At 56.4% G+C, this 43,923-nt stretch carries 38 protein-coding genes; 26 read left to right on the top strand and 12 right to left on the bottom strand.

Going from position 1 to position 43,923, the window contains the following annotated elements; all coding sequences use genetic code 11:
* Positions 1-163 precede the first annotated feature (163 nt).
* Together EPN93_13890 and EPN93_13885 are read left to right on the top strand one after the other, a co-directional pair.
* Complete coding sequence (locus EPN93_13890) at positions 164-1,600, top strand: hypothetical protein (protein ID TAL33467.1); 1,437 nt, start codon at positions 164-166, stop codon at positions 1,598-1,600.
* A gap of 54 nt (positions 1,601-1,654) precedes the next feature.
* Positions 1,655-2,995 carry a hypothetical protein gene (locus tag EPN93_13885; GenBank protein ID TAL33466.1) on the top strand — a complete coding sequence of 447 codons (1,341 nt, stop codon included), beginning with the start codon at positions 1,655-1,657 and terminating at the stop codon, positions 2,993-2,995.
* 35 nt (positions 2,996-3,030) lie between these two features.
* Here EPN93_13885 and EPN93_13880 read toward each other — a convergent pair whose 3' ends face one another.
* Positions 3,031-4,122, bottom strand: a complete 1,092-nt coding sequence (locus EPN93_13880) for a glycosyltransferase (protein TAL33465.1) — start codon at positions 4,120-4,122, stop codon at positions 3,031-3,033.
* 132 nt (positions 4,123-4,254) lie between these two features.
* Here EPN93_13880 and EPN93_13875 point away from each other — a divergent pair, with 132 nt between their 5' ends.
* The 8 genes from EPN93_13875 (at position 4,255) to EPN93_13840 (ending at position 13,591) form a co-directional block, all read left to right on the top strand.
* Positions 4,255-5,952 carry a hypothetical protein gene (locus tag EPN93_13875; protein ID TAL33464.1) on the top strand — a complete coding sequence of 566 codons (1,698 nt, stop codon included), beginning with the start codon at positions 4,255-4,257 and terminating at the stop codon, positions 5,950-5,952.
* Positions 5,953-6,025: 73 nt separating this feature from the next.
* Positions 6,026-7,039, top strand: a complete 1,014-nt coding sequence (locus tag EPN93_13870) for an alpha/beta fold hydrolase (GenBank protein TAL33463.1) — start codon at positions 6,026-6,028, stop codon at positions 7,037-7,039.
* 1 nt (position 7,040) lies between these two features.
* A complete protein-coding gene (locus EPN93_13865; GenBank protein TAL33462.1) occupies positions 7,041-8,750 on the top strand; it encodes a hypothetical protein in 1,710 nt (569 codons plus the stop codon).
* Positions 8,751-8,814: 64 nt separating this feature from the next.
* Positions 8,815-9,735, top strand: coding sequence for a glycosyltransferase family 2 protein (locus EPN93_13860; GenBank protein ID TAL33461.1), 921 nt, complete (start codon positions 8,815-8,817; stop codon positions 9,733-9,735).
* A gap of 86 nt (positions 9,736-9,821) precedes the next feature.
* Entirely contained in the window at positions 9,822-10,691 is an 870-nt protein-coding gene (locus EPN93_13855; GenBank protein TAL33460.1) for a class I SAM-dependent methyltransferase, read from the top strand.
* 203 nt (positions 10,692-10,894) lie between these two features.
* Positions 10,895-11,929: a flippase-like domain-containing protein gene (locus tag EPN93_13850; GenBank protein ID TAL33459.1), complete on the top strand. Its 1,035-nt coding sequence runs from the start codon at positions 10,895-10,897 to the stop codon at positions 11,927-11,929.
* A 113-nt stretch (positions 11,930-12,042) separates the two neighbouring features.
* The gene (locus tag EPN93_13845) at positions 12,043-13,182 is read left to right on the top strand and encodes a pyridoxal phosphate-dependent aminotransferase (GenBank protein TAL33458.1); all 1,140 of its coding nucleotides are present in this window, start codon (positions 12,043-12,045) and stop codon (positions 13,180-13,182) included.
* Between the two features lie 190 nt (positions 13,183-13,372).
* Entirely contained in the window at positions 13,373-13,591 is a 219-nt protein-coding gene (locus EPN93_13840; GenBank protein TAL33457.1) for a DUF2283 domain-containing protein, read from the top strand.
* Here EPN93_13840 and EPN93_13835 read toward each other — a convergent pair.
* Positions 13,588-14,748 (bottom strand): NAD(P)/FAD-dependent oxidoreductase, encoded by a 1,161-nt coding sequence (locus tag EPN93_13835; protein ID TAL33456.1) that lies wholly within the window; start codon positions 14,746-14,748, stop codon positions 13,588-13,590. The two genes, EPN93_13840 and EPN93_13835, sit on opposite strands and share 4 nt — an antisense overlap.
* A gap of 217 nt (positions 14,749-14,965) precedes the next feature.
* On the opposite strand from EPN93_13835, the gene EPN93_13830 reads away from it, so the two are divergent.
* From EPN93_13830 to EPN93_13820, 3 genes are read left to right on the top strand one after another with little or no spacing between them, the layout of a single operon-like run.
* The gene (locus EPN93_13830) at positions 14,966-15,517 is read left to right on the top strand and encodes a periplasmic heavy metal sensor (protein TAL33455.1); all 552 of its coding nucleotides are present in this window, start codon (positions 14,966-14,968) and stop codon (positions 15,515-15,517) included.
* A 40-nt stretch (positions 15,518-15,557) separates the two neighbouring features.
* On the top strand, positions 15,558-16,067 hold the full coding sequence (locus EPN93_13825) for a sigma-70 family RNA polymerase sigma factor (GenBank protein ID TAL33454.1): 510 nt from the start codon (positions 15,558-15,560) through the stop codon (positions 16,065-16,067).
* A gap of 1 nt (position 16,068) precedes the next feature.
* Positions 16,069-16,443: a hypothetical protein gene (locus EPN93_13820; GenBank protein ID TAL33453.1), complete on the top strand. Its 375-nt coding sequence runs from the start codon at positions 16,069-16,071 to the stop codon at positions 16,441-16,443.
* Between the two features lie 80 nt (positions 16,444-16,523).
* On the opposite strand, the gene EPN93_13815 is transcribed toward EPN93_13820, so the two are convergent.
* From EPN93_13815 to EPN93_13795, 5 genes are all read right to left on the bottom strand, one after another.
* Positions 16,524-17,279 carry a hypothetical protein gene (locus tag EPN93_13815; GenBank protein ID TAL33452.1) on the bottom strand — a complete coding sequence of 252 codons (756 nt, stop codon included), beginning with the start codon at positions 17,277-17,279 and terminating at the stop codon, positions 16,524-16,526.
* Between the two features lie 16 nt (positions 17,280-17,295).
* Positions 17,296-17,622: a hypothetical protein gene (locus tag EPN93_13810; GenBank protein TAL33451.1), complete on the bottom strand. Its 327-nt coding sequence runs from the start codon at positions 17,620-17,622 to the stop codon at positions 17,296-17,298.
* A gap of 4 nt (positions 17,623-17,626) precedes the next feature.
* Positions 17,627-18,283 (bottom strand): hypothetical protein, encoded by a 657-nt coding sequence (locus tag EPN93_13805; protein ID TAL33450.1) that lies wholly within the window; start codon positions 18,281-18,283, stop codon positions 17,627-17,629.
* 492 nt (positions 18,284-18,775) lie between these two features.
* Entirely contained in the window at positions 18,776-19,297 is a 522-nt protein-coding gene (locus tag EPN93_13800) for a hypothetical protein (GenBank protein ID TAL33449.1), read from the bottom strand.
* Positions 19,298-19,312: 15 nt separating this feature from the next.
* Positions 19,313-20,680, bottom strand: coding sequence for a hypothetical protein (locus EPN93_13795; protein TAL33448.1), 1,368 nt, complete (start codon positions 20,678-20,680; stop codon positions 19,313-19,315).
* Between the two features lie 293 nt (positions 20,681-20,973).
* Here EPN93_13795 and EPN93_13790 point away from each other — a divergent pair, with 293 nt between their 5' ends.
* The 4 genes from EPN93_13790 to EPN93_13775 all read left to right on the top strand — a co-directional run bounded on the left by EPN93_13790 (position 20,974) and on the right by EPN93_13775 (position 26,510).
* Complete coding sequence (locus tag EPN93_13790; GenBank protein TAL33447.1) at positions 20,974-21,936, top strand: diguanylate cyclase; 963 nt, start codon at positions 20,974-20,976, stop codon at positions 21,934-21,936.
* Positions 21,937-22,093: 157 nt separating this feature from the next.
* Positions 22,094-24,205, top strand: coding sequence for an elongation factor G (gene fusA, locus EPN93_13785; GenBank protein ID TAL33446.1), 2,112 nt, complete (start codon positions 22,094-22,096; stop codon positions 24,203-24,205).
* A gap of 158 nt (positions 24,206-24,363) precedes the next feature.
* Complete coding sequence (locus EPN93_13780; GenBank protein ID TAL33445.1) at positions 24,364-25,644, top strand: hypothetical protein; 1,281 nt, start codon at positions 24,364-24,366, stop codon at positions 25,642-25,644.
* Complete coding sequence (locus tag EPN93_13775) at positions 25,623-26,510, top strand: energy transducer TonB (protein ID TAL33444.1); 888 nt, start codon at positions 25,623-25,625, stop codon at positions 26,508-26,510. Before EPN93_13780 ends, EPN93_13775 begins: the two co-directional genes overlap by 22 nt.
* Positions 26,511-26,517: 7 nt before the next feature.
* Here the strand turns inward: EPN93_13775 and EPN93_13770 are convergent, their stop codons facing one another.
* Positions 26,518-28,839 carry a YihY family inner membrane protein gene (locus EPN93_13770; GenBank protein TAL33443.1) on the bottom strand — a complete coding sequence of 774 codons (2,322 nt, stop codon included), beginning with the start codon at positions 28,837-28,839 and terminating at the stop codon, positions 26,518-26,520.
* Between the two features lie 296 nt (positions 28,840-29,135).
* On the opposite strand from EPN93_13770, the gene EPN93_13765 reads away from it, so the two are divergent.
* The 4 genes from EPN93_13765 (at position 29,136) to pyrE (ending at position 32,226) form a co-directional block, all read left to right on the top strand.
* Entirely contained in the window at positions 29,136-29,654 is a 519-nt protein-coding gene (locus EPN93_13765; protein ID TAL33442.1) for a hypothetical protein, read from the top strand.
* A gap of 121 nt (positions 29,655-29,775) precedes the next feature.
* Positions 29,776-30,045: a 30S ribosomal protein S21 gene (rpsU, locus tag EPN93_13760; protein ID TAL33441.1), complete on the top strand. Its 270-nt coding sequence runs from the start codon at positions 29,776-29,778 to the stop codon at positions 30,043-30,045.
* 131 nt (positions 30,046-30,176) lie between these two features.
* Positions 30,177-31,463, top strand: a complete 1,287-nt coding sequence (locus EPN93_13755; GenBank protein ID TAL33440.1) for a replication-associated recombination protein A — start codon at positions 30,177-30,179, stop codon at positions 31,461-31,463.
* A gap of 202 nt (positions 31,464-31,665) precedes the next feature.
* Positions 31,666-32,226 (top strand): orotate phosphoribosyltransferase, encoded by a 561-nt coding sequence (gene pyrE, locus EPN93_13750; GenBank protein TAL33439.1) that lies wholly within the window; start codon positions 31,666-31,668, stop codon positions 32,224-32,226.
* Positions 32,227-32,321: 95 nt separating this feature from the next.
* Here pyrE and EPN93_13745 read toward each other — a convergent pair whose 3' ends face one another.
* On the bottom strand, positions 32,322-32,849 hold the full coding sequence (locus tag EPN93_13745) for a hypothetical protein (protein ID TAL33438.1): 528 nt from the start codon (positions 32,847-32,849) through the stop codon (positions 32,322-32,324).
* A gap of 164 nt (positions 32,850-33,013) precedes the next feature.
* Complete coding sequence (locus tag EPN93_13740) at positions 33,014-33,751, bottom strand: tetratricopeptide repeat protein (GenBank protein ID TAL33437.1); 738 nt, start codon at positions 33,749-33,751, stop codon at positions 33,014-33,016.
* A gap of 531 nt (positions 33,752-34,282) precedes the next feature.
* Here EPN93_13740 and EPN93_13735 point away from each other — a divergent pair.
* The 3 genes from EPN93_13735 (at position 34,283) to EPN93_13725 (ending at position 38,820) form a co-directional block, all read left to right on the top strand.
* Positions 34,283-35,071 (top strand): hypothetical protein, encoded by a 789-nt coding sequence (locus tag EPN93_13735; protein ID TAL33436.1) that lies wholly within the window; start codon positions 34,283-34,285, stop codon positions 35,069-35,071.
* A gap of 251 nt (positions 35,072-35,322) precedes the next feature.
* On the top strand, positions 35,323-38,073 hold the full coding sequence (locus EPN93_13730) for a hypothetical protein (GenBank protein TAL33435.1): 2,751 nt from the start codon (positions 35,323-35,325) through the stop codon (positions 38,071-38,073).
* 180 nt (positions 38,074-38,253) lie between these two features.
* Positions 38,254-38,820: a hypothetical protein gene (locus tag EPN93_13725; GenBank protein TAL33434.1), complete on the top strand. Its 567-nt coding sequence runs from the start codon at positions 38,254-38,256 to the stop codon at positions 38,818-38,820.
* A gap of 36 nt (positions 38,821-38,856) precedes the next feature.
* Here EPN93_13725 and EPN93_13720 read toward each other — a convergent pair whose 3' ends face one another.
* Positions 38,857-39,621 carry a hypothetical protein gene (locus EPN93_13720; protein ID TAL33433.1) on the bottom strand — a complete coding sequence of 255 codons (765 nt, stop codon included), beginning with the start codon at positions 39,619-39,621 and terminating at the stop codon, positions 38,857-38,859.
* On the bottom strand, positions 39,597-40,382 hold the full coding sequence (locus EPN93_13715; GenBank protein TAL33432.1) for a 1-acyl-sn-glycerol-3-phosphate acyltransferase: 786 nt from the start codon (positions 40,380-40,382) through the stop codon (positions 39,597-39,599). The genes EPN93_13720 and EPN93_13715 overlap by 25 nt, the downstream gene beginning before the upstream one ends.
* 771 nt (positions 40,383-41,153) lie before the next feature.
* Here EPN93_13715 and EPN93_13710 point away from each other — a divergent pair.
* Both EPN93_13710 and uvrA read left to right on the top strand, forming a co-directional pair.
* Positions 41,154-41,546 carry a hypothetical protein gene (locus EPN93_13710; GenBank protein TAL33431.1) on the top strand — a complete coding sequence of 131 codons (393 nt, stop codon included), beginning with the start codon at positions 41,154-41,156 and terminating at the stop codon, positions 41,544-41,546.
* A 2-nt stretch (positions 41,547-41,548) separates the two neighbouring features.
* On the top strand, positions 41,549-43,923 hold a 2,375-nt coding region (uvrA, locus tag EPN93_13705), incomplete at its 3' end, for an excinuclease ABC subunit UvrA (protein TAL33468.1).

Here is a 43,923-nt window from a genome sequence, read left to right as displayed (position 1 = left end):
TTTAAAACCGCAATTCTGTTTCATTTAGGTGGATTAGACCTGTTTCCGGATTCCACACGATAGTCTGAAGCCCCAAAAATTTTAAAAACATTACGCGCAATTAATCGACCCTTCGTTTGTTTAGCAGGAAACAAAAGGAGGGTTTTTTAGTAAAACTAGGCCTATGAAAAAAGGATTCATAAATATATTATATCATACGCGCAACTATTTCGGCGCCGAAGTAGCCACGCGCGCTCTGGCATTCATTTCGATACCTGTGATGACGCGGCTCCTGACGCCAGAGGAATACGGAATCGTCAATGTTTTTAATTCGTACATCAGCATATTCGTCATTATCTTTACTTTTAACACATTCGCTGCAGTCAGCAGATATTACTACGAAAATAGTAATGATTTCACTTCGTTTTTTAGCACCAGCATCATGCTCTCGGCCATAACGATCCTCGTTTCCTCGGCGGCATTTCATCTATTGAATTATTTGATACCGGATTTGCTGAAAATGCCGCCCGAATTGTCCTATTATATCGTTCCATTCGTAATATTCACGGTAGCTACATCCTTCTACGATCAGGTTTACGCGCCGCAAAAACAGAGTAAAAAGATAGCTGCACGTATGACGGTACAAGCATATTCGAGTTTCGCACTCTCGATCGGAATAATACTGTTCCTCGACGAAAAGAAATACCTTGGACAAATATATGCATATCTGATTGTAGGAATTCTATTCCTGTTTTATTACATCTGGCAGCTTAAGCCTTATTTTAACGGGCAATTGAAGTCGGATCATATCCATTATATCGTGAGCAACGCCGTTGTATTGATACCCTATGCGCTCAGCAACCGGATACTGAATTATATCGATAGAATAATGATAAATACCAACCTGGGAGCGAGTGATGCTGGATTGTATAGCTTTGCGTATAATATAGGAATGTTATTAAATGTTTTCTTTATGGCGGTATTTCGTGCTTGGATACCATATTATTTCGAACTTATGGACGGTAAAGATTACAAAAAGCTTTTTGATAATACAAAACGCATATTTAAGCTGATAATAATTGCTGCATTATTCCTGATCTATTTCGGTAAGGAAATAGGGATGTTGCTCGCAAAACAAAACTACTATTCCGGACTTGGCATGATTCCGATCATTGTCGTTGGATATTTGTTCAACTCTCTTTTTTTTATTTACAGCTGGGGATTCGGTTATATCAAAAAGCCGATCTATATATCATTGATAGTGCTGGTCGCCGCCATCCTCAACATCGCTATAAATGCTGTTTTTATCCCGGTATACGGAGCCATCACCGCGGCATATGCTACAGTTGCGGCATATATGGTGATGGCGGTGTCAGCATGGTTTTTCACTCGAAGAATTCCGGATATATATTCACCGCCAGCCGGTTTTTTCCTTAAATGTATGGGGGCCTTGCTCCCATTTATATTACCATTGTATTTCTTAGATAAACTGAGTCTATCGCTATCTATATTGATTAAGTTCGCGCTGTTTACATTTTTCGCTATTATAGTCTTCTGGTCCGACCGTAAAGAAATATTCAAGTTTATTCAGAAGATCGCCGGACTGGTGACGTGGAGATAAATTTTCATGGCATTAATGGACCAAATTCCTTGAGAAATGCTCAGGTATGAATAAATGGAACATACTCGCTTCACCATAGAGATGATACGCGATGAGATGTTGCGTCTCGAGCGTAAACATGGTCTGCTGGATCATGAAATCAATGGGGTTAAAATCTGGCAGGCCCTACGGGTGCCGGTATTCCTTGAGATAGGGATTAAGACAGGATGCTACGAAGTCCCTCATACGATAAAGGATTCGGCGCTGGACAGGATCAAAGCAATCCGCAGCTTCGCACGAAGCATACTGTTCTACAATCCATATTGTGGAAAGGCTAAAATAGAGACGCTGGTGTTCGACCATGGCAGAAAAATTAAAATTGGCAGCGAGTTCGTGGATATTCATACAAAATACTTCGTTGACGATTTACTGAGCCAAGGCGGGGCGTTCGAAGTATACGAACGTCCATATATGAACCGACACTATGCTAAGGACGAAATATACAGAAAACACCTGGATATCATATTGATTATGACGACTCTGTTTGGAATATTCTTCCCAAGCGCAATTACAAAATCAGACCAGAATTTCCTGCTTGGATTACAAAATGAAATAAATTCTACGTTCAAAATACGCATCGATTTCCTGAAACTTTTTAGTAAAGAGATATCGCGGTTTAAAATAAAACATAAACTGCTCCGGGCACTGTTGAGAAAAAAAGGCGCACGTACGGTATACCTTGTGGTAGGTTATGGGGAGGCTCCACTAATAAAGGCCGCACGGGATTTGGGTATAACCTCCGTGGAAATCCAGCATGGGATATTCTCCGAATTCGCGCTCGGCTATCATTTTCCCTCCGTGTCGAAAAATTCGCTGGAATATTTTCCGGACAGGCTTTTAATATGGGATGATTTCTGGAGAGAGATGTGCGACCTGCCGCTGACCGATGATCGAATTATACCGTATGGTTTTCGCCACTTGCAGAAAACGAAAGACGGATTTCGGTATGTCAAAAAGAACGAAAACCAGATCATTGTGGTTTCCCAGGGGATTGCGGGACCGAAGATGTCGGATTTCATCTTGCAAAATGTTCAAGATTTAAAAGATTACACTATAGTCTATAAACTTCATCCGGGTGAATACGATAGATGGCGACAGTATGACAGCTTGGTCAGACTATCTGAGTACGTAAACGTAAAAGTCATCGACAATAACGCACTCCCCCTTTACCAACTCCTCGCGGAATCGCGGTATCTGATCGGATTATCGTCCACGGTTATATTCGAGGCACTGAACTTTGACTGCACCATTTTGTTGATCGATCTGCCGGGAATAGAACATATGAAAAAGTTTATCGAGGTCGGGAAAGCGGTGAAAATCAAGTCAGATAAAAGAATAATCGAGTATTTGAAATAACCTACAGGCACGGAAGAGTCTGTCTGCTCATTGTTTCAAGATATTAATAAATTGATCAATGCGGCGACGTTGCTTTCGATGCTGTGGAGGTCGTATGCGTAAGAAAAGGCCCGATTCGATTTACGGTGGTACATTCTGCTGTCAGTAAGTAATTTTGTAAAATAAGAATAAATCAATTTCATGCTCCCTTCACAATAATACCCCGCCTCGTAATTATTTAACAATTCCCCATAATTCAATTTATATGAAAGCACCGGCAGCCCCGTCGCCGTGGCCTCTAACACAGTCATGGGCCAATCCCCCTCGAAGGACGAGGTGATGCAGAAGACTCTGCTCTTCGCGAGCAGCGTGTAGACATCGTCGTATTTGACGAATTCGAAGAATGTCACGTTTCTGATTCCGCGGGCCCTTTTTCGTACTTCTTCGAAATAAACCTCGTGCCCGGCCACTTTCGAGCAAATCATGCAAAAGCGAAACTTTGGGTTCGCCGCGGCAAGATCAAGGAAGACCTCCGGATTTTTCCATTGTTCACAACGCGCAATCCAGATGCAGTCGTAGTCTTTATTCCGAGACTTCCTGACTTTGCCGATATCCAACCCTTTCTTGAGAATGGCGACGCATGCGGAAGGTTGCTCCTTTTTCACATTATCCCGCTCCAATTCGTTTTGCGCGATAATAAGGTTTGTGAATTTTAATAGCAAAAAGAAGAGAGTACATTTACTGCGGTTTTTTTGGTACCTCCCCTCGCTCTCAACATCGTGCGCCAGCATGAACACGAACTTTATCCCGAACAACCGGCAATATACCGCGAACAGGCACGACTCCAGGGTAAGCCCCCTCTGGATAATCACATCCGGCTTCAGTCTTCTTATCGCCCGGTGATACTTGAGCACCTTCACCGGCATCGAATCGGACTCATTGAAGGTCTTCACGAGTGAAAATTTGTCCGCATCGTCAAAGTCAATGACAGGGTAATTCGGGATCAGCGAGAACGTGGCGATATCCTTATGATTCGCGAGTTCCCGCGCGATCATGAAAAGCTGGACGTTCGCCCCGCCGAATGTCCTTGTGGAGTTCCTGTCGAAAAGCGCCTCGGAATCCTTGGGGAATATGATCGCAATTTTCACTGGTACCCGTCCGTGGTCAAATCAAGATTATTCTTGATTTAGTTTACCCTGGGGGCGAAATTGTCAAACAGAATACTCGTTTCGGACCGTCGTGGTATCGGACGAACACTAATCCCGGTGCGGTGAAAGAATATGCTGGAAGGGCTCGCAGGAAGGTTCAATTTATCGGCTTTGAAAAAACCGATCCTCTACATCCTCGCCCTCGACCTGGCGATCTACCTCGTGGGCGTCACCTGGGGGCTTCCCAACGTCGAGGACTGGCTCACCGATTCACTCGCGCCGTACCACCCGCTTATCGGGCTGTCCAAGGCGTTTTCCTTCGGGTATTTCAACAAGTACCCGGTCGTCCACCAGCTCATCCTCGCGGTGCTGAACCTCCCGGTGGTTATCGGCGCATTCATCGCGCACATCTCGCCGGACGGGTTCCGGCTTTACGAGTTCCTCTCCTACGCGAGGTCCGCGGAGTTCGCGACCTGGCTCATTCTCATAGACAGGCTGGTATCGGTCACCATGGGCCTTCTCACGGTGTACTTCCTTTACCTAGGGGCGCGCGAGCTTTTCAGCGAGCGGGCGGCGCTTATCGGTGCGCTTCTCGCCTCGTTCAATATTTCGCTCAACTATTACGCGCACGTCGCCAAGGTCGAGGTGCCATACGTGTTCTGGGCGGTGGTGTCGCTCTACTTCCTGATACGCATCGTGAAATACGACGGCCTGCGCGATTACGTCTGGTGTGTCGTCGCCGCGAGCCTTTCGCACGGGTCAAAGGACCAGGGGTACGCGATCTTCGTCCTGCCCTTCGTGCTCTTCATGGTGGTTTACCAGGTCGTTGCGAGGTCCGATAAAGCCCTGTCCATCAGGGACGTCCTCCTCCGTAAAAAATTGTGGATCGGCGCGGGGGCGCTCGTGGTGAGCTCGCTCCTGGCGCAGAGCGTCCTCTTCAATCCCGACGGCTTCGTCGCGCGGTTCGAGCACCTCACGAAAGAGGGCGGGGTGCGGAACATCCAGTATTCGTACGCGATCGACGGTATCTACGCCCTGTGGCGCGACTCGATCAAGTTCATGATGCTCGACGCGATGACGGTGCCGCTGTTCGTGCTGTCGGTGGCGGGGATGGGGCTGGTCGCGTATCGGTACAGGAAGGACGGGCGCGAACTGTTTCTCAAGCTGTTCTATCTGTTCCCGGCACTCTCGTACTCGATATTTTTCGTGCAGGTTATACGCCAGAGCTCGGTCCGCTACTCGCTTCCCACCAGCCTGTTTATAACCGTCTTCGCGGGGTTTGCCGCGGATTACCTTCTCGAGAAAACCGCGGGCCTCGGGAAAAAAGCGGTATCGGTCATGCTGGTCCTTGTCGGCGCGTTCGCGCTGTACGAGGGGCTTTCGGTCAACGCCACGATGCTCGGAGACGTGCGCTACGACGCGGAGGCGTGGATGAACACGCACATGACGAAAGGCGCCGTCATCGAGTACTACTCGTATCTCCAGTATCTGCCGCGGTTTCCCGGGGGAAGCCGCTCGTACCGGGTGAAAAATGATGTGGGCGATATCGAGAAGCGCAGGCCCGACTACCTCGTGCTCACTTCCAAATATTACCAGCGCTTCTTGAGAAAGCCCGAGCTGGATACGGGGAGGATGACGACCATCCGCATGGAGCGCGACAGCAAATCGGGCATGCCGGAATTCCTTGACGACCTTTTCGCCGACCGGCTGAACTACCGGTTGGAAAAGCGCTTCGACCTGGACGTGCCCTTTTTCCGCGTCCCCGCGGCCCAGAAGATCTCGCCGGACCATATTCTCGTATACAGGCGCCTGGGGGCGGAAAAGAAGTAAAGCGTGCATTTCCGGCGCTGCCGCCGTATCGGCGGGGCGGGCTATCGTTAAACGTCCAGATGGAGAAAGCTTTATGAAATTGTTAAAATATATCGGAATATTCGCGGCCGTTGTCGTGGGTCTGCTGGCGCTCCTCACAGGCTACGCCGCCGTAAAAAATTCGATTCTTTCCTCGAAGTGGCGCGCGGCGCTCCCCGTCAATGGGAAACTCGTCGACGCGGGGACGACGAAACTCTGCATCATCGAAAAAGGCACCGCGAGCCCGGCGGTGATAATCGAGACCGGCCTGGGATCGACCGCCGCGGAATGGGCGGGGGTGCAGGACGCGCTTTCGAAGCGCGCGCGTGTGATTCTGTACGAACGTGCCGGGTACGGGCACAGCGGCGACGCGCAGGGCGCGCGCGCGCCCGAGGCGATCGTGAATGAGCTGAAGTTCGCGCTCGAAAAGGAGGGGATCACGCCCCCGTACGTGATCGTGGGGCACGATATCGGCGCGCTGTACGCGGAGTATTTCGCGCGCACGGATCCCTTCGCGGTGGTGGGCGTGGTGCTCGTCGATCCGCTCCCCCTGAATTTCGAGCGCTTTAAAAAAGAGCTTGATCCCGGGGTCTACAACAATTTCATCGACAGGACTCCCGGGCTCCAGATGGGACGCGCGTTCGCGGCCATGGGCGCCATGCGCGCGCTCTCGATCGTGCCCTACCGGACGTATCCTTCCGTCATAAAACAGGACCTGGTCGAGGCCTGGTCCCAGTCGCGCTTCTACGAGACGATGGTTTCGGAATACCGCAAGGGCTTCCGGGAGGGGAGCGCGAAGCTGGCCGAGGCGGGCCCCTTTCCCAAAATCCCGCTCGTCGTCATCGAGCACTCGCCCAAACTCTACCACGACGACATGATGTTCTGGGGCGTACCGGTCGACCAGGCGCGCAAGATCGAAACGATCACGCGCGACGCGTACGACCGGTACCTCAAGCTCTCGCCGCGCGCAGAACGGATCGTGTCGGCGAAGAGCATGAAAAACATCCATTTCGACGAGCCCGAACTTCTGGTCAGGATCGTGGACGAGATGGTCCAGCGATTCAGGTAGGATGAACGTGCTGGAATTCGGTTCGCGTGCCTACCGGCTGGTCCTCGCCTGCATCATCCTCGCGGGGACGCTGTACGCCGCGCTCTATTTCAATTATTTCCAGACGCCCTCCGAGGATTATATCGGCAACTTTCGCCCTCGCATCGCCGAGTACATGGCGGGCGACTTTCCCGGGAAGAACTTCAAGATCCTGCCGATCTACCCGCTCCTGGTCGCACTGGGCGCGAAGATCAACCCGCTGCCCGCGCATGACGTCATCTATCTCACGGCGATGATACTGAACCTGTTATTGTACGTTCCCTTCCTGCTGGTCGCGCACGCCGTGTTCAAGAGATTCCTCTCGCCGCGCATGACGCTCGCCGCGCTCGCGTACCTTGTCATGAACGTGTACTCGGTCTTCACGGCGGTGAACGCGGAGCTTGAGATGGCACTCGCGCTCCTCACCGCGGGGACGGTGCTTCTCGCGCTCAGGGGATCGCCGGCATCCTACGCGGGGGCCTTTCTCGCGTCGGCGGTGAAATGGGATTCCGTGTTCGCCATCCCGGCGGCGATGTACCGCGATTTTTTCGAAAACCGGCGCCGGTTACGCGCCATCCTGCTCGGCCTGTGCGCGGTTTCGGGCGTGGCCGCCTGGTTCGCGCTCAGCCTTGTCAACTCCGGGGAATACGGTAATCCGTACGTGAAGGAAATCGCGCAGCGGGGCCCGGCGACCTATCGCTACATCGTCGACTGTTTCCTGATCCTCGCCGGCTTCGTCCCGTGGATGGCGACGGGCGCGTATTTCTCGGGCTCGACCATCGTGAAGGCGGCTTATTACCCTGTCGTCGTCGCGTTCACCCTGTTCACGGTCGTATCGGCGATATGGGGCGTCGCGGTCATCGCGAGGAACCGGCTCAGGGAAAACGCGCCGCTCCTCATCTTCTTCGCCGGCTACCTCGCCATCCACATGATCTACCAGAACACCAAGGAGCGCTATGTCACCCCCATTCTTTGGCTGCTTGTGCTTTTCATGTTTTACGGCATCGAAAACGGGCTTGCACCCTGGATTAAAAGAATGTTCATCAGGCGCGCCACGGCATTCAGGGCCCTCGCAATCGCGGCATGTCTCATAACGGCCCTTGCGATGGGAAGGGGGCTGGTACTTGTCCCGGGGCTGGGCCTCCCGCTCACGGTCGCCGCGTGCTGTTTCGTCGCGCTCTGGGCCGTTATCATCGTTAAATTCGGGGGGTCCGATACGACCCGCGCTCGGGCGTTCCTGTTCTGTACGGCCGCCGCGGCGGCGCTCCTGGCGGTCTCGTTCGGGGTCAACGCCATGGATCATTACGGATGGAAGCGCGTCGAGTTCCGGAAGGCCGCCGAGTGGTTCTCCGCGCACGCGCGCCCCGGCGATCGCATGCTCATCGCCGAAACGGTGGTGTCGCGCTATTACTCCGACATGGACGAATCCCGTTTCCTGGGATCGCTGCGGCTCAGGAGCCTGAAGCTCGACGACCTGGTATCCGAGCTCGCGGAAAAAAAGGTCACGTACGTGTTCGTGGACGATTTTTACGTCCGCAGGCTCCAATACGGGGATAAAAACGCGATTGACAGGAAGGCCCACCTCTTTAAAGAAATACGCGATCGGGGGGAATCGACCGGGCATTTCCGGCAGGTTGAAAAATTCGAGACCAGGGGCGGCATCGTGAGCGGGGTCTACGAATTTATTCCTTGATTTTCAAAATGCGTCCGCGCATAGTCTGTCTATCTGACCTAAACTCCATTCACGGGAACCGATAATGGCAAGAAAAGCACGCACGAAGCTCATAGTAATAGTCCCGGCCTACAACGAGGCCGAACGCATCGAGGCAACCATCAAGGCGCTCAAGACCGTCCGGGCGCCTTTCGCGAAAATGGGCGTCGACCACCTGGTCTACGTGATCGACGACGGCTCTTCCGACGATACGGGCAAGCTCGCACAGGCCGCGGGCGCGGACAAAGTGGTGCGCCACAAGATCAACCGGGGACTGGGGGCGGCGATACGCACCGGTCTCGGAAGCGCGCGCAAGGACGGCGCAGACATCGTCGTCAAGTTCGACGCCGATCTCCAGCACGACCCCAACGACATCTTCCCCATGATACAGCCTATCCAGGACGACGAGGCCGACGTGGTGTACGGCAACCGCTTCGAAAAAATCGCCTACAAGATGCCGTTCGTGCGCCGGATCGGGAACATCATGTTCACCGGGCTCATGCGCTTTCTCACCGGGTGGCCTCTTAAAGACAGCCAGCCGGGCATATTCGCGGTCAACAAGGACTACCTGGAAAACTTTTACCTGCCCGGCAATTACAACTACACGCAGCAGGTGCTCCTGGACGCCTACCACCGTGGATTGCGTTTCGCCCACGTCTCGGTCTCCTTCCAGAGGCGCATTACCGGTAAATCTTTCGTATCGCTCAAGTACCCCTTCAAGGTCTCGCGGCAGATACTCATGGTCCTGGTGTCCGTGGAACCCATGAAGATATTCGGGTCAATAGGACTCCTGTTTTTAGCGCCCGCATTTTTGCTTTTCGCGACTGAACTTGCGCTATATTTCATGGGACTGGACGACAAGCCGGTGGTGCACGTGAACCTGCTGCTGGGCCTCTCGGTATTCGGCCTGCAGACCTTTTTCTTCGGGCTCATCGCCGAGCTCATCGTCAAGACGCGCAAACAGTAAACGGTCATTTCCCCTGCGAAAGGGCCGTCTCGCATTGAATAATAAAGCGCTTCAACGCGCCGGATGCACATATTGGCAGAGGTACTATGCGTGAAAAAATGATCAAATCGTCATTGCTGCTGTCCATGTTCAACCGGTTCGACTTTTTAATCAGGGTGATGTATTCCCGCGTGCCGTTTCTCCGTGACGCTATTCGTGCCATCCTATTCAATAAACTATACGCGCGCAGCGGAAATTACTGCTACGCGATGCACTGCCGCATCGTCGCTGCGCTGAAGCGCGCGCGGATACCAATCAAGAATTCCGTAGTCCTGGAGATCGGTCCGGGCACGTCGCTGATCATGGGCATCGGCTTCCTGCTTAAATCGGCTAGAAAAATCATACTGGTCGACAAGTATCCTCGCTGGGACAGGACCAATATCAGCGAGGATATCGAGTACCTCAAGGAGAAGGTGAAGAAGGACGCGATGCGGTTTTTCGAGTCGGATTTCAGGCCCAGGGCAGACAGGTTTTTTTACGCGCCTAATTCCGTGGAAGACATGAAGGACGTTCCGGACGGCTCGGTCGATATCATAGTGAGCGCAGGCGTGCTCGAGCACGTGACCGACATGGATACCGCCTTCAGGGAGATGAACAGGATTTTAAAACCGCGGGGGGTCATGTATCATTACATTTCCCTGGCCGATCACTATAATTTCGACAAGCCCTTCAAGTTTCTGAAATATTCGGACCGGGTATGGAATACGCTGCTCACGAAGGAGGGATATTCCTTCACGAACAGGCTCAGGTCGGATGATTACATGGATTTTGCGGGCAGGTACGGGTTTAAATTGCTTGATGTCGAAAGGGGGACGGGACTCAATCTGGATTCCTGTAAACTCCACAAGAAGTTCGCGGAAAAAAACCGGGAAGACCTTGAGACGATCAATCTCTACGCCCTGTTCCGCAAAACCTAGGCCGGCCGCGCAGGCCGTCATTATTTCGACGCAGCGCCTTTAAAACGCGTTAAATGCCCGAGTTCAAGGTGAATTACCCGGTAAAGATGGCAATAAATCAATCGCTTGTCTTCTGGAATTTGAAACCTCAATGTAGGGCATTTCATTCGCGCATGGCCATATCGAATATTAAACGACTGCAATTATTCAAATAAAATAACCCCATGAAAGATACTACAACGAACCACGCACCAGAATCCGCGGACGAAATAATCCGCGAAAGGAGGAAGCGGATTCTCAATCCCCGGACCGTAGTGTTTTTCGCACTGTCCGCGGGGCTCGTTTACTTTCTGCTCCGGCGCATCGACCTGGGAGAGACCGCGCGGACCTTCCGCGATGCCGATTACCGGCTCCTTGGCCTTGCCTGCGTTATATACGTGTTTTCGAACCTGTTCAAGTCGATCCGCTTCGCCGTTTTGCTCAAAGATCTCGAGGTTCCGCAATTCAAGCTCTTCGCGATCACGAGCTACCATAATTTCTTCAACCAGATACTCCCCGCGAGGACGGGCGAGCTCACCTTCGTGTACTATTTGAAGAAATTGGCGGGGGCCGATATTTCCCGCGGGCTGCACGCGCTCCTGGTCACCCGCATATTCGATTTTATCATCGTCGCCGCATTCTTCGTATGCTCGATAATCATCCATTACGGAAGGCAGACCTCAGTAGCCCTGCTTGCGGTCGGGATCGGATTTCTCGCGTTATCCATCGTTTCCCTGTTCTACCTCAAATGGATCGTCATACTTTCGCGCTCCGTCTTTGAACGCACGATGGCCGTGCTTCGCCTGCGCGAAAAATCGATCGTGAAAAAGGTTCTGGCGAAGGTGATCGAGGTGGAAGATGAGTTCTCCGGCTTCGACACGAAACGTTTCATCCCGGGACTCGCCTTTACGAGCCTGCTGGTGTGGGGCGCGCTGTATTCAATGTCCTTCGTGACGATCCACGCCTTCGGCGTCGATATTAACTTCATGCAATCGGTTGCGGGCGCGACGGGCGCGGTGCTCACCAACGTGCTCCCCATAAACAGCTTCGGGAGCTTCGGAACGCTCGAGGTGGGCTGGACCGGCGGCTTCATGCTCGTGGGCATGGGCGAACAGGACGCGATCACCACCGGGTTCGGAAACCACATACTCAATTTCGTCGCCGCGGCGGCGATCGCGATTGCAGGCGCAATCGTGCTGAAGGTAAAAAATCGTAAATAAGCTTTAGGGACTCGCGTAACAAGCCATGTTTGCGCGGGCGCATAAATGAAGAGAATGCATGTATTTTCACGGGATAGCACTACACCGGTGTACACCCCTTCAATGGAGGCCTCATGATCTCGAAAAAAGCTCAGGAAGTGACTCCCTTCATCGTCATGGACGTCATGGCGCGGGCGGAGGAGCTTGAGCGCAGGGGGGAGCATGTCATCCATCTCGAGGTGGGCGAGCCCGATTTCGACACGCCCGAGGTGATCCGCGAGGCGGCCATCGAGGCGATCAGGTCGGGCAAGACGCACTATACCCACGCAATGGGGCTCATCGAGCTCCGCGAGGCGATATGCGCGCATTACCACGACGAGTACAATGTTCGCGTGACTCCCGACCAGGTGCTCGTCACCTCCGGGACATCTCCGGCGTTCCTGTTCATGATGCTTTCCATTCTCGAGTCGGGCGACGAGGTGATCACCTCCAACCCGCGCTACGCGTGCTACCCGAACTTCATAAACTCCGTGAACGGGAAGATCGTCGAGGTGCGGACCTATCCCGAGGACGGCTTCCAGTACCGGCCCGACGAGATCCGGAAGGTGCTTTCACCGCGCACCAGGGGCATTATCGTGAACTCGCCCTGCAATCCCACCGGCATCGTGATGACCGATAAAAACCTTGAGGACATCGCGCAGTTTGGCGATCAATATATTATTTCGGACGAGATATATCACGGGCTGGTCTACGAGGGGCGCGCCCGCTCCATCCTCGAATTTACAGATAAGGCCTTCGTGGTGAACGGATTCTCGAAGCTCTTCGCGATGACCGGATGGAGGTTGGGCTACCTGATCTTCCCCCGCGAGTTTTCCACGGCCATGCAGCGCATCCACCAGAACTTCATGATCTCGGCGAACAGCTTCGTGCAGTGGGCGTGCATCGACGCATACCGGCAAGCGGTACCCGAGATCAAATCGATGATCGGCATTTACAACGAGCGGCGGCGCTACATGATCGACCGTCTTCGTGCAATCGGATTCAGGATCCACGTCGAGCCCACGGGCGCGTTTTACGTGTTTGCGGACGGGCGTCACCTGTTCGAAGATTCCTACAAGACCGCCTTCAGCATTGTGGAAAAGGCCAAGGTAGGCGTCACACCGGGCGTCGATTTCGGCTCGGGCGGGGAGGGATTCCTCCGCTTTTCGTACGCGAATTCGGTTGAAAATATCAAGGAAGGACTGGACCGGGTGGAGCGGTACTTTAAGGGCTGAAAATACTTTACGACGTGCTTGATCCGCGTTCATCCGTGCCAATCCGTGGCTCATGCCTATCTTTTTAGCCACGGATTTTCGCGGATAGGCCTTCGAAGTAAGGAGTCCGATATCCCCGCCAATGTTGTCTTTGCAATCGGAAATTGTTATAATACCATCACAACGGCATATCCGCTCAAGAGGGGTCGCGATGAAAGTATTTTATGACAAACAGACCGATTCAGTGTATATACAATTCGATGAGCGGCGACCCGAAGGCGTCGTGGAGGTTAAAGAAGGAGTGAACGTCGATGTACTTCCCGGGGGAAGGATCGGCGGAATAGAAATACTAGGGGCCTCCGGCAAGATGGACATAAGGACCATCCTCACCTATACGATAGACGAAGACGCGCTCGCTTCGATTCGCTAGAACATCTTCCTGAACTCCTCCGCGGGCACCTTCCCCTCGATCACTTTCTGCGCGAGCTTGACGGCCTCGGCGTCCCCCAGGACGATTGCGCCCAGCGGGTTGCTTAAATCGACGCAGAGCTTGCGGTAGATGCCTTCGCCACGGGAAACCAACACGTCGCACGACTGGTTGTTGAAATCGCCAGCCGAGAAGAGGTCGATGCCGGTGATCTTGAGCACGTTCGCCATGACGGCCCCCTCGAAGGCGGTATCGACGCCCGCCATGTTGAGTCCGGCGACGCGTCCCTGCTCACGCGCGACGGGCCATATCCCGTATACCCTGCCGCGATGCTCCACAGGGTCGCCGGCGGCATAGATGTCCGGTATCGAGGTGCGAAGCCGGTCGTCCACGATGATCCCGTTGCCGGTCGCGATCCCGGCCCTCTGCGCGAGCTCGATGTTGCAGCGTATGCCCGCGGAGACGAGCACGAGACCCGCGTGAATCTCGTTCCCGGATTTCAATACCAGTTTCTCGACGCGCCCCTCACCCTGGATAGAGCTCACGTTGTCGCCCAGTACGAAGGAAAGCCCCTTGGATTCGAGCATGCCCCTTAATATGCGTCCCCCCGTTTCGTCGAGCTGGCGGGGAAGCAGCCACTCGAATAACTCTATCACGGTGACGCTCTTACCGAGCCTGCTCAGGCTGTGCGCGGCTTCGAGCCCCAAGAGCCCCCCGCCTATGACCGCGACCCTGTCGACGCCCTTCGCGTATTCCAGGATGCGCTCAGTGTCGCGAATGCCCCGGAGGGAGAACACGCCTTCCAGCGCGGCGCCCGGTATGGGCGGGACGAAGGCGCGCGCGCCCGTCGCGACGAGGAGCCTGTCCCAGGACCGGCGCACACCCCTGTCGTCCAGCACGGCTTTCTCGGCGGGAAGAATATCGGACACCCGCGTCCCGAGCACGATCTCTATCCCGTTTTTTTCGTAGAAGTCGGGTTTGTAGATGTAGAGCTTTTCAGGGGCGATCTCCCCGGCGAGGTATTCGATCACGCGGGGGCGGTAGTAGTACAGGTGCGGCGATTCCGAAACCAGGGTGATGGAGGCCCCGGGGTCGGACTTGCGGATTGCGAGGGCTGCCTCCGTCCCGGCCACGCCGTTTCCGATTATTACATGCTTCATGGGGCCCCTCCAAAGGTAGACGATTCGCCGCCCATGCGGATAACGGTTTCGCTGAATGCGACCGGTTCGCGGACCGCGCCCCGTCGACGGGAACGCTATGGAACGGGCGCGGTTCCATCAATCCATTTTTTATCTGAAACCGGAACAGCAAATTAAAAAGTGAACCAGGGCGGTCGATCCCGGGTCTCATTGTTAATTTAAGAGAGGAGAAGCGCATATGAAATCGCGATTGTTGTATGTAATGACGGTACTCGCGGTGCTCGCGTTCGCCGGCAGCCTTTACGCCGAGCCGGGACAGGGCGGAAGGTTCGGGGGCGGGAAGGGAGACGCGCGTTACTGCGAGGACGGCCGCGGCATGGGTCCGCGCGACGGCATGGGCATGGGGCCGGGAGAAGGCAGGGGTATGGGACCGCGGCATTTCTTCGGGGATCCGGCGTACATTAAAGAACAGCTCGGTCTTTCGGACGACCAGGTTAACAAGATTGACGCCATCAACACGGAGCACAGGAAGCAGATGCTCACTATCCGCGAACAGCTCGAGCCCAGGCGCATAAGGCTGGAAAAGATGCTGCTTGAGGAGAACGTGGATCTCTCGCAGGTACGCGCGGTATTGAAGGAGATCGCCGACCTGCAGGTCGAGCTTCGCCTCCTTCGCATCAAGCACCATATCGCTATCGAAAAGGTGCTCACCGCCGACCAGCGCGCCAAACTTCGCGCGGAGCGTGAAGCGATGAGGATGCATCATCCGCCCGATCGCGATGACAATTGAGCGCTTGACGGGGGGAACGAATCGGTGCACGGTATGACGCATGACTGAAAATGAGTTCGCGCGCATAGTTACGGATACAAAGCGGGTGGTGCTCTCTGCCGTGGAGAGGCACCTCCCGCCGCGTTTCCATCACGCGATCGACGATGTGGTGCAGGAAACCTACCTGCGCGCGTACACGCGGCTCGTGCGCGGCGCGTTCAGGGGCGATGCGCAGATAGGCACATGGCTTTACGAGATCGCGAAGAACGAGTCGCTGCGCATGGGCGGGCGGCTCGCCCGCGAGGAGGAGAAATCGCGCCGTGCGGGGATCGCCCTTGCCGGGCGCGTGACCGAAATGGAGCGCGCCGAGGAGAAAATTGCCCTTGAGGAATTCGCGGCGCAGATACGCGCACTCCCCGAGAAGTACCGAACCGTGATGGAGCTGGCCGCGGCGGGATGCGGGGAGCGAGAAATAAGTGAGAGGCTGGGTATCAGGGCGGGGACGGTGAAGTCGCGCATGTCGCGCGGGAGGGAGCTCCTGGCGCGCATGGGCATGGGGGGAGGTTCGTGAAATGAAAGAGAAAGACAGCGAGGCGCTGTTCGCCCGGGAAATCCGGAAGCGCGGTGAAAGCGAGGCCTGGAGCGCCGATATAGCGCGCGCGGTGCTCGTGCGCAGGAGGAAAAGGTTCGTTATCGAGGGGGCATCGGGCGTAACAGGTCTCGCGGCGGCCGTTCTCGTCGTCGCGCTCGCGGCCGGGTTGTTCGATTCACCGGCGCCGATGCAGAATTCCGTGAGCGGACTTATCGCCGCCCAGGTCGAGGGCACCTATGCGGAGGTTTTTACCAGGGTTCAGGTTGCGGGGAAAAGCGAATCCGCGACCACCGAGGATCTGGGTGGATACGATTCCATGGACGAAATGATCGACGTTACGCTTGCGATGCGGTGAATGGGGGACGTGGCGTCGTCGCGTTGTCGTAGAGACGTCCCGGCGGGACGTCTCTACGACAACGCGACGGTTCCCATGGTCTACAAATCGAATTCCCTCGTGAATGCGCCGCCCACCTTGGGATTCTTCTCGACGCTTCCCACGATGTATTCCGCCGGCGAGTACCCGGCGCAGTTCCCCACCCAGAGTGAGAAGGTGTGCCGGTAGCCCGCGTACTTAAGGCCCGCGTTGTACGCCATGTACTTGAACCCGAAGCCGTACAGGTTCGCGATGAGCTCGCCGCACACGGATATCCTGTCCGTCACGTACGCTTCGAAAAATCCGCCGCACCCCGCCGACTGGTCGTACTGGCTGTCGAAATTATAAAAGTTCGTGTTCCAGGCATACGTGGGGACCACGCCCACGCTCACGCGGTTACTGAAAAGATGCAACTGGATGATTACCTGCGCATAGCCCGAAGGCTGGTCCGCGCTTTGCAGCACGTCCTGCGAATCCTCCTTATAGCCGCCGCCCGCGAGAATCGCCAGCGAGAAGGGCGCGCCCTTGGGCTTCCTGTCGTCAAGGATGTTGATCTTCGTGGTGCCCACGATGTCCATGTTCTTGAACGAGCGCGCGGCATAGACGTCCCACCAGTCGGTGATCCCGTAGCCGAGCGTGATGTTGACGTTGGTGGTGTGCTTGATCGGGTCGAAATAGCGGTGACCCACGTCGAGAAGCAAAATACCCGAGCCCGCCGTCTCGCCCGTAGGCAGGAAGAAGATATTGTTCACGACGCCGCCGGCGAATGCCGGGCCGGCGGGCAGGATGCAGAGCGCTGCAAGGATCAGCTTTTTCATAGTGGGTATACTCTCCTTAGAAATCGCCCCTGCGGTGGCAATTGAAGCATGAAGGCGTCGACCGGAACATGTTCTTCGTCTTGTGTATATGCGGTTCGGAGAGCACGGCCTCGCGCTTGATCTTGTCCTTCATCTTGTCGGGGGACAGGGGTCCGATACTCAAGTCATGGCAGTCACCGCACGCCACCACGGTATTATGCACCCCCTGCAGGCGGTCGCCGTGACAGTGGGCGCATGTCTCTGTAAACGAATCCAGCTTCTGCGCCGATGAACAGGTAAAGAGGACACATGCGAGGGTGCAGGACAGGAGGAGTGCCGGAATCAGGAATGTTCGTTTGTTCATGTTTTTAATCACCACAACCGGCACCTCCTGGAATACCGTGACACCTGTTACAGCTTTTTCCGACGAAGGGGTGGGTCGCGTCTGCCGGATTCGTGGCACCCATCAGGCTCCCCCCATGGCAATAAGCGTCTTGGCAGGTCAGGAGCGAATTGCATACGTCGGCGCCGTGTGGCTTCCCGTCGATTTTCTGGGTGTGTGCGGAGATTATCTCGCAATTCGCGCCATCGGCGGTCGGCATGAAGTGGCAGGAATCGCACGCGGGCGACTTCAGGTAGCCGTTAAGCCCGGCCAGGGTGTTTCCGTGACAGGTGACGGTGTCTCCGCAGGAGGTCACGAAAGAGGCGGCAGTGCAGAGGTCCTTGTAATGCCTTTGGCCAAACGCGCTCTTAGTATGCAGTGCCAGTATCTCCCAGTACGGCCCATGGCACCGGTAGCAGGAGGGCGCGCCCGTGTTCCCGCCTTTGAGGTCGCTCGCGTGGCAATTGGCCTCGGTGCAATATCCGGCGGGGACTATGTTATGAGCCCCGTGACAGGTACCGGCCACGTCCCTCGCATGAATTCCGCTGCAGAGATTGTCCGGAGTGTCCACCGATGCCGGGTTGACACAGGTGAGCAATGCGGCGAGAGAAGCCGTCGCGATCGCGGCCGGGAATGGTTTCATCGCGAGCCTCCTGGGAGAAGGGACGAACGATATTACAGCATTCAGCCGACATAAGGTCAATCGAAAATTAATATCGAACCAGGGCCCGGTTCGTGAAATGGCGCGTGGGGTGCGTATCGTAGGGGCGCGATTAATCGCGCCCCTACGATACGCACCCCACGTTGCACCCCACCAATACCCATGCGAAACCGTACGTCGAATCAGTCCATACGCGAGCAAACACGGGCGTCGATATACGATTGCCCCGTGGGTTCGCACGAATATGAATAATCCGCATTTGGCGGAATCATGCCGCGTCTCAACGTCGCACGCGCCCGGGGAACACGGACATGCACGAACCCGGTGAATCCAGTCCACAAATCCTGTCCGAATGCCCCGAAAATAAAAGCGGCGGCATGTCCCCATGCGGCCGTCGATTGGAATAATGTGGCATATTCTCCCGAAACGAAGGCGCGCAAACGTTTGCGCGCCTTCGTTTCGGGCGGTTCTGGATTACGGAATTTCCACCCGCGCCCCGCCGCTTATGGCGTCGATATTCGTAGCGCTTTCATAATAAAGCTCTGTATCCGGATCACGCTTGGCCGGGTCATCTTCGTCCCAGTGAATTTTCCCTACCCGGAAAAAATAAACTCCGGTATACGTCAATGTGGAAACATTGACAGAATACGTACCGGTCGTTCCAATACCGAGCGCGCCGGGTGTAGCGAAAATCATGCCCGGAATTCCGGGCGATCCCAAATCATATTTCGCGGCGACTGTTGCATACCCCGAATACTCATCATCCGGATCCGTGGTCATGTAAATCTCCCAACCTGCGAAATCGTCACTGGTATCCGATTCATCCCAGGCGATATCCACGAATCCCCCGCTGTAACTCGCCTCTATCGTAAAACTCGACCTGTTCATGATCGCGCCCTCTATGGCGTCGACCACATAGGAGCACCCTGACATCCAGACCGCGAAGCCTGCGATAAGGAGGGGGAGCGTCCTGGTAAAAATCGTTCGTGTTTTCATGTTCATTCCTCCTTATTAAAAGCTCACGTAGAAACTGCCTTCGATCATGAACTTGTCGGCAATTTCAACGAGTTTGCGAAGCTCGGGGGCATAGTTATATGCGCCCTTGATCTCGGCGCCCACGACGGGCGATGAGAAATTCAACGACGCGAATCCGCCCATCAAATCATAGCCGGATCCCCGCTCCCTGTGCACCGGTATGGCGACGTCCCAGAGCGAGCTCACGCCCACTGCCAGGATCAGGTCCCGTCCCTCGCGGTCGGCGCGTTTGCCCAGGAAGTTGTATCCTATGGACGCGTACCATTCGCGCATCAGCGCGAAAGCGACCTCCTCGTTTGTGCGTTTGGAGATAAGCTTCTCCGTAGGCCTCTGCAGCTCGACGTAACCCGATAGGAATATGTGGCCGAACAGGTTCTCGGTCAAGAGGAAGGAGAGCGTATCGAGCGCGGCCTGCTCTTTCAGGCTGTCGTCCATGACCGAGCTCTTGCCGGCTGCGCTTTTCACCCATACCGCGTCAAAGGGCTCGTCGTTGTAGAGATTGAGCCGCTTGAAGGTGACGGTGAACACGGGTACGTAAGGCGATATTTTAACGAAGGAGCCCACAAGAGAATTCACCTTCACGCCCACGGCGATCGCTTCAAGCTTGTCCTTCGTCGTGGTCGCGTTCAGGTTGAGGAACGAGAGCAGATTGGATGCCACGAAATAGCGGAGAGAATGGTCCGTTGAGTTCGTGTAGTCCATGGTGCCGTCGTCGTTTGGCTCTATCTGGTTATTGATGATGACCCCGGCATGAATGAAGAAATAGGGCCGATACAGGAGCGACGCGGCGAAGATATCGTCGAAGAACTGCGCATACTTGTAATCGGTTACCGACTCGTTCCCCGCGGCTCCGCGGTCGATCTCGGCCTTGCGCGTGAGGCCGTAGTGGAAGCCCGTCATGGTGAGCCCCACGATGAGGTTATTGGGTTTCCAGAGGCCCATCGGCCCCGAGCCCTTTTCCTCGTCCTCTTTCTCCTTTTTTGCCTTTCCCGAGAGGCGCTCGCTCATGTCCTTGCCCTCGTAACCGCCCAGGATGGGGTAGTTGAGGGTCAGGCTTCCGTAGGCGCGCACCAGGGTCATGGGGACGGTTTCCTTTGCGCCCGAGCCCGCGTTCACGGTGTTGATCTTGAAATCGTTCACCCAGTTGAGCTTGCCGTACCAGTCGAAGTAGAGCTCCTTCTCCTGGATTTTGTCCCACCGTTCAAAGAACAGGTCCTGCACCGTCTCGCTGCGGGCCACCGCGTTATGCAGCGTGGAGGCCTCGTAGGCGACGGGGAACGCCGGCACCGGGGCGAGCAGGAGCGCAATGCCCGCCAGGGCGGTGAAAAGCACAAATCGTTTCATGCAAATCCCCCTTAGAGAGTGACGTTAGTTATTGATCGATATTGCCGCTGATAGTTCCGCGCGGACCGGACAGGCGCGCGGCGAGACTGAATCCAAAGTGATAGTATAAATCATACCAGGAAAACGGCGAAAGTCAATAAAAATCGAGGTTCGTCCGGAAGGGTAGAGACGCGATTAATCGCGTCTCTACCCTTCCGGACGGCAAAATTTTTATCGGAGTCCGATAAAATATATTTGATTTCGATGCCTTTCCGTGTTCCGATACGACACCAATCCAGCGGACAGGTGGCGCCATGAAGGTACTCATCGTCGAGGAAGACCAGTTTCTGCAGAACGCGCTCAGGAAGCTCTTCACCAAGCAGGGCTTCGAGGTTCTGATACGCGCGCAGGGGGACGATGCCCTGCGCACCATCGCCGAAGAAAGGATACGCATCGTGGTGACCGACTGGGTGCTCCCCGGGCCGGGAATGGACGGACTCGCCCTGTGCCGGCGCGTGCGGAAGCTCAGGCTGCCGCGCTACGTCTACATGATCGTCATCACCTCGAAGACGCGCAAGAAGGACATCGTCGAGGCGTTGGACGCCGGCGCCGACGACTACATCACGAAGCCGTTCGAGGAAGAAGAGCTCGCAGCCCGCGTGCGCGCGGGAATCCGCATTATCGAGCTCGAGAACAAGCTCATCAACAACCAGAAAAAGCTCATGAAGCTCGCGAAGGAGGATCCGCTCACCAGGATACTGAATCGCCGCGCCCTCTTCGACGAGATCCTCCGCGAGATAAGCCGCTCCTCGCGCGAGAATTCGCCCTTCGCGACCGTCCTCGTGGACGCCGACGACTTCAAGGCCATCAACGAAGCCCACGGCCAGCTCGCCGGCGACCTGGCGCTGGTCGAGTTCGCGAAGCGCATCAAGGACAGCTGCCGCGAATACGACCTGATCGGCCGCTACGGGGGCGAGGAATTCCTCATATTCCTTCCTAAAACGGACCGGGAGGGCTCGCGTGTCGTCGCCGAGCGCATTCGCGAGGCGATCAATGCGGAAAAGATGATATTCGGCGACGCGTCCATCAGTCTCACCGCGAGCGTGGGGTTGTGTCCCTACTCGTTCTCGGGCGAGGGCCGCGGAAAGATCGCGAACGAGCAGCTCATGGATGAGCTCATCAAGAAGACCGACTACGCGCTTTACCTCGCGAAACAGCAGGGCAAAAACCGCGTTATCATGTTCGAGCCCCGGATGGAGCGCGAGCTGGATCGCTAAAAAAACCAGCCGGACGGCCGATTTATACGCCGCGCCCCGCAAAAATTCTTTACAAAAAACAAACCCCGATTATGGTGATATGGAATTTCGCCTCCGCCGGATGCGTGTTCGCGTCCGCGGACCGTACTAATATGGATTGCAACCGGAGGTCTGGAGAATGCTCAAAGAGTATAAAACGAAGGACATACGCAATGTGGCCATAATCGGCCACGGCAGTACCGGCAAATCGACGCTCTTCGACGCGATGCTGCTTATTGGCGGAAAAATCGACAAGATTGGAAGCCCCAAGGACGGAACGCTCACCTCCGACTACGACGACGAGGAAAAAAACAGGCAGATGTCCATCCGCAGCGCCCTGGGATTCGTCGAGATGGACGACGTGAAGATCAATATCATTGACACACCCGGCATGTCCGATTTCATAGGCGAGGCGCGGGCCGCCCTCCAGGCCGCCGAGGCCGCGATCCTGGTGGTGGATGCGGTGGACGGCGTGCAAATCGAAACCGAAAAGGTATGGCGGTACCTGAACGAAATGAAGATTCCGCGCATTATCTTCATCAACCGCATGGACAAGGAGCGCGCGAGCTTCGAGAAGGTGATCGGGAACCTGAGCACCGACCTCAACGCAAAGGTCGCCCCCCTGTGCCTTCCCATCGGGGAGGCCGAAAACCTCAAGGGCATAATCGACCTCATCGCCATGAAGGCGATGATACCAAAACCGGACGGCAAAACGATCGCCGTCACCGACATCCCCGCCGAATTCAAGGAAAATGCCGAACTGCAGCAGACCGTGCTTGTCGAACAGGCCGCGGAGGGCGAGGACGCCCTCATCGAGAAATTCCTCGATGGTCAGACCCTTACGGTCGACGAGATTCGCCGCGGGCTCAAGACCATGCTCAGCGAGGCGAAGCTCCATCCCGTGATCTGCGGCTCTCCCCAGAAGCTCGTGGGCATCAAGAACCTGCTTAATGTGATCAGGGATTTCGTTCCCGCCCCGAAGGAAGGCACCGAGTTCAAAGGCCACGCCATGGGCGACGTGAAAACGGCGAAATCCGTGGTCATGAAGCCGGACCAGCCGGTCTCCGCGATCGTGTGGAAAACGTATATCGACCAGTACGCGGGCCGTTTCAACTATTTCAAGGTCATCTCCGGGGAGCTCCTTCCCGATACCGAGCTGCTGAACGCGCACAGGAACTCGCGCGAGCGCATCGGCAAACTCTACTCGATGATCGGGAGCAAGCAGGTCGACATGCCCAAGATCACCTGCGGCGATATCGGCGTCGCGGTCAAGCTGGAACGGACGAACACGCTTGACACCCTGTGCGATCCCAAGACCCAGGTCGAGCTTGACATCATCACCCTTCCGCATCCCGTGTTCCCGTATGCGATCGAGGCGGGAAAGAAGGGCGACGAGGACAAGATAGGTCAGATACTCCAGAAGATCACCGACGAGAACCCGACCATCACCTACCAGTTCAACCCGGAAACACATCAAACGGTCCTGTCCGGGATGGGCGAGATGCAGCTCGATATCATCCTGAAAACGCTCCGTGAAAAGAACAAACTCGAAGTGCTCACCGAGGAGCCGCGGGTCGCCTACCGCGAAACCATTACGAGGAAAGCAGAGGCACAGTACAAGCATAAGAAACAAACCGGCGGCCACGGGCAGTACGGCGACGTGAGCATCCGCGTGGAGCCGCTTCCGCGCGGGGGCGGGTTCGAGTTCCTGAACTCGATCGTGGGCGGCGTCATTCCCAAGCAATATATACCCGGCTGCGAAAAGGGTTTCAAAGAAGGCATGGAGGAAGGGGTGCTGGGACGCTTCCCCGTGGTCGACGTGCGCGTGGACTTGTTCTTTGGATCGTACCACGACGTGGACTCGTCCGAAATGTCGTTCAAGATCGCGGCCCGCAGCGCTCTGAAGAAGGCGATGGAATCGGCGGGGCCCATTCTCCTTGAGCCCGTCATGGAGGTGGACGTGTTCGTGGACAAGGATTTCATGGGCGATATCCTGAACGACATCAACGGCAGAAGGGGACGTGTCCTGGGCATGGGCACCAAGGACGAGAGCGACGCGGGCGTGTCGGTTGTCAAGGCCCAGGTGCCGCTGGCGGAGATGCTGCGCTACTCGATCGACTTGCGCGCCATGACATCCGGCAAGGCCACCTTCGAGATGCGCTTTTCCCATTACGATCCCATCTCGGGCAAGATAGCCGAGAAGGTGGTCGAGGAGCGCAAGAAGATGCTCGAGGAAGAAGCGAACAAGTAATCGTAAAGCAGGGCATTCGCAAAGGGGCCGCCCGGGGGGCGGCCCCTTTGTTTTGTGCGCTTGAAAATTCGCGCCCCGGCGAAAAAACCGGCTTGAGCCGGCGGGGCGGCGGGGTATACTAGCACCCGATCGTAAGAAGCGGGGAGGGAGAGCGAACCATGCACATCGTGTTATTCGAAGACGGGAACCACGACAATTTTTATCCGCTCAGCCTTACGCGGCCGATATGGGAGCTCCGCGCCGGCTGTTTTTCCCTGCGCGAGCGCTGGGACGCGTGTATCGCGGGGAACGCTCCCGGCTCCGAAACCTGGTATTATACCAGGGAAGAGCTCGTCCCGCTTGCAAGGGAATTGCTGCCCTCCTGCCGCATCAACGAGCCCTCAATCATCGCGTCGCGGGAATCGGTGCTGTTTCTCAATTGCGCGCTCATACCCGACCCCTGGGTATTTTCGATCCCCGAAAACACGATCGTAAAAAGCAACGGCGCCGTTCTCGCGGCCAACGTCGTTCCGGCAGGGCTGGGGGCCGATACGCCTGTCCTCGGCCGGCGTCTGCTGAACGCGAAGGGATGCGTCGAAGCGGCGAATCCCCGGCTTAAACTTATCGACTATATCTGGACGCTCGTGGACGAGAATCCCGCGCTCATCACGCGAGACGCGGCGCAGGTCCGGGGGTCGGGACTGTATCGCGCCCCGGTCCCCCCGGGTGTAACAATCACGGGCGATCCCGGTCAAATCTACATAGCTGAGGGGGTCCAAATCGACCCGATGACGTTCATCGATGCGGGTTCCGGTCCAGTGATCATCGGGGCTGGAACCAGGATTCATGCGTTCACCCGTATCGAGGGTCCCTGCAGCATCGGGCGTGATTGCGTGATACTCGGCGCCAGGCTGCGCGGGGGGACCACGATCGGGGACGCCTGCCGGGTCGGGGGTGAAGTGGAGCAGTGCATTATGCATGCTCGATGCAACAAGTACCATGACGGATTCCTGGGGCATTCCTACGTGGGAGAATGGGTCAATTTGGGCGCGCTCACCACGAACAGCGATCTCAAGAACAGCTATTCCACCGTGAAGGTCAATCTCCAGGGAAGGCGCATCCAGACCGAGAAACTGAAGGTGGGCTGCTTTATAGGCGATTTCACGCGGACGAGCATCGGCACCCTTATAAACACCGGGAGCTCGATCGGCGTGGGGTGCATGCTGGTGCACGCCGGGTACATGGCGCCGCGCTACGTACCCTCGTTCGCCTGGTTCATGAACAACCAGCTCTCGGAGGGCGAGCCCCTCCAGACCACGCTGAATACCTGTGGCGTGATCATGGGGCGCAGGGGTGCGGTCCTGAGCCGGGCGCATAGCGGGGTGCTCGAACGGCTCTACGGCGTATGCGAGGAATCGAGGAAATCGGAAGTGAGGAAATGGAGAGACCGGTCGAAATAAAATTCACGCTCGTCGTCCTGGTGTCGATGTGCCTGCACGCGATGGGAATCCTCGCGGTCGTTCTCCCGGACTATCACCAGAGGCTCGACGAGCTGGCGAAACACCACGCGGCGAGCCAGCTCTTTGGCGGGCGCCAGATCATCGCCAACATAAACGAGGACGAGCAGCAGGTCGTGAACGATACCACGATGCTTGGCGAGAAGGATTCTTCGGCAAAGGGATACATGAGCCTTAACCAGGGAGACACCTGGCTCAACAATTCAAGGGACTTCGTCCTCCAGCGCGGCAGGGGTAAATCGGGCACGATGGGCAGGGCGTCCTCGCAGGACCTTTCCGAGGCCCTCACCGGCGAAGACAGCGAGGTTCAGATATCGATTGCCCCGGTAACGCGGGGCGGGGTGCTGGGTGACGAGGGCTCGACCGATCTCACGCGCGTTCCCGACAAGCTGGGCTACTCCCGCGACAACGCGCTCTTCTTCACCAACAGCGGCAGTTTCTCGTTCAATACGAAGAAGTACCCCCATTTCAGGTACTTCAAGGCAATGATGGACAGGATCGGTTCGAACTGGTTCCCGCCCATGCTCGCCAATTCCGTGATCAGCGGGTTTGACCCGATAACGGGCACCTACACGCCGGGGCGGCTGCGCATCATGGCGATACCCAACCAGGAGGTGCGCCTCTTTTTCGTGCTGAACCGCGCCGGGGAGGTTCAGCACGTCCAGATCGTGGACTCCCTGGGAACCGCCTCGCTTGATTCCTCCTGCCTGGATTCCGTCACCATCTCGAAAGAATTCGGTCCCATCCCCGAGGACATCAAGGGGGAAAGGATCGTCATCCCCTGCGTGTTCCTTTACATTATCAACTGATAGCGTATCAGCCCACCTCGTCTATGACTTTCTCAAGCGTGATGTCGCCGAGCGTTTCGTTGCGCTGAGTTTTAAGCGTCTTGAATACGTCGCTGAAATAGCGCTTAAGGGAATCGGTGCCGTGCGCCGGGAGCGCCAGGTCGCTGCTCTGGATGATGTCCATCACGGCGGAAAGCCTGATATTGCCGGACGACGTCGACGGGATGAGACCCCCGTCTCCCGTCTCAATGATGAGCTTTTCCTTCTTGAAGATCGCGTTGAAGTGATCGATATCGTCCGCCTGGTTCGCCGTCGCCTTCAACAGGTCCTTGAAATAGGTTGGGCCCTTGCCTTTTTCAAAATTACGGTAAATAGTATAAAGGATCGCGATGCCGTAATAGACGGCCGTTTCCTTGTTTTCCTTGAACGCCCGTCTCAGGTTCTGGTAAGAAAAGGGATGCATGAGCGTATAGGCGATCTGCGCGCCGTACAGGATGATCACGGCCGATGAGTAAACCAGGAGCAGGAATATGGGAATGGCCGCAAGTCCGCCGTACACGGCAACCGTGCCCGTCGCGAAGCTTTTCACGTAGACGATGAATATCAGGATGAAGCCCACCCAGACCGCGCCGGTGAACGAGGCGCCTACCGCAGCCGCCTTGAACGGAATCTTCATGTTGGGAAGCGCGATGTAGGTCAGGAGGAAGAGGAGCCAGATGAAAACGAACGGCGCGAAGAAGTTCAGGAGATAACCCACCACGTTTGAGCCTTTGGATCCATGCCACGTGCTACCCTTATCCACGGACTTGAGCACCATTCCCGCGTCACCCACCGCGATGATACCGCCGTCTCCCGGCACAAACCGCCTGACCGTGGGCGAGGGGAGATTCGAGCGCGTCCATTTCTCGCCCCCGTTATCGGTATAGATAAACATTCCTTTCTCGCCGCCGATATAGCCCGTGGTTTTATTCGCGAAATATACGGCAGTGTAATTCTTTTCCTGGAACTTGAACACGGTCCATTTTTTCCCGCCGTTTTCGGTATTGAGTATCAACCCCTCGTCGCCCACGATCCAGATGTTCTGCTCGGAGAGCATCGAGGCCTGGTTGAGGCTTACCGGGCGTTTCTTGCGTTTCGCCTCGTTCAGGTAATCGAGCGCCCAGGTCTTTCCCCCGTCGGTGGTTATGATCAGGGCCCCGCGATCGGCGGTGATTATCCCGGTAGTGTTATAAAAGCTTATGGAGTTCAGGTTTGAGTTGAACCCGCCGAATTCCTGGATGGTCCATTTTTTCCCGCCGTCCTCCGTTTTCAGGAGGTAGCCGTCCTCGGCGGCGATGAAGCCGCGCATCGCGTCCAGCATGTGGATATCCCTGAAATTAAATCCGCCCCATTTCTCCGGGAGCCATGTGTTGCCGCGATCATACGAGGTGAAGATGACGCCGCCTTTTCCGACGACCCACCCGCGGTTGTTGACAAACTGGATGTCGGTGAGTTCGTGTTTACGAAGCTCCATCTCCTCCAGCCGGAATTCCTGTTCCTTGAATGTCTTCGTCGCGGGATCGAAATCGAATACGCGCTGGTTGTCCATGTCGAAGCGGTCCGGCTTGACGGGCTGGAGGCTGAGGGCGCCCAGGGCCGTGTTCTGGATGCTCAATTTCTGCCCGGTCACCCACAGGCGGCCGTCGGGCGCGATGGTTGCCGCATTGTAATTGGGCGCGGAGAAGAACGCGGATACCTGCGTGGCGGCCGTGGTCCCGGCTATGAGCATGAGCGGGCCCAGGGTGAGCGCGGCCCAGTAATAGATGATCTTGAGAAACACGGGCCGCTGGCGCTCCACCTGCCAGATGCTGTTGAGCGAGCTCTCGAGTGAGCGCAGCACGGCGGTCGCGGTGAAGACCATGACCACGGCGCCGATGCCCCCTATCTGCGCGGCGTTGTCGATGAGGGAGGATATCGATTCTATGATGGTGTCGATATTGAGCTTGATGTTGTGCTCGGTCATGTACTGGGTCATCATGCGGAAGAGGTCTTCCTTTTTCGCGCCGGCGCCCGCGAATATGGAATAAAAGGTGAGTCCCACGGTGAGCGTGGGGATCAGGGAGACCACCGTCGTGTACGCAATCGCCGAGGCCTTGGTGAGACAGTCGTCCAGCATGAACTTGCGCGTCGAGACAATGAAAATCTTGATCACATTCAGTATTTTTCCCGTGATCTTGTTGTAGGTTTTTTCACCCAGGTATACGTCGTTCAGGAACGACATAAGCTTTGCCTTGAGGACGGACAGCCGGGATTGTTTTTCTTCCGCCCGTTTTTTGTCATGTGCCGCGGGGGCCGGGATTTTTTCACTCATGGCTGCGCTCCTTGGATGAATTGTTTTACGAATGTTGGGGTCCCCTCATGCTTATCCCATCGCGCGGTCAGGGTCAAACAAAAAAGCCGCACCGCCATCCATATTTAAGTGGTTGACATAAATTTCGGGATGATATATGTCAGATACAAACCCAGACAGGTGCTGAGCAGGCATGGATATTCAATTATCCTGTGCGCCGCCCATGCGTTTCCCGGCGGTGGATACATGGTAACAGGGTCTCATGCGGTCTACGTACTCATGGTCGGGGGAGTAAAAATACAGGAGGGTTTTATATTATGAGAAAGTCTTTGATCGCTCTGACGATATTCTGCGCCATTGCGTGCGCGGTCAGCGCATATGCGTTAGGCGTAGGCGACGCCGTATGGAACATCCAGCTGCGCGACTCGGCCGATAATCCCGCCGTCATTCCGGATCTCGGCTCCAAGGTGGTCATGATCACCTACGCGGACAGCACCGCCGCCGATGCGAACGATGCGCTTTCTACCGCGGTTAAAGGTAAGAGCTATTCCGAATCCGTATTCCGCGGACAGGGCGTCGCGAATCTCGCCGATTCAAAATGGATCCCCAATTCCGCCATTCGCGCGATGGTGCGGAAGAAGGAGGCCCAGTTCAATACTACGATCCTCACCGACGCCGACCGTTCACTCCCGACCCAGTGGGGACTCGGTAACGTCGATGACATGTCAATCGTCATTCTCATCGGGAAGGACTTGAAGGTCAAGTTCATCAACTACGGAACAGTATACAATGTTGACGAGGTTCTGGCTCTTATCGATCAGGAAATCGCGAAGTAACATTATTGATAGTATAAAAACAGGGCGCGGGAACCCCCCGCGCCCTTCTTAATTTTAATTGACAATTCATGCGGGTCCAATAGGCTTGTACAAACTTTAAAAAAAGGATGTGAGACAGGCAATGCCGGCACCGATAGAAGTCGATGTCAATGGGGATATCGAGAAGGCCTTCAAGAACTTGAAGAAGAAAATGGCCTTCGAGGGCATCTTCAAAGAGCTCAAGCGCAGGCGCTATTACGAGAAGCCCAGCGAAGAGAAAAAGCGCAAGCGTGAAGAGGCAGAGCGCAGGCGGATCAAGAAGATCAGGCGTTTTGCGGCCCAGAGCAAGGGCAGGCGCTTCGTGGCAGTCAAGGTCGTCGCGAAGGACCACGCTGAAGAAGAGCGCAGCTAGATTTGAACCGTCGCTGATACACCTAAAAAAATCCGGTACTGCCGGATTTTTTTATTTTACAGTACCCCCCGCCGTGCAGAGAATCTCCCCGGGGTGCCCGCATCCCCAGTCAAAAATCGAGGTATACACTCGTGACCACGCCCGACATTCGGCCGCTTGCAGAGCGATGCCGGCCCCTCACGCTCCCCGGCTTCGCGGGGCAGGCCCACCTCCTGGGACCGGGACGCATCGTGAGCACCCTGATCGAGCGCGCGTCGCCGTTCTCCATGATCCTCTGGGGCGAGCCAGGGTGCGGGAAGACAACGCTCGCGCGCCTCATCGCGGAGCATTGCGGCATGGAGTCGTATTTCCTGAGCGCGGTCTCCTCGGGGGTGCCCGAGGTGCGCAAGGTGATCGAGAAGGGCAAGGAGAATCGCGCGCGGGGCGTGAAGACGCTTCTCTTCCTGGACGAAATTCACCGCTTCAACAAGGCGCAGCAGGACGCGGTGCTGGGCGCTGTGGAGGGCGGGGACATCGTGCTTATCGGCGCCACGACGGAGAATCCCTCGTTCCAGGTGATCGCGCCCCTGCTCTCCCGGACCCGGGTGCTGCGGATGAAGCCCCTTGCGCCCGGGGATTTATCGGTCATACTCGAGAACGCCCTGGCCGGTGATAAGGCGCTCATCGACGCGGGGGTTCGCATAGACGACGATCTGAAGAAGAGGCTGGTGGCCCTGGCACAAGGGGACGCACGGCGGATGCTGAACGTGCTCGAGCAGTCGGCGATGCTCTCGTTGGACGGGGTCATCACCCGCGAAATATTGGATGAGGCGGTCCGCGACAGCGTGGTCTACTACGATCGCGCCGGGGACCGGCATTATGACACTATATCCGCCTTCATCAAGTCCATGAGGGGCTCTGACCCCAACGCCGCGGTCTACTACCTGGCGCGCATGATTGAGGCGGGGGAGGACGCCGTCTTCCTCGCGCGGCGCATGGTGATATTCGCCTCCGAGGACGTGGCGAACGCCTCTCCCCAGGCGCTGTCGATCGCGACCTCGGCTATGGTGGCCGTGCAGAATATCGGCATGCCGGAGGCCGCGATCATACTCTCGCACTGCGCCACCTTCCTCGCGTCGTGCCCCAAGAGCAACGCGTCGTACATGGCCCTCACGGCCGCGCGCGAACAGGCGAAAGACCATTCGGTTCCGATACCGCTGCATCTCCGGAACGCGCCCACTGGCCTCATGAAGGACCTGGGCTACGCGAAGGGCTACCGGTACCCGCATGACTTCGCGGGACATTTCGTGAAAGAAAGCTACCTGCCGCAGGGACTGGAAGACAAGGTCTACTACAAGCCTTCCATGGAAGGAAGTGAAAAGGCCATCCGCGAAAGGCTCGAGCGCCTGTGGCCGGAGAAGTACAAAAAAGAGAAGTGAAAAGACTTGCACGAAAACACCCCCGCGTCAAAGCTTAATACGGAAGGGTAGGGAATGGGAAGCCCCCGCACCCCCGGAGGGGGCAAAGAGAGAAATGGAGAGAATTGTTAAGAGCGTAAAAACAGGGTCTTCATCTCCCTTGAGGGGCGCCGGCGGATAAACGCTTAATGTGAATAATCAATAATCAATTCAGGAGAGACGAATGACCGATCGCGAGAGACTGTTCGAAATACTTTATACGAAATCATTCATGTACCGGGAGGTACCGCCCTTCAAGCTCGTATCCGGGCGCGAGAGCTTTTATTATTTCGACTGCAAGGCGACGACGCTGGACCCGGAGGGATGCACCCTCACGGGGAAACTCATGTTCCAGGCGGTGAAGGACCTGGGCTGCCAGGCCTGCGGCGGCCTCACCCTGGGCGCCGACCCGATCGCGCTAGCGGCAAGCCTGGAGGCGTTCCGCAACGGCGCGATCATTAAACCGCTCATCGTGCGCAAGGAGCCCAAGAAGCACGGCACGCAAAAATGGATCGAGGGCGTGCTGGAGGGTGTGAAAGACGTGGTGGTGATCGACGACGTGATCACGACGGGCGGCTCCACGATCACGGCGATCGAACGTATGCGCGAATCCGGCCTGAACGTGATCAGGGCTGCGGTGGTGGTCGACCGTGAGGAAGGCGGCCGCGAAGCGATCGAGGCGACGGGCGTGCAGGTGATAGCGCTTTTCAGCCGGGCGGATTTTGATAAGAGGAGAAAGGCGTAAGGAGTTTTGGGGGCCGATACGCATTCAAGTAGAGCCGTCCCGGTGGGACGGCTCTACTTGCGAGAAGGGGATTTTATCCGACTGAGAACTCGGAGTTAGAAATTATACTGAATCCCTACGCCCAGCTTCCACATGTTTGTGTCTGTCGACGCGATGTCGTGGATTACGTAACGCGCTTCGAGTATAAGGGTAAAGGGACCCGCTATCGCGAATTCGCACCCGGCAAATCCTTCGATGCCCGCATCGGAATCGGATTCATGCGAGGTCTTGAAATCATACAGGTTCAGAGCGGGACCGAATCCAAGGAATGGGCTGATCGCAGTCTGTCCCAGGAAGTGCCAGTACCAGTCGATATGAATGCCCCACACGTCGGCTTCGAAGGTGTCATTGGGTCCCTTGAGTGTCAGGTAATCCAGGCCCGGTTTGAATTTCAGGCTGTTGAAAAGAAAATTTCCAGCGTCGAAAAATACGCCAAAAAATGGGGTATCATCGATCTCGGCATCCGCATAATCGCCACCCATAACGGCGTATCCGCCCTTGATTCCGATTCCGCGCGCGTAAGAGGTGTCCGCGGCCAGGAACAGCAGGCCGAGCACGGCAAGCATCACTACCAGTTTTTTCATGTTTCCTCCATATTTGATTCAAAATATGCGGGTCCAAATACCCGTTAATTCTGCCCGAAACGCACGATACCCCGCACAAAAACGAGGCGAGACGGTCACGTCGCGCAAAATCACGCATAATATACCGATTATGTCTCGGGCCGTCAAGGAAAATCCATGCGGACCTACCGGCGGTTTTTAAGCGCCCGATCAATCACGCGGCGCGACTTCTCGTACAGGGGCTGCGCGTTCTCGCTGAGAGCGCGGTCGATGTGCCGGAGCGCGAGCGGGTAGTCGCCCGCCTTGAAGGCGTATTTTGCCATGAGGTGGTGGAGCTTATGGAACTCCGGATCGATCTTCGATGCCTTGTTCAATATCTGACCCGCTTTCGTGAAGTCTTTTTTCCTGGCGTACACCTCCGCGAGCACGATATACGAATACATGAAGCGGGGATTGAGCTCTATCGCCTTTTTCAGATGCAGCTCCGCCTTCTCGTAGTCCTTTCTTCGCAGCCACTCCTCGCCCATTTCGAAGTTGTTCTCGGACTCGAGATAGACATAATGCTTCATTTGAACGCCTGTTCCGGGTCGGCGTAGATGACGGCCTGCGACGCGTTGGAGAACACGGAGGTGAACAGCTCGAAATCCTCGCCACTGAGCGCCGAGAAGCGGATGCGGTACACCGCGGCGTCGAGCCTCTTGATGGGATAGGCCTCGTCGGAGCATATCTCGACGTCCTGTTTCGGCTTGAAATTGATATCGTAATTTCTTCCCAGTTCCGAAAACATGAATTGCTGGCCCGGAACCGCGAGTTTCCTGATGTCGATGGCCTTTTCGACGATGAAGAACATGGGAAGGGCCTTCTCCTGCAAAAAAATGTTTTCCTGGCCGGCCTTCTGGGCGCTCATGCTCACGCGGATGCATTCCTCGGTGCGAAGGAGCTTGAAATAGACCGCGTAGGTGGCCTCCCGCTCAATCCGGTCGGCGGTTTCCGTCTGCTTGTTTGGCCCCCCCGTGTAGGTGTCGGTGAACCTGTATATCCTGGCCTTCCCGGTGCTGGCGCACCCGGCCAGCCAGCCGGCGGCAAGGACGATCGTGAGCGCCAGGATGAGCGTCTGGGGAATTTCCGTGATGCGTGATCGTGTTTCCAATGTATCGGCCTGCCTGGATTTCGGGGCCGCGAAACAGGGCGGCCGTTCATATGAAAGTATACAGGGCCCCGTGAAAACGGTCAACCATTTGTGGTATTTGGAAAGTAACGCGCCGATACGAATGCTCCAGCTTGTCAAGGTATCGGAAAGGGTGACGCGAACGGTACCACATGACATGTGCCGTTATAGCTGCACGCGAAATAGATTGACAATGGCATCATAAGCATGAAACTCAGAGGCGCACTACACTGCCGCGCAGGGCGTTCCGGTCATTGGGCAATGGGATCGAGGCAATAGAAGGACAATGGGGTACAGGGCGTATCGGTATCGCGTCATCATGGCGCTTGGCAGGCTGCTTCGCCCGTTCGAGCGGTGGCGCGTGTTTTCGCGGCGCGATTCCTCGCGTACCACTTCCGGTCATATGGTTCCGATACACGCGACGGTGGTATCGGGCCCCCATGTCGTGCTGCCGCTCGCGATACTCGAACCGCTCATTCGCGGGGCTTCCCGCGTCGCTGTCATGCGCGAGTGCCTGTGCCGCCGCGGGGAGGGGTGTCGCACACACCCGGTAACGCTGGGCTGCCTGCTCCTGGGGGACGCCGTGGGCGGGCTCGACCCGGGGCTGGGCCTCGAGGTGACGGCGGACCGGGCGGTGCGCCATGCGGCAGACGCGATCGCGTCCGGGCTTTTCCCGCTTGTGGTGCACAACAGCTTCGACGCCTGGATGTGGGGCGTCGACTACCGGCGCATGTTGAACGTGTGCTTCTGCTGCGAGTGCTGCTGCACCGTCCGGCGGATCGTGCGGGAGCGCCTCTCACCGGGATTCACCGAGAATACCTTCAGGCTTCCCGGCGTATCGGTTGTGGTGCTCGATTCGTGCACGGGCTGCGGCGCGTGCGTGGACGCGTGCATGGCCCGCGCGATCTCGCGGGAAGGGGTCAGAGCCCTCATCGACGGGGCGCTGTGCAAGGGGTGCGGCCGCTGTGCGGCGCTCTGCCCGGAGCACGCCATAGAGGTCCGGGTATCGGCGCCGGGGGAGATTTCCGCGGAGCTTATGCGGATTTACGGCAAAAGGACAAGGGTGGGGTTCTGATATTACCGAAAGCGATATCGGCGCCCGCGCCCGGAGAACACCGCCCGGCACAGCGGCAAAAAACACGGGGCCGGGTAAAATTCTACTTGCCTAATGGGCGCTCCCGCCTTATTGAAGCACATAATCTTATTTCGAAACAGACGCTCACGCGGGACGGCAATCGCGTCCCGTGACCGGCGCATCCCCTCTTCAGGGCCGAATCGACTCCTGAAATAAGAAACACGGAAAAAAACGAACGCACCTGACTGAACATGTTTCTCAAGTCCATGGAAATATTCGGGTTCAAATCCTTCGCGGAACGGACCCCCGTCGTATTCGAACCCGGGATCACTGCGATCGTGGGCCCGAACGGCTGCGGCAAGTCGAACGTCGTCGATTCAATAAAATGGGTGCTCGGGGAGAAACAGGCGCGCAACATCCGGGGCGAGAAGATGGAGGACATCATTTTCTCGGGCACCGATTCGCGCAAACCGCTGTCGCTGGCCGAGGTGAGCATCACGATCGACAACGCCAACCGCGTGCTCGCGCTCGATTCCGAGGAGGTCACCGTCACCAGGCGCGTCTTTCGCGACGGCGAATCCGAATACCTGATCAACAAGTCGCCCGTGCGCCTCAAGGACATCGAGGAGCTTTTCATGGATACGGGGATCGGGAAATCCGCCTACTCCGTGATGGAGCAGGGACGCATGGACCTGATACTCTCGACGCGCGCGGAGGACCGACGCTACATCTTCGAAGAGGCGGCGGGCATTTCGCGCTTTAAATTCCAGAAACGGGAAAGCCTGCGCAAGCTCGAGGAGACGAGCACCAACCTGGAGCGCATCAACGATATCGTGCGTGAGATCGAGCGGGAAAAAGACCTCAAGGCCAAACAGGCCGAGAAGACGAAGGTCTACCTGGGACTCACCGGCGAGCTCAAGGAATACGATATTCGGCTCAATTTCCTGAAATACGCGGAGCTCGTGCGCCGCAGGAAAAAGATCGAGGCGGACCTGGCGGGTCTCAAGAGGGAACGCGAGGCGCTCACCGCGAAGGTGAGCGTGGTGAGCGCGGAGAACGAGAAGGACGAGAAGTACCGCAACGACATACAGCTCGAGATGTTCGAACTCGACAAGAAGCTCCATGCCTACAGCATCAAGGTCGAGGACATCGACGCGCGCAGTGGGAAGAACCGCTCGCTCATCGAGGAGACCATGAAGAGGCGCGCGGCGGTGGAGAAAAACATCGCCGAGCGCGGCGAGAGCCTGGCGCGCCTCGCGGACGAGCGCGTCAAGACCGAGCAGGCCGGAGTGGATATCCGCCGAAAGATCAAGGAAGATCGCGACCGCCTCGAGAGCATCTACGAGATGCGCAAGAAGAAGATCCAGTCGATCCACACGTCGCGCGACAGGATCGAGCTGAACCGCCGGCGGATAAAGGAAAACGAGGAGACACTCAAGTCGCTGCGCGAGAGCCTTGAACGCGTCATAAAAAAGCTCGTCGACGCGATCGAGAAGCGAAAGGCGGAGCTCGCGGGTTCGGAGGAAGAGCGCCAGCGCGTGCGCGCGCGAATAGGCGAGGAGATCAGGATGATCGAGGACGCGCTGCGGGGAGGCCTGCAGAACCTTGAGCTGGGCCTTACCGACGAGGCGCGGGCGTCCCTGCGGGGCATAGACCTGGAAACGCTCAAGGGCGACATCGCGCTTTTCGAAAGCTTCGAGGACGGGTTCCGCTCCATCCTGTTCGATAAGACCGGCATCCACGCCGAAAAGGAACAGCTTGACGGCAGTATCGCGGGCACGATGTCGTCGAACGAGTCGTTGAACGCCGAGATCGCGTCCCTCGAGGAGTTCATCAGAAACGAGCAGGCCGAGGTCGAGAACATCAACGGCATGATCATGAAGCTCGAAAAGGACCTCTCCGGGAACGAAAAGGAGAACGACTGGATCGAGAAGCATTTGAAATCGCTCGCGCACCAGATTGGCGACGTCCAGGCGCAGATAGACGCCCACCGCCAGGATCTCACCAGGTCGGAGGAAGCCATCCAGGCGCTCCAGGGTGAAATACGCGAGATGGAGGATCGCCTGGTCGAGTTCGGCGAGCGGAGCGAGACGCTCAGGAAAAAGATTGCCGAATGCAACGAGCGGCGCGGCGAGATCGAGCGGCAGATAATGAACCGGAAGGACGTATCGCGCAAGGATTCCGAGAGTCTGGCAAAGATGAACGACCGTATCGGCGAGATGGACAAGGGGCTGGTCGAGCTTATTTTCCGGATGAACGGCATAGAGGAATACGTGTGGACCGAGTACGAGAAAAAGGTCGCCGACATGAAATCGGTCCAGGCCGACGATTCCCAGCTCCCCGATATCCAGAGGAACATCCAGGAGCTGAAAAAAAAGATCCAGGACCTTGGTCCGATAAACAACCTCGCGATCGAGGAATTCAAGGATTTAAAGAAGCGCTTCGACTATTACATAAACCAGCGCAAGGATATCGAGAAGGCGAAAGAGGACATCATTTCCGTCATCCAGGACATCAACAAGACGTCGATGGACATGTTCCTGTCGACCTTCATGGATATACAGAAAAATTTTTCCGAGATATTCAAGCAGCTCTTCGAGGGAGGGACTGCGAGCCTCGAGCTCACCGAACCCGAAAACGTTCTCGAGAGCGGGATCGACATCTTCGTGCGCCCTCCGGGGAAAAAACCCAAGAGTATCAACCTGCTTTCGGGCGGCGAAAGGGCGCTCACCGCGATCGCGTTGCTCTTCGCGACCTACATGGTGAAACCGTCGCCTTTTTGTTTCCTTGACGAGATCGACGCGCCACTGGATGAGGAGAATATCGGGCGATTTTTGAGGATGCTCCAGCAGTTCGCCAAGACCTCGCAGTTCGTCATCGTGACCCACAACAAGAAGACCATGCGGATAGGGGAATCCATCTACGGCGTGACCATGGAGGAGCCGGGCGTTTCCAAGGTGGTATCTCTTCGCATGGAGAAAGCGGAAAAGAAGGCAGTTTGACCCGGTGACGCTCCCGTCCGGGAAGGAGTCTGTCGCGCCTCGTACCCGTGTATCGGCCCCCTGCCCGCCTTTGTATTTATTATGTCTCCTGGAATTATTTATTTGACAAAAACCCGCACGACCCCTAAGATACACGAGAATGGTAAACTGTGCTGACGCGCGCACAACGGAGGGTGTAACATGAAGGTTTCCATTGATGGGATTCTAGGTTCCGCGAGCAAAATATCCAATGATCGCCAGGTCGAAGGGGAAGGTCGCGATCGCAAGAAACGCGGCGAGCTCCGCGGGGATTCCATTGAAATCGGGAACCGCGTCAACAGTCGTCTCGATTCGATCCAGGTGGAGCTTCGCGACCTGCAATCGGCCCTCACCCGGAGCCAGGTGGTAAGGAACGGCATCGATCTCCTGGAAAAGGATCTTGCACGCGGTGGGAACGAGGGCAGGCAAATCCTTGATTCCTCTACCTTCGAAGGGAAAAAGGTCTTAAAGGATTTCGTGGGTGATTCACCGACCGCAGCCATTCTTCAAGAGAAACGGGACCAGGTGCATTCCACGATTCGCGAAGAAATCTCACGCATCACGAGGCTCGAAATCGAAGTTGAAAATATCGTCGCGAGCAACATTGCGGACGGTGGGAAAACTGCTGATGTGCTGAAAAGCGTTTCCATGGCGCTTGAAAAAGCAGGAAACGACGTAAGCGCGCATTCGGCACTCAATGCGGATACGGTGATGAGGTTGATAAAGTAACTGTTCAAGGGATAGGTCCATCGGGTGGTGGGCAGGTTATTCCCTCGAATATTGTATTCGAACCCATCGCCTGTTTTTACAGGCCTTACGGGCTCTGACCCCGTCATAGTAATTGAAATAAATCCCCTCAAATTCCTGAAATTTTCTGATCCGTTCTCCCATTGACCTTCCCAGCCCAGTGAATGCGGCATGGTGCGTGATCTCTACCAGCGTCCTGAATTTGTCATCAAGGTAACAATTGACCGCTCCATACCGATAGCCCCGAGGATCTTTTTCCTTTTTATGCCTAACCGGGTTATAAGCAAGGTACCAAAGCATTCCCAATACCTCGTCGCGCGACCGGTAGTGCTCTTCAACAATCGTATCTTTGAATCTTTCATTCCAGAAGGGGCCTATCCGCTTCGCCGCCCGATTGAAGGACTCCGCGTAGCGTGCCTTGAAATACTGCATGATGCGGGAGATTGTGGCTCCCCCGTGGAGTGTCCTGACTACCAGGTGAAAATGGCTGTCCATGATCTGGTAGAATATCAATTCAAATCGATATTTCCGCTGGGTGCGTCGTAGAGTGAAAATCATCATGTCCTTCGCACTATCTTCTGTGAGAAGGGTTTTCCATTCTATGCACCGGGAATAGACATGATAAGTTGTATTCGGAAGACATCGTCGATGCGGTCTGGGCATTGGGCCTGCTCCATTTTTTGTGCTCCGCTTATCTTTACGAATACAGGCTCGGAAAACGGAACAAAAATGGCTCTGACCCCCGATAAATTTTAAGACTAACGGCTCTGACCCCCATCCCATGGTACGAGCGAGACCGCGCGGTGCCGATGAATAACCTCGGCCACCCTTGGGCGAACGATTTCATTCGCGATACGAAATTCATCTTTTCTACCAAGTTCCCTTCCATAAAGGGACTCCAGTTCGAAGGGTCGTCCGAATTCGATTCGTGTTTTCACGGGAAGGGTGAAGGGCGGCATGACAACGTCAGGTGTACGGTGGTCCCGCGCGATTTCCATGACGATAGGCGAGGCGAGGTCGAACCCGATCATCGCGACAGGAACTATGGGTACTTGATACCGAAGCGCAAGCCTGACAACGCCAGGATAAAAAGGCTTAAGCTTCCCGCGGTTCCACACGGTCCCTGATCCGCCCTCGGGGAAAATGCACACCAGGCCGGGGAAGCGTGCGCCTCCTTTCACCAGCCAGGGATCGATATAATCATACTGTATGCCTCCCCGCAGCCGCAGGGGAATGCCTCCTCCTACAAAGTATCGCCCCCATGTACTTTCAATGAAATGCCATTCGCGGGCGATGAGCACGCTTATTTCCCGCGACGGATGAGCAAAAAACATGATCGCCATTATATCGAGATCGAACCCGCCGCTGTGGTTGGGAACGATGAGCGCGGGCCCCTCGGGGATATTATCGAGCCCCCTTACCTCCAGCCGGTGATAAAGCTTGAAATACCATTTCAGGAACGCCTTTTTTCTCCGGTTATATCGCGCAAACCTGGAATGGTATTCCCGCTCTTCCCGCGCATATGTCAGGTAATTCATAATCATCCCCCGGTCAGTGAAATACCTGATACTGCATGCAACATACGGAATTTGTCAAGCGGTCAGATTCACGGAAATCCAGGCTATTCCAGCAAGGATGATTCTATCACCGGCACGGGGTTCCGATAATTCATTTGCCCCGGATCGAGACGGGCCGGTGCAAACCGAGGCTCCACAATTCGCCAGGAAGGGCTCTGACCCTCTTCCGGGTGCGTATCCCACCTGCGCGATCGCCCATTCCCATCATATAATGCCCCCTTTGGTCGCGTGTGCCGCCGCGAACCATGATGCCATGGAAATTGTCACTTTGCACCGGGGTAAGAATATCCCGGAATAGGGCTCTGACCCCACGGATGCGTATCAGACCGTGCTATTTTTATCAACATGCGGGGGCTGGACGGACGCGACCTGGGCGCCTAATTTCGGCAAGGTGCGTTACATTAAGGCGAAGGGCCTTGAGCGAAATTCGACATGAAAACGTACGTTAAATCGCGGCCCGACAAAAAATAAATTTTTTCGGCAATTTATTTGACAAAAAAATGACCGGCTCCATAGATTTGTCCGAGAATTACGCAGCGACGTGCAGTGTCGAAATTTTTTCGATAAAAAACGACTAAACGGTTGTGCTTCGCGCCGCCTTTCAGCTATAATATAGGGAGACCACGAGTCTCGATTGGAAAGCCGCCGCGTAAGCGAACCGTCGGCAGAGGGCGCACACAGGGAGTATCATACAATCCTTGTGCGGAGCGGTGATATTGTTCCATTCAGGGTGATGCCATGGCAGTTGAATTCGAAAAAGAATACGACGACGAAGTGTACGAAGACGAGTACTACGATGAACACTTCGACGAGGAAGAGCTTGCAGACGAGGAAGATCTCGGGGCGGCCGGCTACGAGGAGGTAGATATCACCCGGGAGACCGGTGATGTCGAGGAGGACGAGGCCGACGAGGGAGACGAGGCCGACGAAGGAGACGAGGCCGACGAGGAAGATCCCACCAAGAAAAAGAAAAAGAAAAACCTTCGCAAAATCGAGGTGAGCTACGCCTGCGAAGACTGCGATTACCGCTGGGAGGACTATATCCTCAAGAAAAAAGACGAGCTCGACGACGGCGAGGATTTCGATGTCGTATGTCCCATGTGCGGTTCGACTACCATCACCCTGATATGAGCCTGGATGTCATCCGGATCAAAGGGGCGAGGGAACACAACCTCAAGAACATCTCCATAGATTTGCCCAGGGAAAGCCTGGTGGTCATCACCGGCCTTTCGGGCTCGGGAAAGAGCTCGCTCGCGTTCGATACGATCTACGCGGAGGGACAGAGACGATACGTCGAGTCGCTCTCGGCGTACGCGCGCCAGTTCCTGGGAATCATGGAAAAGCCCGACGTGGACCTCATAGACGGGCTTTCCCCCGCGATTTCCATCGAGCAGAAGACCACGCACCGCAACCCGCGTTCCACGGTGGGCACGGTCACGGAGATTTACGATTACCTTCGCCTTCTCTTCGCGCGCGTGGGAATCCCGTACTGCCCGCAGTGCGGGAAGCGCATCTCCTCGCAATCGGTCGACCAGATCACGGAATCGATGCTCACGCTCCCGCCCGGATCGAAGATCCAGGTGATGGCCCCGGTCGTGCGCGGGCGCAAGGGGGAACACGGGGACCGTTTCGAGTTCGCGCGCAAGAGCGGCTTCGCGAGGGTTCGCGTGGACGGCCAGCAGCGCTCGCTCGACGAGGAGATCAAGCTAGACAAGAACAAGAAGCACAACATCGAGATCGTTGTCGACCGTATCGTCCTGAAAGACGCGATCCGCTCCAGGCTCGCCGATTCCGTCGAGACCGCGATCGAGCTCGCGGAGGGGCTGGTCGTCGTGGACGTGAACGGCCAGGAGCGCCTCTATTCCACCTCGCTCTCGTGCCCGGATTGCGGAATATCGATCCCCGAGCTTTCGCCGCGGATGTTCTCGTTCAACAGCCCCTACGGCGCCTGCGAAACGTGCAGCGGGCTGGGCTACCTCATGCAGTTTTCGCCCGAGCTCGTCGTGGGCGACCCCGAAAAATCGCTGTACGAGGGGGCCCTGGAGGTATGGGGGAAAACGATAAGCTACTGGTACCGCGAGCAGCTCGAGGCGCTTGAAAAAAATTTCCAGTTCGACGGGTCCCGGCCGTGGAAGGACCTCCCCAAAAAGATAAAGGACGTCATCCTCTTTGGCACCGGGGGGAAGAAGATACGCTACGACATCAAGCGCGAGGACGCGCAGTTCAAGTTCGCCCGGACATTCGAGGGCGTGATCCCCAACCTGGAGCGCCGCTACCGCGAGACGAAGTCCGAGGACATGCGCGAATGGATGGAGCGCTTCATGGAGAACCGCGTGTGCGACGCCTGCGGGGGCATGCGGCTTCGGCCGGAAAGCCTCGCGGTGCGCGTCGCCGGGAAGAACATCCACGAAGTGACGGGCTATTCCATACGCGACGCGCACGGCTTTTTCGGGTCCATCGAGCTCACCGAGACCGAGATGAAGATCGCGACCCAGGTGCTCAAGGAGATCCGCACACGGTTGAATTTTCTGAAAGACGTGGGCATCGACTACCTCACGCTCGACCGCGCCGCCGGGACCCTGTCTGGGGGGGAGGCGCAGCGCATACGACTCGCGACGCAGATAGGCTCGAGCCTCATGGGCGTGCTCTACATCCTGGACGAGCCCAGTATCGGTCTCCACCAGAGGGACAACCGGAAGCTCCTGGATACGCTCAAGTACCTGCGCGACCTGGGCAACACCGTGATCGTGGTCGAGCACGACGAGGAAACCATCCGCGAGGCCGACTACGTCGTCGACCTGGGGCCTGGGGCCGGGTTCGCCGGCGGCTACATAATCGCGAAGGGCACGCCCGACGAGATCGCGCGCAACCCAAAATCGCTCACCGGGAAATATCTCGCGGGAACATTCAGGATCGAGATCCCGCTCCGCAGAAGGGAACCCCGGGGCTTTATAGAGATCACCGGCGCGAAGGAAAACAACCTGCGCGACGTGAACGCCCGCTTCCCGCTGGGGGTGCTCACCTGCGTGACGGGCGTATCGGGCTCCGGAAAATCGACGCTCGTCATCGAGATCCTGTACCGCGCGCTTTCGGCGCTGGTGATGAAATCCAAGGAGCACCCCGGCAAGTTCACGAAAATTTCGGGCGTAGAGCAGATCGACAAGGTCATCGACATCGACCAGTCCCCCATAGGGCGCACGCCCCGCTCGAACCCCGCGACCTACACCGGGGTTTTCACCCCCATCCGCGAGCTTTTCACGGGGCTCCCCGAGTCGAAGGCGCGCGGGTACAAGGCAGGAAGGTTCTCGTTCAATGTCCCGGGAGGGCGCTGCGAGTCCTGCGAGGGCGACGGCATCAAGAAGATCGAGATGCACTTCCTCCCGGACGTGTACGTGACCTGCGAGGTCTGCAAGGGAAGGCGCTATAACCACGAAACGCTCGAGGTCCGGTTCCGCGGGAAGAACATCTACGAGGTGCTCGACATGTCGGCCTCGGAGGCGCTCGAGTT

The sequence above is a fragment of the Spirochaetota bacterium genome (assembly GCA_004297825.1).
Lineage (GTDB): Bacteria > Spirochaetota > UBA4802 > UBA4802 > UBA5368 > FW300-bin19.
Note: the sequence above shows the minus strand (reverse complement) of the source record. Positions and strands in the feature narration are given on the sequence as shown.

Coding starts and splice junctions, on each gene's coding strand:
- EPN93_13890 (TAL33467.1), top strand. CDS start 164: ATGAAAAAAGGATTCATAAATATATTATATCATACGCGCAACTATTTC.
- EPN93_13885 (TAL33466.1), top strand. CDS start 1,655: ATGGAACATACTCGCTTCACCATAGAGATGATACGCGATGAGATGTTG.
- EPN93_13875 (TAL33464.1), top strand. CDS start 4,255: ATGCTGGAAGGGCTCGCAGGAAGGTTCAATTTATCGGCTTTGAAAAAA.
- EPN93_13870 (TAL33463.1), top strand. CDS start 6,026: ATGAAATTGTTAAAATATATCGGAATATTCGCGGCCGTTGTCGTGGGT.
- EPN93_13865 (TAL33462.1), top strand. CDS start 7,041: ATGAACGTGCTGGAATTCGGTTCGCGTGCCTACCGGCTGGTCCTCGCC.
- EPN93_13860 (TAL33461.1), top strand. CDS start 8,815: ATGGCAAGAAAAGCACGCACGAAGCTCATAGTAATAGTCCCGGCCTAC.
- EPN93_13855 (TAL33460.1), top strand. CDS start 9,822: ATGCGTGAAAAAATGATCAAATCGTCATTGCTGCTGTCCATGTTCAAC.
- EPN93_13850 (TAL33459.1), top strand. CDS start 10,895: ATGAAAGATACTACAACGAACCACGCACCAGAATCCGCGGACGAAATA.
- EPN93_13845 (TAL33458.1), top strand. CDS start 12,043: ATGATCTCGAAAAAAGCTCAGGAAGTGACTCCCTTCATCGTCATGGAC.
- EPN93_13840 (TAL33457.1), top strand. CDS start 13,373: ATGAAAGTATTTTATGACAAACAGACCGATTCAGTGTATATACAATTC.
- EPN93_13835 (TAL33456.1), bottom strand. CDS start 14,748: ATGAAGCATGTAATAATCGGAAACGGCGTGGCCGGGACGGAGGCAGCC.
- EPN93_13830 (TAL33455.1), top strand. CDS start 14,966: ATGAAATCGCGATTGTTGTATGTAATGACGGTACTCGCGGTGCTCGCG.
- EPN93_13825 (TAL33454.1), top strand. CDS start 15,558: ATGACTGAAAATGAGTTCGCGCGCATAGTTACGGATACAAAGCGGGTG.
- EPN93_13820 (TAL33453.1), top strand. CDS start 16,069: ATGAAAGAGAAAGACAGCGAGGCGCTGTTCGCCCGGGAAATCCGGAAG.
- EPN93_13815 (TAL33452.1), bottom strand. CDS start 17,279: ATGAAAAAGCTGATCCTTGCAGCGCTCTGCATCCTGCCCGCCGGCCCG.
- EPN93_13810 (TAL33451.1), bottom strand. CDS start 17,622: ATGAACAAACGAACATTCCTGATTCCGGCACTCCTCCTGTCCTGCACC.
- EPN93_13805 (TAL33450.1), bottom strand. CDS start 18,283: ATGAAACCATTCCCGGCCGCGATCGCGACGGCTTCTCTCGCCGCATTG.
- EPN93_13800 (TAL33449.1), bottom strand. CDS start 19,297: ATGAAAACACGAACGATTTTTACCAGGACGCTCCCCCTCCTTATCGCA.
- EPN93_13795 (TAL33448.1), bottom strand. CDS start 20,680: ATGAAACGATTTGTGCTTTTCACCGCCCTGGCGGGCATTGCGCTCCTG.
- EPN93_13790 (TAL33447.1), top strand. CDS start 20,974: ATGAAGGTACTCATCGTCGAGGAAGACCAGTTTCTGCAGAACGCGCTC.
- fusA (TAL33446.1), top strand. CDS start 22,094: ATGCTCAAAGAGTATAAAACGAAGGACATACGCAATGTGGCCATAATC.
- EPN93_13780 (TAL33445.1), top strand. CDS start 24,364: ATGCACATCGTGTTATTCGAAGACGGGAACCACGACAATTTTTATCCG.
- EPN93_13775 (TAL33444.1), top strand. CDS start 25,623: ATGGAGAGACCGGTCGAAATAAAATTCACGCTCGTCGTCCTGGTGTCG.
- EPN93_13770 (TAL33443.1), bottom strand. CDS start 28,839: ATGAGTGAAAAAATCCCGGCCCCCGCGGCACATGACAAAAAACGGGCG.
- EPN93_13765 (TAL33442.1), top strand. CDS start 29,136: ATGAGAAAGTCTTTGATCGCTCTGACGATATTCTGCGCCATTGCGTGC.
- rpsU (TAL33441.1), top strand. CDS start 29,776: ATGCCGGCACCGATAGAAGTCGATGTCAATGGGGATATCGAGAAGGCC.
- pyrE (TAL33439.1), top strand. CDS start 31,666: ATGACCGATCGCGAGAGACTGTTCGAAATACTTTATACGAAATCATTC.
- EPN93_13745 (TAL33438.1), bottom strand. CDS start 32,849: ATGAAAAAACTGGTAGTGATGCTTGCCGTGCTCGGCCTGCTGTTCCTG.
- EPN93_13740 (TAL33437.1), bottom strand. CDS start 33,751: ATGCATCCGCGTGAGCATGAGCGCCCAGAAGGCCGGCCAGGAAAACAT.
- EPN93_13735 (TAL33436.1), top strand. CDS start 34,283: ATGGGGTACAGGGCGTATCGGTATCGCGTCATCATGGCGCTTGGCAGG.
- EPN93_13730 (TAL33435.1), top strand. CDS start 35,323: ATGTTTCTCAAGTCCATGGAAATATTCGGGTTCAAATCCTTCGCGGAA.
- EPN93_13725 (TAL33434.1), top strand. CDS start 38,254: ATGAAGGTTTCCATTGATGGGATTCTAGGTTCCGCGAGCAAAATATCC.
- EPN93_13720 (TAL33433.1), bottom strand. CDS start 39,621: ATGGGATGGGGGTCAGAGCCGTTAGTCTTAAAATTTATCGGGGGTCAG.
- EPN93_13715 (TAL33432.1), bottom strand. CDS start 40,382: ATGATTATGAATTACCTGACATATGCGCGGGAAGAGCGGGAATACCAT.
- EPN93_13710 (TAL33431.1), top strand. CDS start 41,154: ATGGCAGTTGAATTCGAAAAAGAATACGACGACGAAGTGTACGAAGAC.